This window comes from Tritonibacter litoralis, from assembly GCF_009496005.1.
GTDB lineage: Bacteria > Pseudomonadota > Alphaproteobacteria > Rhodobacterales > Rhodobacteraceae > Epibacterium > Epibacterium litoralis.
Genome location: NZ_WIBF01000002.1, coordinates 197,791 through 253,784, shown reverse-complemented (window position 1 = coordinate 253,784; position 55,994 = coordinate 197,791). Strand labels below are relative to the sequence as shown.

Annotated in this window: 55 protein-coding genes and 1 riboswitch (2 of these 56 only partly in view); of the genes, 31 read left to right on the top strand and 24 right to left on the bottom strand. The window is 57.8% G+C overall.

What is annotated here, in order from left to right; genetic code table 11:
- A protein-coding gene (gene pyrG, locus GFB49_RS05430) for a CTP synthase (RefSeq protein WP_153214801.1) crosses the window boundary here: on the bottom strand, positions 1-1,257 show its 5' portion. It extends 387 nt beyond the left edge of the window; 1,257 of the gene's 1,644 nt are visible here — the first part of the coding sequence; it begins with the start codon at positions 1,255-1,257; the stop codon falls past the left edge of the window.
- A gap of 161 nt (positions 1,258-1,418) precedes the next feature.
- The gene (gene secG, locus GFB49_RS05425; RefSeq protein WP_153214800.1) at positions 1,419-1,787 is read right to left on the bottom strand and encodes a preprotein translocase subunit SecG; all 369 of its coding nucleotides are present in this window, start codon (positions 1,785-1,787) and stop codon (positions 1,419-1,421) included.
- A gap of 172 nt (positions 1,788-1,959) precedes the next feature.
- Between secG and nthA the strand changes: the two genes are divergently transcribed.
- From nthA to GFB49_RS05400, 5 genes are all read left to right on the top strand, one after another.
- Entirely contained in the window at positions 1,960-2,598 is a 639-nt protein-coding gene (nthA, locus tag GFB49_RS05420) for a nitrile hydratase subunit alpha (RefSeq protein WP_153214799.1), read from the top strand.
- Entirely contained in the window at positions 2,595-3,278 is a 684-nt protein-coding gene (nthB, locus tag GFB49_RS05415; RefSeq protein ID WP_153214798.1) for a nitrile hydratase subunit beta, read from the top strand. Before nthA ends, nthB begins: the two co-directional genes overlap by 4 nt.
- Complete coding sequence (locus GFB49_RS05410; RefSeq protein WP_153214797.1) at positions 3,275-3,637, top strand: nitrile hydratase accessory protein; 363 nt, start codon at positions 3,275-3,277, stop codon at positions 3,635-3,637. The genes nthB and GFB49_RS05410 overlap by 4 nt, the downstream gene beginning before the upstream one ends.
- A gap of 86 nt (positions 3,638-3,723) precedes the next feature.
- A complete protein-coding gene (locus GFB49_RS05405; RefSeq protein ID WP_153214796.1) occupies positions 3,724-5,037 on the top strand; it encodes an adenylosuccinate synthase in 1,314 nt (437 codons plus the stop codon).
- The gene (locus GFB49_RS05400) at positions 5,037-5,258 is read left to right on the top strand and encodes a DUF2842 domain-containing protein (RefSeq protein ID WP_153214795.1); all 222 of its coding nucleotides are present in this window, start codon (positions 5,037-5,039) and stop codon (positions 5,256-5,258) included. Before GFB49_RS05405 ends, GFB49_RS05400 begins: the two co-directional genes overlap by 1 nt.
- Before the next feature lie 95 nt (positions 5,259-5,353).
- On the opposite strand, the gene GFB49_RS05395 is transcribed toward GFB49_RS05400, so the two are convergent.
- Positions 5,354-7,540 carry a chemotaxis protein CheA gene (locus tag GFB49_RS05395; protein WP_153214794.1) on the bottom strand — a complete coding sequence of 729 codons (2,187 nt, stop codon included), beginning with the start codon at positions 7,538-7,540 and terminating at the stop codon, positions 5,354-5,356.
- Between the two features lie 137 nt (positions 7,541-7,677).
- Here GFB49_RS05395 and GFB49_RS05390 point away from each other — a divergent pair, with 137 nt between their 5' ends.
- Complete coding sequence (locus GFB49_RS05390; protein ID WP_153214793.1) at positions 7,678-8,355, top strand: thiamine diphosphokinase; 678 nt, start codon at positions 7,678-7,680, stop codon at positions 8,353-8,355.
- Here the strand turns inward: GFB49_RS05390 and GFB49_RS05385 are convergent.
- The 3 genes from GFB49_RS05385 to GFB49_RS05375 all read right to left on the bottom strand — a co-directional run bounded on the left by GFB49_RS05385 (position 8,327) and on the right by GFB49_RS05375 (position 11,405).
- Positions 8,327-9,241 carry a DMT family transporter gene (locus GFB49_RS05385; RefSeq protein ID WP_153214792.1) on the bottom strand — a complete coding sequence of 305 codons (915 nt, stop codon included), beginning with the start codon at positions 9,239-9,241 and terminating at the stop codon, positions 8,327-8,329. The two genes, GFB49_RS05390 and GFB49_RS05385, sit on opposite strands and share 29 nt — an antisense overlap.
- A gap of 95 nt (positions 9,242-9,336) precedes the next feature.
- A complete protein-coding gene (locus GFB49_RS05380) occupies positions 9,337-10,710 on the bottom strand; it encodes an L-serine ammonia-lyase (protein ID WP_153214790.1) in 1,374 nt (457 codons plus the stop codon).
- On the bottom strand, positions 10,710-11,405 hold the full coding sequence (locus GFB49_RS05375) for a glutathione S-transferase family protein (protein WP_153214788.1): 696 nt from the start codon (positions 11,403-11,405) through the stop codon (positions 10,710-10,712). The genes GFB49_RS05380 and GFB49_RS05375 overlap by 1 nt, the downstream gene beginning before the upstream one ends.
- Before the next feature lie 389 nt (positions 11,406-11,794).
- On the opposite strand from GFB49_RS05375, the gene rpiA reads away from it, so the two are divergent.
- The 7 genes from rpiA to GFB49_RS05340 all read left to right on the top strand — a co-directional run bounded on the left by rpiA (position 11,795) and on the right by GFB49_RS05340 (position 19,366).
- Complete coding sequence (gene rpiA, locus GFB49_RS05370; RefSeq protein ID WP_153214786.1) at positions 11,795-12,583, top strand: ribose-5-phosphate isomerase RpiA; 789 nt, start codon at positions 11,795-11,797, stop codon at positions 12,581-12,583.
- A gap of 71 nt (positions 12,584-12,654) precedes the next feature.
- Complete coding sequence (locus tag GFB49_RS05365) at positions 12,655-13,263, top strand: hypothetical protein (protein ID WP_153214784.1); 609 nt, start codon at positions 12,655-12,657, stop codon at positions 13,261-13,263.
- A 182-nt stretch (positions 13,264-13,445) separates the two neighbouring features.
- On the top strand, positions 13,446-14,801 hold the full coding sequence (gene gor, locus GFB49_RS05360; RefSeq protein ID WP_153214782.1) for a glutathione-disulfide reductase: 1,356 nt from the start codon (positions 13,446-13,448) through the stop codon (positions 14,799-14,801).
- Between the two features lie 90 nt (positions 14,802-14,891).
- On the top strand, positions 14,892-16,037 hold the full coding sequence (gene hflK, locus GFB49_RS05355) for an FtsH protease activity modulator HflK (RefSeq protein ID WP_153214780.1): 1,146 nt from the start codon (positions 14,892-14,894) through the stop codon (positions 16,035-16,037).
- A complete protein-coding gene (gene hflC, locus GFB49_RS05350; RefSeq protein ID WP_153214778.1) occupies positions 16,037-16,912 on the top strand; it encodes a protease modulator HflC in 876 nt (291 codons plus the stop codon). Before hflK ends, hflC begins: the two co-directional genes overlap by 1 nt.
- Before the next feature lie 186 nt (positions 16,913-17,098).
- Positions 17,099-17,575 carry a DUF2867 domain-containing protein gene (locus tag GFB49_RS05345; protein ID WP_153214777.1) on the top strand — a complete coding sequence of 159 codons (477 nt, stop codon included), beginning with the start codon at positions 17,099-17,101 and terminating at the stop codon, positions 17,573-17,575.
- A 396-nt stretch (positions 17,576-17,971) separates the two neighbouring features.
- Entirely contained in the window at positions 17,972-19,366 is a 1,395-nt protein-coding gene (locus GFB49_RS05340; RefSeq protein WP_153214990.1) for a Do family serine endopeptidase, read from the top strand.
- 74 nt (positions 19,367-19,440) lie between these two features.
- Here the strand turns inward: GFB49_RS05340 and GFB49_RS05335 are convergent, their stop codons facing one another.
- From GFB49_RS05335 to GFB49_RS05325, 3 genes are all read right to left on the bottom strand, one after another.
- On the bottom strand, positions 19,441-20,103 hold the full coding sequence (locus GFB49_RS05335) for a Crp/Fnr family transcriptional regulator (protein ID WP_153214775.1): 663 nt from the start codon (positions 20,101-20,103) through the stop codon (positions 19,441-19,443).
- 80 nt (positions 20,104-20,183) lie between these two features.
- Positions 20,184-20,609, bottom strand: a complete 426-nt coding sequence (locus GFB49_RS05330) for a peptidoglycan-binding domain-containing protein (protein ID WP_343032479.1) — start codon at positions 20,607-20,609, stop codon at positions 20,184-20,186.
- A gap of 154 nt (positions 20,610-20,763) precedes the next feature.
- The gene (locus tag GFB49_RS05325) at positions 20,764-21,174 is read right to left on the bottom strand and encodes an OB-fold nucleic acid binding domain-containing protein (protein ID WP_153214772.1); all 411 of its coding nucleotides are present in this window, start codon (positions 21,172-21,174) and stop codon (positions 20,764-20,766) included.
- A gap of 193 nt (positions 21,175-21,367) precedes the next feature.
- On the opposite strand from GFB49_RS05325, the gene GFB49_RS05320 reads away from it, so the two are divergent.
- The gene (locus tag GFB49_RS05320) at positions 21,368-21,691 is read left to right on the top strand and encodes a 2Fe-2S iron-sulfur cluster-binding protein (protein ID WP_153214770.1); all 324 of its coding nucleotides are present in this window, start codon (positions 21,368-21,370) and stop codon (positions 21,689-21,691) included.
- Positions 21,692-21,696: 5 nt separating this feature from the next.
- Positions 21,697-22,482, top strand: coding sequence for an FG-GAP repeat domain-containing protein (locus tag GFB49_RS05315; protein WP_425505189.1), 786 nt, complete (start codon positions 21,697-21,699; stop codon positions 22,480-22,482).
- A gap of 249 nt (positions 22,483-22,731) precedes the next feature.
- Here the strand turns inward: GFB49_RS05315 and GFB49_RS05310 are convergent, their stop codons facing one another.
- The 3 genes from GFB49_RS05310 to purD all read right to left on the bottom strand — a co-directional run bounded on the left by GFB49_RS05310 (position 22,732) and on the right by purD (position 25,540).
- The gene (locus GFB49_RS05310) at positions 22,732-23,286 is read right to left on the bottom strand and encodes a LuxR family transcriptional regulator (RefSeq protein WP_214644945.1); all 555 of its coding nucleotides are present in this window, start codon (positions 23,284-23,286) and stop codon (positions 22,732-22,734) included.
- Positions 23,287-23,620: 334 nt separating this feature from the next.
- The gene (locus GFB49_RS05305; RefSeq protein WP_153214768.1) at positions 23,621-24,097 is read right to left on the bottom strand and encodes a GNAT family N-acetyltransferase; all 477 of its coding nucleotides are present in this window, start codon (positions 24,095-24,097) and stop codon (positions 23,621-23,623) included.
- 180 nt (positions 24,098-24,277) lie between these two features.
- Positions 24,278-25,540, bottom strand: a complete 1,263-nt coding sequence (gene purD, locus GFB49_RS05300) for a phosphoribosylamine--glycine ligase (RefSeq protein ID WP_153214767.1) — start codon at positions 25,538-25,540, stop codon at positions 24,278-24,280.
- 101 nt (positions 25,541-25,641) lie between these two features.
- Here purD and xseA point away from each other — a divergent pair, with 101 nt between their 5' ends.
- The gene (xseA, locus tag GFB49_RS05295; protein ID WP_153214766.1) at positions 25,642-27,132 is read left to right on the top strand and encodes an exodeoxyribonuclease VII large subunit; all 1,491 of its coding nucleotides are present in this window, start codon (positions 25,642-25,644) and stop codon (positions 27,130-27,132) included.
- Positions 27,133-27,141: 9 nt separating this feature from the next.
- Here xseA and GFB49_RS05290 read toward each other — a convergent pair whose 3' ends face one another.
- Positions 27,142-27,525, bottom strand: a complete 384-nt coding sequence (locus GFB49_RS05290; protein ID WP_246149622.1) for a hypothetical protein — start codon at positions 27,523-27,525, stop codon at positions 27,142-27,144.
- 49 nt (positions 27,526-27,574) lie between these two features.
- Positions 27,575-28,582, bottom strand: coding sequence for an alkane 1-monooxygenase (locus GFB49_RS05285; protein ID WP_343032478.1), 1,008 nt, complete (start codon positions 28,580-28,582; stop codon positions 27,575-27,577).
- A 172-nt stretch (positions 28,583-28,754) separates the two neighbouring features.
- Between GFB49_RS05285 and ftsY the strand changes: the two genes are divergently transcribed.
- From ftsY to GFB49_RS05270, 3 genes are read left to right on the top strand one after another with little or no spacing between them, the layout of a single operon-like run.
- On the top strand, positions 28,755-29,909 hold the full coding sequence (gene ftsY, locus GFB49_RS05280) for a signal recognition particle-docking protein FtsY (RefSeq protein WP_153214764.1): 1,155 nt from the start codon (positions 28,755-28,757) through the stop codon (positions 29,907-29,909).
- Positions 29,910-29,912: 3 nt separating this feature from the next.
- Positions 29,913-30,815 carry a DMT family transporter gene (locus GFB49_RS05275; RefSeq protein ID WP_153214763.1) on the top strand — a complete coding sequence of 301 codons (903 nt, stop codon included), beginning with the start codon at positions 29,913-29,915 and terminating at the stop codon, positions 30,813-30,815.
- Between the two features lie 33 nt (positions 30,816-30,848).
- Positions 30,849-31,466 carry an inner membrane-spanning protein YciB gene (locus tag GFB49_RS05270; protein ID WP_153214762.1) on the top strand — a complete coding sequence of 206 codons (618 nt, stop codon included), beginning with the start codon at positions 30,849-30,851 and terminating at the stop codon, positions 31,464-31,466.
- Positions 31,467-31,609: 143 nt separating this feature from the next.
- On the opposite strand, the gene GFB49_RS05265 is transcribed toward GFB49_RS05270, so the two are convergent.
- Entirely contained in the window at positions 31,610-32,311 is a 702-nt protein-coding gene (locus GFB49_RS05265) for a glutathione S-transferase N-terminal domain-containing protein (RefSeq protein WP_153214761.1), read from the bottom strand.
- Between the two features lie 36 nt (positions 32,312-32,347).
- Positions 32,348-33,280, bottom strand: coding sequence for an alpha/beta hydrolase (locus GFB49_RS05260; protein WP_153214760.1), 933 nt, complete (start codon positions 33,278-33,280; stop codon positions 32,348-32,350).
- Between the two features lie 141 nt (positions 33,281-33,421).
- Positions 33,422-33,499: riboswitch (SAM riboswitch) on the top strand.
- A gap of 62 nt (positions 33,500-33,561) precedes the next feature.
- On the opposite strand from GFB49_RS05260, the gene metZ reads away from it, so the two are divergent.
- From metZ to GFB49_RS05225, 7 genes are all read left to right on the top strand, one after another.
- Positions 33,562-34,749, top strand: coding sequence for an O-succinylhomoserine sulfhydrylase (gene metZ, locus GFB49_RS05255; RefSeq protein WP_153214759.1), 1,188 nt, complete (start codon positions 33,562-33,564; stop codon positions 34,747-34,749).
- Between the two features lie 211 nt (positions 34,750-34,960).
- Entirely contained in the window at positions 34,961-36,064 is a 1,104-nt protein-coding gene (gene folE2, locus GFB49_RS05250; RefSeq protein WP_153214758.1) for a GTP cyclohydrolase FolE2, read from the top strand.
- A 339-nt stretch (positions 36,065-36,403) separates the two neighbouring features.
- A complete protein-coding gene (locus GFB49_RS05245) occupies positions 36,404-37,168 on the top strand; it encodes a hypothetical protein (protein ID WP_153214757.1) in 765 nt (254 codons plus the stop codon).
- A gap of 83 nt (positions 37,169-37,251) precedes the next feature.
- A complete protein-coding gene (locus tag GFB49_RS05240) occupies positions 37,252-38,700 on the top strand; it encodes a TrkH family potassium uptake protein (RefSeq protein WP_153214756.1) in 1,449 nt (482 codons plus the stop codon).
- 146 nt (positions 38,701-38,846) lie between these two features.
- Positions 38,847-40,082: an aspartate kinase gene (locus GFB49_RS05235; RefSeq protein ID WP_153214755.1), complete on the top strand. Its 1,236-nt coding sequence runs from the start codon at positions 38,847-38,849 to the stop codon at positions 40,080-40,082.
- A 270-nt stretch (positions 40,083-40,352) separates the two neighbouring features.
- On the top strand, positions 40,353-42,593 hold the full coding sequence (ptsP, locus tag GFB49_RS05230) for a phosphoenolpyruvate--protein phosphotransferase (RefSeq protein WP_153214754.1): 2,241 nt from the start codon (positions 40,353-40,355) through the stop codon (positions 42,591-42,593).
- Positions 42,594-43,175: 582 nt separating this feature from the next.
- Positions 43,176-44,024, top strand: a complete 849-nt coding sequence (locus tag GFB49_RS05225) for a glycerophosphodiester phosphodiesterase family protein (protein ID WP_153214753.1) — start codon at positions 43,176-43,178, stop codon at positions 44,022-44,024.
- Between the two features lie 91 nt (positions 44,025-44,115).
- Here the strand turns inward: GFB49_RS05225 and GFB49_RS05220 are convergent, their stop codons facing one another.
- From GFB49_RS05220 to uraD, 5 genes are read right to left on the bottom strand one after another with little or no spacing between them, the layout of a single operon-like run.
- Positions 44,116-45,099: a Bug family tripartite tricarboxylate transporter substrate binding protein gene (locus GFB49_RS05220; protein WP_153214752.1), complete on the bottom strand. Its 984-nt coding sequence runs from the start codon at positions 45,097-45,099 to the stop codon at positions 44,116-44,118.
- Positions 45,096-46,649 carry a tripartite tricarboxylate transporter permease gene (locus GFB49_RS05215; protein WP_153214751.1) on the bottom strand — a complete coding sequence of 518 codons (1,554 nt, stop codon included), beginning with the start codon at positions 46,647-46,649 and terminating at the stop codon, positions 45,096-45,098. Before GFB49_RS05215 ends, GFB49_RS05220 begins: the two co-directional genes overlap by 4 nt.
- Before the next feature lie 4 nt (positions 46,650-46,653).
- A complete protein-coding gene (locus tag GFB49_RS05210) occupies positions 46,654-47,145 on the bottom strand; it encodes a tripartite tricarboxylate transporter TctB family protein (RefSeq protein WP_194269269.1) in 492 nt (163 codons plus the stop codon).
- Complete coding sequence (locus GFB49_RS05205) at positions 47,145-47,507, bottom strand: hydroxyisourate hydrolase (protein ID WP_153214749.1); 363 nt, start codon at positions 47,505-47,507, stop codon at positions 47,145-47,147. The genes GFB49_RS05210 and GFB49_RS05205 overlap by 1 nt, the downstream gene beginning before the upstream one ends.
- Positions 47,504-48,031 carry a 2-oxo-4-hydroxy-4-carboxy-5-ureidoimidazoline decarboxylase gene (gene uraD / locus GFB49_RS05200; RefSeq protein WP_153214748.1) on the bottom strand — a complete coding sequence of 176 codons (528 nt, stop codon included), beginning with the start codon at positions 48,029-48,031 and terminating at the stop codon, positions 47,504-47,506. Before uraD ends, GFB49_RS05205 begins: the two co-directional genes overlap by 4 nt.
- A 109-nt stretch (positions 48,032-48,140) precedes the next feature.
- Here uraD and GFB49_RS05195 point away from each other — a divergent pair, with 109 nt between their 5' ends.
- The 5 genes from GFB49_RS05195 (at position 48,141) to GFB49_RS05175 (ending at position 53,079) form a co-directional block, all read left to right on the top strand.
- Positions 48,141-49,064 carry a LysR family transcriptional regulator gene (locus GFB49_RS05195; protein WP_153214747.1) on the top strand — a complete coding sequence of 308 codons (924 nt, stop codon included), beginning with the start codon at positions 48,141-48,143 and terminating at the stop codon, positions 49,062-49,064.
- Between the two features lie 128 nt (positions 49,065-49,192).
- Entirely contained in the window at positions 49,193-49,546 is a 354-nt protein-coding gene (locus GFB49_RS05190) for a response regulator transcription factor (protein ID WP_153214746.1), read from the top strand.
- A 163-nt stretch (positions 49,547-49,709) separates the two neighbouring features.
- Positions 49,710-50,243 (top strand): response regulator, encoded by a 534-nt coding sequence (locus GFB49_RS05185; RefSeq protein ID WP_194269268.1) that lies wholly within the window; start codon positions 49,710-49,712, stop codon positions 50,241-50,243.
- Positions 50,240-51,118, top strand: a complete 879-nt coding sequence (locus GFB49_RS05180; RefSeq protein ID WP_214644940.1) for a phosphate/phosphite/phosphonate ABC transporter substrate-binding protein — start codon at positions 50,240-50,242, stop codon at positions 51,116-51,118. The genes GFB49_RS05185 and GFB49_RS05180 overlap by 4 nt, the downstream gene beginning before the upstream one ends.
- Positions 51,103-53,079, top strand: coding sequence for an ATP-binding protein (locus GFB49_RS05175; protein ID WP_153214744.1), 1,977 nt, complete (start codon positions 51,103-51,105; stop codon positions 53,077-53,079). The genes GFB49_RS05180 and GFB49_RS05175 overlap by 16 nt, the downstream gene beginning before the upstream one ends.
- A 33-nt stretch (positions 53,080-53,112) precedes the next feature.
- Here GFB49_RS05175 and GFB49_RS05170 read toward each other — a convergent pair whose 3' ends face one another.
- From GFB49_RS05170 to GFB49_RS05160, 3 genes are all read right to left on the bottom strand, one after another.
- Positions 53,113-54,420, bottom strand: a complete 1,308-nt coding sequence (locus GFB49_RS05170) for a TRAP transporter large permease (RefSeq protein ID WP_153214743.1) — start codon at positions 54,418-54,420, stop codon at positions 53,113-53,115.
- Entirely contained in the window at positions 54,417-55,130 is a 714-nt protein-coding gene (locus tag GFB49_RS05165) for a TRAP transporter small permease (protein ID WP_153214742.1), read from the bottom strand. Before GFB49_RS05165 ends, GFB49_RS05170 begins: the two co-directional genes overlap by 4 nt.
- A 69-nt stretch (positions 55,131-55,199) precedes the next feature.
- Positions 55,200-55,994, bottom strand: partial view of a TRAP transporter substrate-binding protein gene (locus tag GFB49_RS05160; RefSeq protein ID WP_153214741.1) — the 3' portion only. Its footprint extends 171 nt past the window's final position; 795 of the gene's 966 nt are visible here — the last part of the coding sequence; its start codon lies off the right edge, out of view — the gene reads right to left on this strand; its stop codon occupies positions 55,200-55,202.

Sequence of the window (55,994 nt, the reverse complement as noted above, 5' to 3'; positions counted from 1 at the left end):
GTAGACAACCGGTTCAAAGCGTTTCTTGCCTGCTTCGTGGTCGAATTCCTCGGAGCCTGCTTCGGCGATGCCTGCGACGTTGCGGGCGGCCTCGATGACGGCCATTTGCATGCCCAGGCAGATGCCCAGATAGGGAACATTGTTTTCGCGGGCGTATTGGGCGGCCTTGATCTTGCCCTCGGTGCCGCGTTCGCCAAAGCCGCCGGGGACGAGGATGGCGTGAAAGCCCTGCAAATGCGGGGTGGGGTCTTCGCGATCAAAGAGCTCAGCGTCGACCCATTCGATGCGCACCTTGACGCGGTTGGCCATGCCGCCGTGAGTCAGCGCCTCGGCGATGGATTTATAGGCGTCTTCGAGCTGGGTGTATTTGCCAACGATGGCCACGCGCACTTCGCCCTCGGGGTTATAGATGCGGTCGGCCACATCTTCCCAGCGGGTGAGGTTGGGTTTGGGGGCCGGAGCAATGCCAAAGGCGTCCAGCACGGCCTGATCCAGACCTTCGCGGTGATAGGCCAGCGGCGCCTCATAGATGGATTTCAGGTCCTGGGCGGCGATCACACTGTCAGGGCGCACGTTACAGAAGAGGGCGAGTTTCTCACGCTCCTTCTTGGGGATCGGGCCTTCGGAGCGGCAGACGAGGATATCGGGGGCCAGACCAATGGAGCGCAGTTCCTTGACCGAGTGCTGGGTCGGTTTGGTCTTCAGCTCGCCGGAGGCTTTAATATAGGGCAGGAGGGTGAGGTGCATAAAAATACACTCCCCGCGCGGCTTGTCCTGGGCGAATTGGCGGATTGCTTCAAAGAAGGGCAGGCCTTCGATGTCGCCGACGGTGCCGCCAATTTCGCAGAGCATAAAGTCAACTTCGTCTTCGCCGATGGAGATGAAGTCTTTGATTTCATTGGTGACATGCGGGATCACCTGAATGGTTTTGCCCAGATAGTCGCCGCGGCGCTCTTTTTCCAGCACATTGGTGTAGATCCGGCCGGATGAGATCGAGTCAGTCTTGCGTGCGGGCACGCCGGTGAAACGTTCATAGTGGCCCAGATCCAGATCGGTTTCTGCGCCGTCATCGGTCACAAAGACCTCGCCGTGTTCAAAGGGCGACATGGTGCCCGGGTCGACGTTCAGGTAGGGGTCCAGCTTGCGTAGGCGGACCGAATAGCCACGGGCCTGCAGCAAAGCGCCCAATGCGGCGGATGCCAGGCCCTTGCCCAGCGAAGAAACAACACCACCAGTGATGAAGATGAAACGCGCCATGAGTGTCGGCAGCCCCCGTGAGAGTTCAAAAAATAGGAAGACCCAGTGGTTAAAAAACCACGGCATCACGGGACTTCAGTATATATGAGATTCGCGCAAGAAACGCAAGGGAACCGCAAGATGCTGTTACGGTTCCTGAGATTTATTCTAAGTCTTGTGGATCAGTCGGCGCTGGGAACCAGCGGCGCGGTGTCGCCTGCAGCGGGCGGCAACAGATCAGTACCCAAAGGTACAGCGGGTGCATCCGCCGGGGTGTCATTGACAGGCGGCAGGAGGCCTCCGTCAAAGATCGATGAATTGCCAGCCTTTTGTGCCGAAATCACGGTCAGGGTGATTGAGGTACAGATAAACGCAGCGGCCAGGATCCAGGTGATTTTGCTCATCGCTGTGGCTGCGGCGCGGCCGGATACGGCCCCATTGCCACCACCGCCACCCATGCCAAGGCCGCCACCTTCGGACCGCTGAAGCAGAACGACGGCAATCAGGCCCAGAGCCAGAAGAAGGTGGATGATGAGAACAACGTTTTCCATGTGATCCTGCGGCGGTTGGCTGACTATCGGGCGGTAAATAGGCGCAAACGCAGGCAGGGGCAAGGGCGGAGTTTCAATTGCTGCGCGTGGCCTGTGCGGAAAACCCAAATGGCGTGATGGAACACCCAAATTTTACTGGAAATCCGGCGGCATGACGCGCAGGGTTTGTGTTATGGCACATGACGACGCACATCCCGACGACCCGCATCACGCCCATTCGCACCTGCCGCCGGACCCGGCGTTGCGTGTGAAGGCTTTGGAGACGATTCTGACCCGGCGGGGGCTGGTGGATCCGGCGGCGCTGGATGAGATCATCGATATTTACCAGAACAAGATCGGCCCTCAGAACGGCGCTCGAGTAGTTGCTAAAGCCTGGAGCGATCCGGCGTTTAAGGCGGCACTGCTTGAGGATGCGGACACTGTCCTGCGTGAGATGGATATATATGGTCGTCAAGGCGAACATATGGTTGTCGTCGAGAACACGCCCGAGACCCATAATATGGTCGTCTGCACCCTGTGCTCGTGCTACCCGTGGCCGGTGCTGGGCATTCCGCCCGCGTGGTACAAATCAGATGCCTACAGGGCGCGTGCAGTGCGTGAGCCGCGCAAAGTGCTGGCCGACTTTGGTGTAACCTTGGTTGAGGGGACCAAGGTGCGGGTTTGGGATTCCACGGCCGAGGTGCGCTATCTCGTTCTGCCGATGCGGCCCGCGGGCACCGAAGATCTGGATGAGGACGCGCTGGCCGCCTTGGTCAGTCGCGATTCCATGGTAGGGACGGCGTTGGTCGCTGCTCCGGAGGCTGCGACATGAGCCGGGTGCATGATATGGGCGGGCGATTTGGCGATGGCCCGGTTGAGGTTGATGCAGCCGATGCGCCGGTTTTCAAAGAAGACTGGCATGGGCGCGCCTTGGCGTTGACACTGGCGTCGGCGGCTTTGGGCAAATGGAACATCGACACCTCGCGCCATGCGCGGGAACGTCTGGCCCCGCAGGATTACAGCCGCTTTTCCTACTACGAAAAATGGATTGCCGGGGCGACGGACCTGTTGGTGGAAACCGGTGTTCTGACCCCAGAAGATCTGGATACCCCCGAGGCCGAGGCACCGCGTCATGAATTGGCCGATCGCGCACTCACGCCTGAGCGGGTGGCACGGGTTTTGTCCGCAGGTGGCCCGGCGGATCGGACCTGTGATGTGGTGAAGATGTTCAAGCCGGGTGACAAAGTGCGCACGCTGGCAAAGGCGGGCAATCGATTTGTCGATGGCGGACACACGCGTCTGCCGTCTTATGCAGCAGGCGCGGTGGGCGAAGTGGTGCGGTTTCACGGCACCCATGTTTTCCCGGACCGAAGCGCCCATGGGTTGGGGGAGGCGCCAGAGCCGCTTTATGCGGTGGCCTTTGCAGCCAGTGACCTTTGGGTGGTTGCCGAAGACGACGGGGATGAGGTGATCCTAGATCTGTGGCAAAGCTATCTGGAGCCTGCGCCATGAGCGCCGCATCATCCCTGTGTTTGCCCCACGGCGGCGAAGAGCCTGTCTTTGTCGAACCCTGGCACGCTCAGGTCTTTGCCTTGACGGTACATTTGAATGAAAGCGGTCGGTTCACCTGGGCGGATTGGGTCGCCCGGTTTTCCGCAACATTGAAACGGCATGGGTTGGCCCGCGAGTTGGATGGTGGGGCGGATTACTTTGACGCCTGGCTGGAAACACTGGAAACCCTGCTGACGGAAACCACAGATTTGGCGCCCAAGGATGTGAACATGATGCGGGATGCCTGGGAGGCGGCCTATCTTGCCACTCCACATGGGGCGCCCGTGCATCTGGAGGCTGGCCTTACAAAAAAACTGTAATCCCGCTGTTACACTTTTCGGTTCCCCTTGGCTGCCGCGCTCGCTATACGGGGCGTCGGTTTTAACCTGCATGCAAAGGACCTGAGATGGCCAATGTCGTGGTAGTGGGCGCCCAGTGGGGCGATGAGGGAAAAGGCAAGATCGTTGACTGGCTCAGCGAACGCGCCGATGTAATTGCGCGCTTCCAGGGCGGCCATAATGCGGGCCATACGCTTGTCATTGATGGTAAGGTCTACAAGCTGCACGCGTTGCCGTCGGGCGTTGTGCGCGGTGGCAAGCTGTCGGTGATTGGTAATGGCGTGGTGCTGGACCCTTGGCACCTGATGAAAGAGATCGAGACCGTGCGCGCGCAAGGTGTTGAGATCACGCCGGAAACCCTGATGATTGCGGAAAACACCCCGCTGATCTTGCCGCTCCATGGGGAGCTGGACCGCGCCCGCGAGGAGGCGGCGTCCAAGGGGACCAAGATTGGCACCACAGGTCGGGGCATTGGCCCGGCCTATGAGGATAAAGTGGGCCGTCGTGCCGTGCGGGTGGCGGATCTGGCGGATGAGGCGACGCTGATCGCACGTGTGGACCGCGCTTTGCAGCACCATGATCCGCTGCGCAAAGGTCTGGGTGTGGAACCCATCGACCGCGATGCGTTGATTGCGCAGTTGAAAGACATCGCTGGCCAGATTCTGCCCTATGCAGCGCCGGTGTGGAAAGTTCTGAACGAAAAGCGCAAAGCGGGTAAGCGGATCCTGTTTGAAGGTGCACAAGGCGCGCTTTTGGACATTGATTTCGGGACATACCCCTTTGTGACCTCCTCCAATGTAATTGCAGGCCAGGCGGCAACCGGTGTTGGTATTGGTCCGGGCTCGATTGATTATGTGCTGGGCATTGTCAAAGCCTATACCACCCGTGTGGGTGAGGGACCGTTCCCGACCGAGCTTCTGGACGCGGAAGGCACACCGGATGCGGATGGTGAGCGTCTGGGTACACGCGGCCATGAGTTTGGCACCACCACCGGCCGTCAGCGCCGCTGTGGCTGGTTCGATGCGGCTCTGGTGCGTCAGACCTGTGCGACCTCAGGTATCAAAGGCATCTGCCTGACCAAGCTGGACGTACTGGACGGGTTTGAAACCCTGAAGATCTGCACCGGTTACGATCTGGATGGGGAACGTCTGGATTACCTGCCGACCGCAGCTGACCAACAGGCGCGCTGCACCCCGATCTATGAGGAAATGCCGGGCTGGAGTGAAAGCACCGAAGGCGCGCGCAGCTGGAATGATCTGCCTGCGAATGCGATCAAATACGTCAAACGCGTGGAAGAGCTGATCGACTGCCCGGTGGCGCTGTTGTCCACAAGCCCGGAGCGGGATGACACCATTTTGGTCACTGATCCGTTTGCCGACTGATGGCCAAGGGGCTGAGCTATAAGGCGCGGCGGCGCTGGTCGCTGGTGATCCTATTGGTGGGGTTGCCGCTTTATATTGTGGTGGCGGTCAACGTGGTGGCGCTGTTTGAGCGGCCCTCGATCCTGTTGGAACTGGCGATTTACATCGGGCTGGGGATCCTTTGGATTCTGCCGTTTAAATTTGTGTTTCGCGGCGTTGGCAAGGAAGATCCCGACGCGTGAAAAGCGGCCATTCTATTTGGCTGTTTGGCTGGACTTAAATCGAAAAAGCCGCGCAATGCGCGGCTTTTGCAGTTTTAGCAGGTCCTTTTCGCGGGTTACCCCGCTGCACGGCCCTGCGGCTGGAACCCGATCTGATCGGATGCGGAAAAGCGACCGTTGCGGCGGCGGGCGATCTTGCCTTCGCGCAGCAATTGGCCAAAGGAACGCATGCTGTCTTCGCGATTGAATTCGGTGCCGGTTGCCCGCACCTTGTTGATCAGCTCCGGGCGTGAGAACACGTCCTGGCCTTTGACAAAGCTCAAGTAGGACGCCGCAGCTTCCAGCAGTTCTGGCAGTTCAACGGCACCGGTTTCCTGCACAAATTTTGCAAATCCCGTATCCGCATTAAAGGCCTCGGCCGAAGAGGGTTTGGATTCGGTTTTGACACGGCGCGGTCGCACTGGCGCGGCCGGAGCAGATGGGGCGGCTTCGGGTTCCGAAACACGTTGTTCAGCTACAAGTTTCAACGGGGCCGTGACCGGCGCTGGACGGCTGTCGTTGCTGGTGGGACGGGGCGCTTTGCGGCGCACCACAGGGCGGCGCGGCTGAACTACGGTGGCCAGATCCTGACGGTAGTCTTTTTCCGCTTCATCAGAGGAAGAGACCGGGTCGTTCTGCGCGGCCGCAACCGCTGCCCGCATATGCCCGTAGGTTTCCCGCGAAGAGGCTGTGTCCGGATCATCCAGCTTTTCGTCCGCCGCGGCCATCAGACGCGAGACATCGCTGTCGGATGTATCTTGCGCCATAGGTGGCTGTTCAGATGTATCTGCCGCGACTGTATCGTTGCTTTGAGGGGGGGCAGCCTGGGTGTCGGCCTGGGTTGCGGCGCGAAGCTCCGCCTCAACCGCAGCCAGCTCGCGGCGCAGATCATCTTCGTCCGCGTCGCTGAGTGTCGAGGGCGGGCCCGCGGGTTCTGCAATTGTTTCGGTTGGCTTGGTGACGCCGCGGCGCACGCGGATCACACGGGCCCGGCGCGGTTTGGCTGCTTCTTCGACTTCCGCTTCTGGTTCAACCTTTGTGGTGGCTGCGGGCTCGGCTGCAACAGTTTCATCCTGTTCTGATGATCTGTCGCGCTGCAGCTCTTCGAGCGCGCGGGAGATCAGCGTATCGTTGTCGTCTTCCTCGCCCTCGTGCTCAGCGATGTCCGCAAAGTCATCGGCCTGTGTCTCGGCGTTGAGCGTCTGATTGATGTCCTCGGCGGCCTCTTTGGCTTTGTCTGAGACGGCGTCGGCGTGCTGATCTTCGGAGAATTCATCGACCGGGGTGCGGGAAACAACCGCGCGAATGCGCTGCAATTTCGCAGCGATGCTGTTGGCTGCGGGCTTTGCCGGGGCAGGTTCTGCAACCGGTTCCGCTACGATTTCTTCGATCTCTTCTGGCGCCGGTTCAACGGTTTCATCTGCAGCAACCACTGCCGCGATCTGCTCAAGGTCAACCAGTGGCTCTTCTGTGGTTTCTTCGGCGTCTTCTTCGACTTCGAATTCTGCAGTTTCTTCGACAATCGGCGCTTCGGCTGCGATGTCCTCGGCAAATGGTTCTTCTACGCTGTCATCCAGGCTGAATGGCTCTTCTGCAACTGGAGCCTCTTCAACGGCTTCTTCAGCTTGTTGTTTGGCAACTTCAGGCGCTACGAAGAAATCCACCTCGCCCGGCGGGGTTTCTTTGAGGTCGTCAGAGACCGGGGCGGCAATTGCGACGTCTTCTTCGTCCTCGTCAATGAAGTCATCCGCAAAGGGCTCTTCGGTACTGCCGTCGATGCTGAAGGCTTCCTCTGCCGCAGCTTCGGTTGGGGCCACGGTGGTGTCAGACTGCGCTACGGCGTCTGCTGGGTCGCCAAAAAAGTCCACAACGCCCGGTTCCATTTCGCTGGGCGTCTGGTCTGCGGGTGTGACAACGGTGTTGGCTTCGGCTGCTGAAGGCTGCGGCGCAGGTTCTGCTGGGGCAGGGGCGGCAGCTGGCTGCGGCGCCACGGGGCCGGTTTCTGCAGGCAGGGCTGCGCGCAGGTGGATGCCGTCGTTTGACGTGCGCGCTTCCACTTGGCGTGCGATCTCACGTTGGGCGATACGCGCCAGCATATCGGCATCCGGTTGCGGCGGCTCTGCGCCAAAATATCGGTCATCTGCGGCCAGATCGCGAAAATACTCGGCGATCGCCTTCATCGTGCCAAAGGAATCTTCAAATCCCTCAAGCGTACAGGAGAAAGTCCCGTAGGATACTGTTAGTACCTTATTGTTCTGTACCATCTCTCAGCTCGTCCTCGCCAAAGTCATGTTGTTCACCATATTGGTCAGAACGACAAATTCAGCCCGAATCCGTGCAATTGATCGTATCATTTTGTGTTCAGATTGTGGCCTGTTTCTAAATCTGGCAGAAATGAAGTATGAATAAGCTTATTGTTGAACAGGATTTCCCGGTCACTTTGGTGGGGGGCGGTGCGCTGGATCCCGATGACTTGGCGGTCGCACGCTCAGTTGCGCCCGTGGTGGTGGCTGCGGATGGTGGCGCAAATACCGCGCTGAAACATGGGGTTACGCCTGATTTTGTGATCGGAGATTTAGATTCGATCTCGGCCGGAACACAGGCGGAATTGGGCGCGGCGCGCCTGTTGCATGTTCCGGAGCAAGACACCACCGATTTTGACAAGGCTTTGCGGGCCGTTTCTGTCCCACTGGTTTTGGCCGTGGGGTTTCTGGGCGCGCGGATTGATCACCAGCTGGCGGCGCTGAATGTCTTAATGCAACCCCATCCGAGCCCCTGTATCCTGGTTGGTGAACATGAAATCCTTTTTCACCTGCGCCATCCTGTGTCGGTGCCAACGGATGAGGGCGATGTCGTCTCTCTGTTTCCGATGCGCACCGTGACAGGAGTATCTGATGGTTTGCAATGGCCGATCCAGGGGTTGACCTTGGACCCGATGCATCAGATCGGCACCTCCAACCGGGCCGTGGGGCCGTGTTCGTTGCGCAGCGATGGTCCGGGTCTCATTGTGATCCTGCCAAAGAAACATCTGCTTGCGGTGGTGGATACTTTTATTCGGCGGCCTGAGCCTGAGGCGTGAGTTGCGCGTCGCGCTGTTCGCGCCAGACCGCATAAAGGCCCGCCGCCATAGTAATGGCGATACCGGCGCCCGCCAGCGCGTTGGGAAACTGGTTGAAGACCAGCCAACCGATCAATGTGGCCACTGGAATTTCGATATATTGCATCGGTGCCAGCGCCGTCGACGAGGCATAGCGCAGGCTCCAGGTCATTAACAGATGCGCAAGCGTCCCAAGGACGCCAATTGCCAGCAACAGCAGGGATTGGGACAGATCCGGCCAGATCAGATGCAAGGCTGCATCGCTACTCCACTGGCCAAAGAAGATCACCGGCAGCATCAAGATCGTGGCAAAGACACCAGACACCGCCTGTAACCCCAGCGGATCGGTTGCTTTGGCGACTTGGCGCGTAGTGATAATAAAGAGGGCAAAGATCACGGCTGTTGCCAGCGGCAGCAGCGCAGGCCAGCCGACGGTAGCAAAACTGGGCTGGATAACCATTAAGGTGCCTGCAAAGCCGACGACACAGGCCCAAAGCCGGTGCCAGCCGATATCCTCATCCATAAAGAGGCGACCAAGCACCAACAGAATAAACGGGCAGACAAAGGCGATGGCCACAGCATCCGCAAGGGGCAAATATTTGAGCGCCGTGAACATGGCCGCGATGCCAACCATATGCAGCACTGTGCGCAGTGCCACGAGACCCCAAAGCGCGCGTGGGATGCGCCAATTGCGCTGCCCGATTTTGATCAATGGAAACAACAACAAGGCCTGCAAGGCAAAGCGCACAAGAATGACCAGCACCAACGGTGTGTGCCCCAACAGCTTGGCCACCGCATCGCCCATAGGGGCAATGACGCAGAAGCCGAGCATTAAAGTGATACCTAAAATAGGGCGGTCTTGGGTCATTCGTCGACGTTAACGCCGCAAAAATCTTTAAACAAGCAAAAGTTGAGTGATTGAAATATTGAGCCGTTTAAGGCGATGAATGAGCAGTCGCATTGTTAACAATTTGGTACATTGACTGCCAAACCGCCCAGCGAGGTTTCCTTGTACTTCTCATGCATATCAGCACCGGTTTGGCGCATGGTTTCAATCACCGCGTCCAGCGGCACAAAATGCTCCCCGTCTCCGCGGAGGGCCAAGGACGCAGCCGAAACCGCTTTGATCGCGCCCAGACCGTTGCGCTCGATGCAAGGAACCTGAACAAGCCCTTTGACCGGATCACAGGTCATACCCAGATGGTGTTCCAGCGCAATCTCTGCTGCGTTTTCAACTTGTTCCGGTGTGCCGCCCATAACCGCACAAAGCCCCGCCGCCGCCATGGCGGAGGCAGATCCCACCTCTGCTTGGCACCCGGCTTCGGCACCTGAGATAGAGGCGTTGAACTTGACCAGCCCCCCGATGGCGGCGGCGGTCAGCAGGAAATCCTCGATGTGTTTTTCAGATGCACCCGGAACATGATCCAGATAGTAGCGCAGCACGGCAGGCAGTACGCCTGCAGCGCCATTGGTCGGTGCCGTCACAACCTGACCACCTGCGGCATTTTCCTCATTCACCGCCATGGCATAAACACTCATCCAGTCATTGATGGTATGCGGCGCAGTCAGGTTCATGCCGCGTTCCGCCATCAGCGCGTCATAGATCCCCTTGGCCCGACGACGCACATTCAAACCACCGGGCAGTATCCCGTCGCGTTCCAGACCCCGGTTGATGCAATCATTCATAACCTGCCACAGACGTGCGGTGCCTTTTGTCAGGTTTTCAGAGCCGCCGCGTTTGATCTCGTTGGACCGCTTCATGTCCGCAATGGTTTTGCCGCTGGATTTGGACATCTCCAGCATCTCCACAGCGCTTTTGAACGGATAAGGGATCGGCGCGCCCTCGTCGGTTGCCTTACCTGCGGCAAGCTCCTCTTCGGTCAGGACAAACCCCCCACCGATGGAATAGAACACTTGCTGCAGGATCACGTCGCCCTGGGAGTCTGTGGCCATCAGGATCATCCCGTTGGCATGACCTGGCAGCGTATGATCATAGTCAAACAGCAGATCCTTTTGCGGATCAAAGGCAAGGTCTGGCAGGCCCGGCGGCTGCAGGCGACCGGTGTGTGACAACTCTTCCAGAAAAGCCTCCGCTTTGGCGTCGTCATAGGTATCCGGCTCAAACCCACCCAGGCCCAGGATTGTGGCGCGATCTGTTGCATGGCCAACACCGGTAAACGCAAGCGATCCATGTAACGATGCCCGCAAACCCGCGCATTCAAACGGGGCGGCGCGCATCATGTCCAGGAACCGCGCGGCTGCCACCATTGGACCCATCGTGTGAGAGGATGAGGGGCCGATGCCCACTTTGAACATGTCAAAAACGGAAAGGAACATCAGAGGGCTACTCCTTCGGGAGGATTGGCATAGTGAGGTGCGGAGAACGGCGTTTGGCCAAGGCCCTCCGCTTTGATGGCAGCCTGCGCTGCAGGGCGCGTTTCCAACTGCTGGCAAAGGGCGAACAGATGTGGATAATCCGCGATTTTGAACCAGCCTGTTTCCCCAACCGGATAGAGCGTCGCCCAGCGGAGGCATGCGACGACGTAATAGTCCAAAACGGACGGGGTTTCGCCGCTGCTCCAGGGAGCGTGTCGCAGCGCCTGGTCCAGCAGTGCCAAATGGTCCCGCAAACGCTGTGCAGTCAGTGCTCGGATATGGTCCATGGCCTCCTGGGGGCCATAACGATGCGCATAGAACTGCATGATCAGATCAGGGTGGAGTGTGTTTGCGGTGAAGAAAAGCCATTTCAGAAACTCCGGCCGGCCCGCGTGGCCCGCTTGCGGTGCCATCTGACCATGGGTTTCGCTGAGGTATGAGAGGATCGCCCCCACTTCGGAGATTACGCCATCAGGTGTCTCCAGAGTTGGGATTTTCCCGGCCGGATTCAAAGCCAGATAGTCGGGTCTGCGCTGCGCCGATACGCTGCGGTCCACCAGCAGCGTTTCATAGGGGAGGTTCATTTCCTCAAGTGCCAGGCGAATGATCAACGAGGCATTGTCGGGCGCGTAGTGGAGGCGGTAGTTTTGGGTCATGGCCAAATCCTATGGCGTCTTTGAGAAGGCAAGACGTCTGTTTGCGACGTTTCCTATCGGAAACACGTAGCGGTTTTTCGCAAGGGCGCAAGAGGGATTTCGCTTTGGGCTTTGCCCAAAGCGACGGGCGCCGCGCAGCCCTTGGCTGCGCGGCGCTTGGCCCAACCGCCCGGTGTTGGCCTTTGTCAAAAGGCCACAGCAGGTGGGCGGGAGCCCTTTGTGGTTGTCTAAAGTAAGCAATGAGCTTTTGCCCAATTCAGCCTACGACGACGGAGCTTGTTCTGGTTGATTTCACTATAACTTGCATGACTTGCGCAGAAGAGTTCTCGCCCAATGCGTGCACAGCGCCTATAGTCACGCAATGAGCACAAAGTAACGGAGCACGCCCCATGAGCGGAGAGCTGTCCCCCATAGACAAAGCAAAATTTGTAGCGGCCAAACGGGCGGCTGAGATGGTCGAAGATGGCATGCGTGTTGGGCTGGGAACCGGCTCAACCGCGGCGTGGTTGGTGCGCTGTCTGGGGCAGATGGTGGCCGAGGATGGTCTGAACATCACCGCGGTTCCTACTTCGGCCCGCACCGCAGGTCTGGCGCGGGAGCTGGGCCTCAAAGTTGTCTCACTGGAAGAAGCCAAATGGCTGGATATGACCATCGATGGGGCGGATGAATTTGATCACGATCTGAACCTCATCAAAGGTGGCGGCGGGGCGCATCTGCAAGAGAAGATCGTCGCCACCGCGTCAGATCAGATGGTGGTGATTGCCGATGCAGGCAAACGGGTGGACACGCTGGGCGCGTTCCCATTGCCCGTCGAAGTCCTGGCCTTTGGCTGGCAGGCCAGCCAGGCGCTCTTGGAGGAAACTCTGGTGTCCATGGACGTTCTGGGACGCACCACGACGCTGCGCATGAACGGTGCGCAGCCCTATGTGACGGATGAAGGGAACTATATCCTTGATCTCCACCTGAAACGCATCGGCAACGCGCGCCAGCTGGCCTTGGTCTTGAACCAGATTCCCGGCGTTATTGAAAACGGGCTTTTTATCGACATCTGCGACCGCGTTGTGATCGGCCATGGCGATGGCACCGTGATCGTCCGCGACATCAATGAAGGCACCGAAGAGCGGGACCGTCTGGATTTTATGGAAGAAGACAACTTGTTTGGAGATTTGAGCGATTAGGATCTGACAAGCGGCCTGCCATTTGTATTTCAGATGGGCCGCAGTCACATTTGATAGTAGGTAATTATAAGATGGTCTTTAGCAACTCGCGTGGTTCGGCCGAGCTTTTTGCGCCCCTTCGAGGTAAGAGGCTTTTTCATTGGTTATTGGTTGTCTTGTTCATCCTGTTTTGGGTGCTTGGATACTTATGGGCCGAATTTGTAGCGGTTTGGGCTGGCATACCTATTGAATTTGTAAAAGGTCTTTGCGCCGTTCCCGCTCTTATTCTCATCACTCGTGGAGGCGCGCAAACTGGTGGAATTCGGCTGCGCAGGGGGCCTCCGCAGGGACAGCTGCTGTCCGACTACTTGCAAGAAACCACTGACGCAGCGATGGGGGCCAAAGCCCACACGGTTGTCACTGATGCAGGTCTGTCCACCGAGCGGCCTCATAGTCAATTTTTGCATTGGGAGGATGTGCAGTGGTTCGTGCCATATTCGACGTGGCGCGGTATGTTTGGGGCAAGGGTAAAGGTCCGATATGCACGACCAAATGGCAGCTGCGGCGTTATGAAATTTCCTGTGGAAACACGGGATCGGGAAGAAACTGCGCGTTTCCAGACGGTGCTGTCGCAGTATTGGCCCGGATGGGATCGCCCGCGGTCAGAACAACTCAAGGCGCAGCGCCATTTTGTGTCCTAACTAACGCCTGATTTTTTTACATCCCCTTCACATCTTTGCGACTATGAGACCAAAAGCCAGCGTGAAAACCAAAGGTCTTGCAGCAGGCGGTTGAAACTTGGGCAAAAACGACCAACTGGGCGTATGGCAATTGGTGTCTCGTTGTGGGATACCTCGACAAGACTTCTGAAGGGGCGACAGTCATGAGCTTTGACTACGATCTGTTTGTTATCGGTGGCGGATCCGGCGGCGTGCGGGCAGCACGTGTGGCCGCAAGCGGTGGGGCCAGCGTTGGCCTGGCCGAAGAGAGCCGGTATGGCGGCACCTGTGTGATCCGGGGCTGTGTGCCCAAGAAACTGATGGTTTACGCATCCGAATATCCAAGCATGGTCGAAGATGGCCGTGCCTATGGCTGGGACATTTCGGAAAACGGCTTTGACTGGGATGTCTTCAGCGGCAAGCTGAACGCAGAGCTGGACCGTCTGGAAGGGATCTATCGCAAGCTTCTGGCCAACTCAGGCGTCGAGAGCTTTGACCAGCGCGCAACCGTGGCGGATGCGCATACAGTGCTGCTGGCGGATGGCACAAAAAAGACTGCAAAACATATTCTGGTGGCCACTGGCGGCTGGCCAACCGTTCCGGAATTCCCGGGAAGCGATCTGGCGATCACCTCGAATGAGATTTTCCACCTGGAAAAACTGCCCGAAAGCATTCTGATTGTTGGCGGCGGCTATATCGCATCCGAGTTTGCGGGCATTATGAACGGGCTGGGCGTCAAAACCACCCAGTTCTATCGCGGGGCGCAGATCCTGCGCGGCTTTGACGAAGAGGCGCGTAATACAGTTGCGGATGGCATGGTTGAGGCTGGCATCGATCTGCAGGTTGAGACCAATGTGACCGCGATGGTAAAAGACGGTGACAAAATCCGCGTTACCGACACCAAGGGCAACGAGACCCTGTTTGACGTAGTGATGTATGCCACCGGCCGTGCACCGAATTCAAAAGGCCTGGGCCTTGAGGAGCTGGGTGTGGAACTGGGCGCCAAAGGTGAGGTGAAGGTGGATGCCTACAGCCAGACCAAAGTGCCCTCGATCTATGCGATTGGCGATGTGACCGACCGGGTCAATCTGACGCCCGTTGCGATCCGCGAAGGCATGGCCTTTGTGGAAACCGTGTTTAACGGCAACCCCACCAGCCCGGATCATGATCTGATCCCCACGGCGATCTTTACCCAGCCGGAAATGGGCACCGTGGGCCTGTCCGAAGAGGACGCGGCCAAACAGGAGCCGATCGAGGTTTACGCAACTTCGTTCAAACCGATGCAGCAGTCTTTTGCTGGTCGTGCGGCCAAGGTGATGATGAAGCTTGTGGTCTCCAAAGCAACGCGTAAGGTTCTGGGATGTCACATCGTCGCACCGGGTGCGGGCGAAATGATCCAGCTGGCGGGGATTGCCGTAAAGATGGGTGCAACAAAGGAAGACTTTGATCGTACCGTAGCGGTGCACCCAACCATGACTGAAGAGCTGGTGACCATGAAAACACCGGTGCGGACAACTTGAAAATTCGAAAAAAACGTTCAGGTTACAAGGAGGCCGTCACATGGGCGGCTTACCACCTGAACGGTGGAACTCTTAAGGGATAGGAGACATATGGCGGGCAATAATGGTGGCCCTTGGGGGGGCGGAGGCTCTTCTGGGGGAGGTAACCGGGGCAACAACAACGGCGGAGGTGACGGTGGTCGCCGCCCTGAGGACCCCCAGATTCCCGAAATCGACGAGCTGGTCAAAAAAGGCCAGGAGCAGCTGCGTGTCCTGATGGGCGGTCGCGGCGGCAATGGCGGTGGCGGCCAACGTGGCGGTGGCTCGGGCGGCGGTGCACCGCTGTTCACCAAAGGGTCATTGCTGTTGGCCGGTGTCGCAGCCGTTGGTCTGTGGATCTTTGGCAGCGTTTACACGGTGAAGCCCGAAGAACAATCGGTTGAACTGTTTCTGGGTAAATACTCCCAGACCGGCCAGCCGGGACTGAACTTTGCGCCATGGCCGCTGGTCACCCGCGAAGTGTTGCAGGTGCGGGTGGAGCAGACCGAAAACATCGGTGCAGGTTCACGTGGTTCTGACGCTGGTCTGATGCTGACCGGGGATGAAAACATCATTGATGTGGATTTCCAGGTGGTCTGGAACATCTCAGACCCGGCCAAGTTCCTGTTCAACCTGCGTGATCCGCAGACAACGATTAACGCGGTGTCTGAATCTGCCATGCGTGAGATCATCGCACAGTCCGAACTGGCGCCAATCCTGAACCGCGACCGTGGTGTGATCCGCGACCGGCTGGAAGAGCTGATCCAGTCGACGCTGGACAGCTATGATTCCGGCGTCAACGTGGTTCGTGTGAACTTTGACGGTGCCGATCCGCCAGAACCGGTAAAAGACGCCTTCCGCGAGGTTCAATCTGCGGGTCAGGAACGGGATCGGTTGGAAAAACAAGCTGACGCTTATGCAAACCGAAAATTGGCGGGGGCCCGTGGTCAGGCTGCGCAAATCCTGGAAGAAGCCGAAGGATATCGCGCACGTGTTGTGAACGAAGCCTCGGGTGAAGCCAGCCGTTTCTCGGCCGTTCTGGAAGAGTACCAAAAAGCGCCAGACGTCACGCGCAAACGTCTGTACTTGGAAACCATGGAAGACGTGTTGAGCCGGGTGGACAAGATCATCCTGGACGACACCGCAGGGCAAGGATCTGGCATCGTGCCCTATCTGCCACTGAATGAACTGCGCCGTTCTGGTTCGGAGGGCAACTGATGAAAAAATCAAATCTGCTGATCCCAATTCTGGCGGGTCTGGTCTTTGTTGCGCTGTCTTCGATCTTTATCGTGGATGAGCGTCAAAAAGCTCTGGTTCTGCGCTTTGGCCGTGTGGTTCAGATCCAAGAAGATCCAGGTCTGGCGTTCAAAGCGCCGTTCATCGATGAGGTGGTACGCTATGACGACCGGATCCTTAGCCTTGAGGTTGGGCCACTGGAAGTCACCCCGTTGGATGACCGCCGTCTGGTTGTAGATGCCTTTTCGCGGTATCGGATTGCCGATGTGAATTCTTTCCGTGAGGCGGTTGCGGGCGAAGGTATCGCCGGTGCGCAGCGTCGGCTGGACAAGATCATGCGCGACCAAACGCGTGAGGTTCTGGGTTCTGTAAGCTCAAACGACATCCTGTCATCTGACCGGGCCGCGTTGATGCTGCGGATCCGCAACGGTGCAATCACACAGGCGCGGTCTCTGGGCCTTGAGGTGATCGACGTGCGTCTGAAACGCACCGACCTGCCACAAGCCAACCTGGAAGCAACTTTTTCACGGATGCGTGCAGAGCGTGAACGGGAAGCCGCTGACGAGATCGCGCGCGGTGAAGAAGCCGCCCAGCGTGTGCGTGCGCAAGCTGACCGGACCGAGGTTGAGCTGGTCTCAGAAGCAGAACGCGAAGCCGAGGTGATCCGCGGTGAAGCGGATGCAGAGCGCAACGCGATCTTTGCAGACGCCTATGGTGCGGATGCGGAATTCTTTGAATTCTATCGCTCGCTCAATGCCTATTCGGCAGCGCTGCAGGCTGGCAATTCCTCGATGGTCCTGTCGCCTGACAGTGAGTTCTTCAACTACTTGAAGTCGGCAACTGGCGCAGGGCGGTAGGCCAAGCCCAGGTGGAAACATTTATCCGGCCTTGCGCATGCAGGGCCGGTTTTTTTGTGTGCTGGCCACACCTTCCAGCTTCGGGCGCGTCAGAACACCACATTTCAACCACCTCGCGAGCGGTGAAAAACGGTTTGAAAACATATGTCTGCCTGTTTGCAGTTGTTGGTGAAGAGGACCCACTAGATGCGCCGATCCGTTATTCGGGAAATTCCGTTTTCGCTGCCAAGCCCGTTTCTTGAAAAAGCCAATTGGGTGGATTCCTTTCAGAAGGCTACAAGCTTGGACCTCAATTCGGCGCAGGATGCTGTTGATGTGATGTTTGCTGGCGAACCACCTTTTTGGGTGCGTGCTTTGAACACCGCGCGCAATCTGATTGTAGCTCCAATTGGGTTGCGAACCGGAGTGATCTCGGTCGACAGTGAAAAGGTCGGTGCTTTTCCAATCACTCATCAATCTGATCAGTCAGTGGTGTTTGGATTTGATGACTGGCATCTGAACTTTCGCGTGTTGGTAGAGGTGGCCTCTCATGAGCGCGGTAGTGTAGTGAGGCTTTCAACGTTGGTGGCGCGAAGGCATTGGTTTGGTTATGCCTACCTGTTCACAATCACACCGTTTCATAAGCTGATTGTACGCTCGCTACTGTCTAAGTTGCCTGGGTGATGTTTTTCTTCTGCTCCAAGGAAGACGAGCGTGTGGGAGCCTGGTTTTAAACGGTTCGGAGAACATTCGTTTGCTATGAGGGCAAGTTCAGGGCGTCGGAGCGACAGGTTCGCGCAAGGAAATGTCGCAAACTGTTTCAAGCTCTTTCACTTCGTTTTGAAACTGTGCAACATTCATTGTAGCCCGAAGTGGAGACACTACATTGCTTTTGCGTGTCCGAGGTCGGCAGTTTGCCTGGATCAAAGGTCCAGCGGATGTCACCACATTGGACCAAGGACGAATTCGGCTAGGACAAGGAGTAGTTCCGTGCAGCCACAAGTATCAATTTTAACTCGTCAGACGCGGCAGAATGCGCCCTGGCGTCTGTATGCTCTGGCGGTTTTGACCACTGCGTTGATGTTGGCGCAGGTGGTTGTCGCCCAGGCCCGTCCTGAAAGCCTGGCGCCATTGGCAGAGCAGGTGAGCCCGGCGGTGGTGAATATCACGACATCAACTGTTGTCGAAGGCCGCACCGGCCCGCAGGGTATCGTGCCCGAAGGCTCCCCGCTGGAAGATTTGTTTCGCGATTTCCAGAACCGTGGCGACGAAGGCCGCCGTCCGCGTCGCTCATCAGCGCTGGGTTCGGGTTTTGTGATCTCAGAAGATGGTTTTATCGTCACCAACAACCACGTCATTGAGGGCGCGGATGAGATCGAGATTGAGTTTTTCCCTGGCGACGGTCAGCCCTCTGAGATGCTGCCAGCCAAAGTGATCGGTACCGACCGCAACACCGATCTGGCTTTGCTCAAGGTTGAGGCTCCGATGCCGCTGACCTATGTGCAGTTTGGCGACAGTGACGCGGCCAAAGTTGGCGATTGGGTTGTGGCCATGGGCAACCCGCTGGGGCAGGGCTTCTCTGTTTCGGCTGGGATCGTCTCGGCCCGCAATCGCGCATTGTCTGGATCCTATGATGACTTTATTCAGACCGATGCTGCGATCAACCGCGGGAACTCGGGCGGACCACTGTTCAATATGGACGGTGAAGTGATTGGTGTGAACACCGCGATCCTGTCGCCCAACGGTGGTTCGATCGGGATCGGCTTTTCGATGGCCTCTAACGTGGTCAGCAAAGTGGTCGCGCAGCTTAAAGAGTTTGGCGAAACCCGCCGCGGCTGGCTGGGTGTTCGGATCCAAGATGTTGACCAGGATGTGGCCGAGGCCATGGGGCTGGACGATGCCGAAGGGGCATTGGTCACCGATGTGCCGGAAGGCCCAGCCAAAGAAGCAGGCCTTTTGGCGGGCGACGTGATCCTGACCTTTGATGGGGTTGAGGTCAAAGACACCCGTGGTCTGGTGCGCCAGGTTGGCAACTCTGAGGTCGGTAAAACCGTGCGTGTTGTGGTCTTCCGCGAAGGCAAGACCGAAACCATCCGTGTAACCTTGGGTCGCCGGGAAGATGCCGAGCGTGAGGCCGATGCTGACGGTGAAACAGCGCCTGCGCCGGAAGAAAGCGAAAAGCAACTGCTGGGTCTGACCGTTGGTCCGTTGACCGATGATCAGCGCGAGACGCTGAACGTGCCCGAAGGCACCGATGGTCTGGTGATCCTGTCGGTGGATGAAGCGTCTGAAGCCTGGGAAAAAGGTCTGCGGGCAGGGGATGTGATCACCGAAGCAGGTCAGCAGAAAGTCACTGATGTGGCTGCGCTGGAAACCCGCATCGAAGAGGTCAAAGAGGCGGGCCGCAAGTCGCTCTTGCTCTTGGTGCGCCGCAATGGCGAGCCACGGTTTGTGGCGCTGAACCTCAGCGAATGATAACTTTTCAGGCGATCTGAACTGAGAAAGGCCGGGCTTTGTCCCGGCCTTTCTTATGTGCGCCCTGCTGCTGGTCAGATCATGTCAGGCTCGGCCAGGCTTTCAAGTTCCGCACGGTCCAGAATTTCCACTTTGCCACGGCTGATTTCCAGGATCTCGCTGCGTTTCCAGCCCGACAGGGTTTTGGACACCGCCTCGCGGGTGGCGCCGACATATTCTGCAAGTTCGGCCTGAGACAGAGACAACCGCCCATCCTCGCTTTCGGGGGACAGATGCAGCAGTTTGCGGGCCAGTCGGACGGGAAGCGGCAGGAACACCTGTTCATTCAGCTGCGTGCTCATCCAGCGCATACGTTGGCCCGCCAGACGCAGTAGGTCACTGGCCAATTCCGGGTGCTGCTGGATCTGTGCCACCACATGTTTGCGACGGATCCGGCGCAGGGTGCATTCGCCAACCGCATGGGCAGAGGCGGTACGCACCCCTGGGTCAAACAGGGCAATCTCACCAAACACAGCGCCAGCGCGTAGCCGGTCCAAAATGTGCTTGCGCCCGTTGGAGGACAGGACCGATAGCTCCAACTCTCCATCGATCACGGCAAACAGGGTCTCACCAACTGCCCCTTGTTCAAACAGGGTCTCGCCACTTTTGAGGACGATCTCAGTGGCCTGGCTGTCCAGCATATCGCGCAGCCTGTCGGAAGCACCGGACAAGAACCCGGTGGTAGGAAGTGAGGCCATTGTATGGGCTCCTTTGGGGGCGGTCCGGGGGCAGAGGCCCCGGCGGCTGTGCCGAAAGACCAAGACCGGATGGGTACGGGTTAACGTTTTACGGATATCAATCCAAGTTTGCGTGCATTTTCTAGTGACAGGGCCGAGCTGTCTAGGCCCTGTGCGCGTTGATAGGCCAATATTGCCTGTTTGGTGGACGTGTCCAATCGGCCGGTGACGGAACTGCGGTGATGTCCACGCACTTGAAGCGCGCGTTGCAGCGTGGCGACCAGATCCGGTGACAGCTGGGCTGGGCAGAGGGTTTCAAACCAGCGTTCACTGCGCGGGCGCACCACTTCTTGGCGGGTGATGGTTCGGAACCGGGCCGGGCGGATGATCTGGCCTGCGCTGTTGGTTTCGGGGGGAGTGACCTGTTCTTGGCGGGTGACGGTCTCGATCACGGCGGGGGTGATTTCGGTTTCCCAGCAGCTGCCCTTGGGGGCGCCGGGCGGTGCTTTTTGGGCAGCGCTGCGCACCGATTGTCCAAGCCCCTGCGGCACTTGTTCTACGGGCGCGACCGTGCATGCCCCCAGCCCAAGCAGGAGCAGTGCAAGGTGCAACGGGATTAGCAGCGGAGCAGGGGGCAATTGCATGGGGTGTAGTTGAGTTTCAGCCTGTATTTGGCGCAGGTTAGCCCAAGTCTTCTGTGGGCGCAAAGGCCGGATCGTCGCGACGCCCCTGAGGGGCCAGAAGCAGGTCCAGCATGGGTGAGATATCCTCGATCTGGTTGGCAATCACATGGGTGACCCCATGGGCGCGTTGTAATTGCCCGGTGACCCGTAACAGACGGCCCGCGATCACTGCGCGGCGAAAGGTTTCATAGAATTTGCGCCAGACGATGATGTTCACCACGCCGGTCTCATCCTCCAGCGTGAGGAAGATCACCCCTTTGGCTGTGCCGGGGCGCTGACGCAGAATCACCAAGCCCGCCACCGTGACCGTGCTGTTGTTTGCACGGCTCCGCAGGGCCGTGGCCGGCAGGCTGGCCAGCCCGATCAAGGGGACGTGCTGTGATGGCAGAAGCGGCGCGGGCTGCATCATAGGAGGTACCGTAACCTTGCTGTGAATTTAAGTGTATTTCCCGAAGATTGGATGAGAACAAATGTAGAACAAAGTGACTGGCGCGCCAAGCCCTTTGAGACATCAGGCGGCTGGGTTGAAATGGGACTGGTTTGATCAGCCGGGCTTGGCTAAACACGAAGGCAAGTACCGAAAAAGGGAAGGCACGGCACTGATGGCAAAAATTACCTATGTTGAGCACAATGGCACCGAGCATGTTGTAGAGGTGGCCAGCGGGCTGACCGTGATGGAAGGCGCGCGCGACAACAATATTCCGGGCATCGAAGCAGATTGTGGCGGTGCCTGCGCCTGCTCGACATGTCACGTCTATGTGGCGCAGGACTGGGTCGAGAAGATCCCTGCAAAAGATGACATGGAAGAGGATATGCTGGATTTTGCCTTCCAGCCGGATCCGGCCCGGTCGCGTCTGACCTGCCAGATCAAGGTCACGGACGACATGGACGGGCTGGTCGTCCATATGCCTGAAAAGCAGATCTGATGCCGATGAGGGTCGGGGACAAAGCAATGGATGCGCGGCGTCCTCGGACCCGCAGGTGGCCCGGTTCCGTGCGCCGCGCGCGCAAGCACCTGTGCCTGTGGCTGGCGGCCTTGGTGGCTGTGGCTCCGGTTCCAAGCCATGCCCAAGGTGTGAGTTCCGCGCAGTTCGGCGACCCTACCGGGCGTTACGGGCATGGCGTTTTGGGCGATGCCATCGAATACGGCAGCCTCACGCTGGTGAGCCCGGCACACCCGCAGGGGGTAACGGTGATCTTGCCGCAGGATCACGTGTTCGAAGACCTTGCCCCCCGGCTTGTGGACATTGATCAAGACGGTCACCATGAGGTGATGGTGATTGAAACGGATGTCACCCAAGGGGCACAGCTGGCGATCTATGACTTTCGCGGCCACAAGGTAGCGCAGACGCCGCATATCGGGCGTACACATCGGTGGCTTGCGCCCATTGGTGCGGCCGATCTGGATGGCGACGGATTTGTTGAACTGGCCTATATTGACCGGCCCCATTTGGCCAAGACCCTGCGGATCTGGCGTTACCGTGACGGTCAGCTGCAGGACGTCATCAGCCACGCCGGGCTCACCAACCATCAGATCGGGCAGGATTTCATAACTTCGGGGCTGCGCGACTGCGGTCAAGGGCCTGAGATCGTCACAGTTGATGCAGGCTGGCGGCGCATTATCGCTGTGCGGCTCAGCCAGGGGCGCGTGTCCACACAGGACTTGGGACGGTTGTCACAAGACCCAACCTTGGCAGACACCCTCGCCTGTGAGTGAGCGATTTAGAAATCGCGTCACAGTCGTGGATCGTCTTTAGTACAGCACGTCCTCTCTCACACACCAAACGCTCCAAGGGAGCCCTGTGGCGATATTCAATATAGACTGAGATTCGAACCAGCATATGATTTGCCACACCCGCGCCGCGCTTCTGCGCGGCGCTCTGCCCAACGGGGAAGGCCGCTTTTCAAAGCGGTTGTCCCGGGCGGGAGAGCTTGGTCAACCCTGCCTGGACGCAAACCGACGCTGTCATTCATCCACAACGTGATCGCCCGTGATATCGCCCAGCGAGGAGAACAGAGCGGCAGTATTATTGACGCCGACCTTGCGCAGCAGTCGGGCGCGGTGCACTTCGACGGTACGATGACTCAACTCCAAGCGGCGCGCGATTTCTTTGCTGGTCAACCCTTCTGCCAAAAGCGAATAGACTTCACGCTCACGCCGGGTCAGTTGCTGATAGGGACGATTGGCAGACAGATCCGCAAAGCTCCAGACCGCCTGTGACAAAGGATCATCCGGGGTAAAACTGTGGCCGCGAACCCGCACCCAAAACAGATCCCCGCCCTTGCGGCGCATGACGCGTTCATCCCAATAAAGCGCACCGGCCCGCAGTCGGGCGTCTCCGCGGTGGGTGATGTTCAAAAACTCTTCTTCCGACGGATAAAGAAACGCAAAAAGCTGCCCCAACATCTCAGAACGTTCGTAGCCAAAAATTTGGCAGAACCTGAGATTACATTCCATGATCACCCGGTTTTCCGTAACCACCAATCCGATGGGCGCAAAGTCAAAGGCTTCTTCCATCATGTATCGTTGGGACAGTTTCAAAGGGGCGGACAGGTGCTGTTGTGTATCGCTCATGCGGTCTCCCAAAACAGGAAAATACTGGTACTCTTATGCAAACGGCGGATAGGGGCCTTTGGCAAGTATAAGTCAGCTTCTCTGTGAACAAAGTTCAATAAGCGTCGTCGCTGCATGAAACTATCAGAAATAATGCCTTGAATTGCTCGGCTGCATCACCGTGTTGGTCAGCAGATTTAAGAGGAGGCGTGGCCGTTAAGTGTCAAATTTTACACGAAATTCAGTCAAAACAAAACCACCAGAAAATGTCACCCGGTAGGGTGCTCTCAAATCCATCACTCTACGGCGACCTGCTTTCCACAGGGCGTCTGAATGTCAACGATGTCACCCGGTCAAAGCCAGGATGGGCTGTCTGCGCCCACTCCGTAAAGCCCAGTTTCTGAAAGGCTCTCTGGTTTTCAACCAGTTCCACCCGCACCTGCAGCTCCATCCAAAGGCATCGGTGAAAGTGCGCACGTCGTTCGGCGTGATCGACCAATGCACGGGCCAGACCGCGCCCGCGGTGATCACCATGGACGGCCAGTTTTCCAATGTACAACACATCTCCACGCAGGCTCAGGACGACAGCAGCTGCAACCGGCGCACCCAGACACCAGACTTCCTGATTGTCGGCCAAGTCCGCCAACCGGTCCTGGGTCAGCTCCTTTATCGACGAGGGGGGCTGCACCCGCCCCTCCATAAAGGCAAAGCTCTCCTGCATAAGCGCATGCGTTTCCGGCAGCTGCGATGATGTGGCTGATAAGCGAAATGGGGTCATACCCGCACTAAAGCGGCAGATGATTTGCAAAACAAGAGGTGGCTTTGGCCACGCCCTGTGCGCCAGGCACCGCTGCGGGCGGTCAGGCCCGCAGCTCGGCCCAACAAAAACGGGGGCATTTTAATGCCCCCGGAATTTGGCGGGAGGTGCCCGCCGGTTTTGGTGTCCAAACAGCTCGGATTAAAGCGCGCGCCAGCCGATGTCGCGGCGACAGAACCCCTGTGGCCAGGTGATCTGATCCACCATGTCATAGGCGCGATCACGGGCCTCTTGCAGGTCAGAGCCGCGTGCGGTGACGTTCAAAACACGTCCGCCGGTGGCCAGAACCTTGCCATCTTCCGCCTTGGTGCCAGCGTGAAAAACCATGTTCTTGCTGTCTTCCGGCAAAGCATCCAGCCCCTCGATCTCGGTGCCTTTTTCATACGCGCCAGGGTAGCCATCGGCCGCCATCACAACGGTGATCGCGTGATCATCACTCCAGTTGACCTGCGCCTCGGCCAGACGACCTTCGGCTGCGGCCTGCAACAGATCCAGCACTTGGCCGCCCAGACGCATCATCAGCACCTGGCACTCTGGATCGCCAAAGCGGACGTTGTATTCCACCAGACGGGGTTGGCCGTCCTTGATCATCAGGCCGGCATAAAGCACACCTTGGTAAGGCATGCCACGCTCTGCCATGGCCTTCATCGTGGGTTTCACGATCTCTTGCATGGCTTTGGCTTCGATCTCAGCCGATAGGACGGGGGCTGGAGAATAAGCACCCATTCCACCCGTGTTGGGGCCAGTGTCGCCTTCGCCGACGCGTTTGTGATCCTGCGCGGTGCCAATCGACAGGACCTCTTCCCCATCGACCAGAACAAACAGCGATGCCTCTTCGCCTTCCATAAACTCTTCGATCACCACTTCGGCGCCGGCACCGCCAAAGGCGCCTCCAAACATGTCGTCAATCGCATCCAGTGCGGTTTGTTCGTCCATCGCAACGATCACGCCTTTGCCCGCAGCCAGCCCATCCGCCTTGACAACGATCGGCGAGCCGTTTGTGCGGACGTGGGCTTTGGCGGCTTCGGCATCGGTGAAATGGCCGTACCCTGCGGTGGGCGCATTGGCGGCATCGCAGATTTCCTTGGTAAAGCTTTTGGAGGCTTCCAGTCGCGCCGCATCCTTGGACGGGCCAAAGACCAGAATACCCGCTTCGCGCAGACGGTCGGCGACCCCTTCGGCCAGCGGCGCTTCCGGGCCGATGATCACAAAATCAATTGCTTCCTCTTCGGCAAACCGGGCCACTGCGCCACCGTCCAAAACATCCAGATCGGCACATTCCGCAAGCAGAGCGATGCCCGCATTGCCCGGTGCCACAATCAGCTTGTCGCATTTGGGGTTCTGCTTCACCGCCCAGGCCAGCGCATGTTCGCGCCCGCCGCTGCCGAGGATAAGGATGTTCATTGCGCTGTCTCCGATCTGCTTGGCCTTGCTTGCGGCGTGTCATATGCTGGGTGCGAGCCTAAAACAAGAACCCATAGAAAACCGCCGAGCTTTGATCCCCGATGTCTGACCTGTTTGATGATCCCCAGCCGGGGCAAAACGCGCCTGAATTCTCTGTCTCTGAAATCTCGGGTGAGGTGAAGCGTACGCTGGAAGGCACTTTTGGCCGCATCCGTGTGCGCGGCGAAGTTGGACGTGTGTTCAAGGCGCGGTCGGGCCATCTGTACTATGACATCAAGGATGATAAATCCGTTCTCGCCTGCACCACGTGGAAGGGTCAAATTTCAGGCCTTTCTGTGGTGCCCGAAGAAGGGTTGGAGGTTGTGGTCACCGGGCGTCTGACCGCCTTTGGGGCGCAGTCCAAATATAATATGAACGTGGACGAGGTCGCAGTTGCGGGTCAGGGCGCGTTGATGGCTCTGCTTGAAAAGCGCAAAAAACAGCTGGAGGCCGAAGGGTTGTTTTCAGACGCGCGCAAACAGGCGCTGCCGTTTCTGCCGCGTTTTATTGGTGTTGTGACCTCCCCCTCGGGCGCGGTCATTCGCGATATTTTGCACCGGTTGCGCGACCGTTTCCCGCGCAAAGTGCTGGTCTGGCCCGTGGCGGTCCAAGGGCAAAACTGTGCGTCCGAAGTGGCCCGCGCCATCGAAGGGTTCAACCAGTTGACGCCCGGCGGTGCTTTACCGCGACCTGATCTGATTATTGTGGCGCGCGGTGGCGGCTCGATCGAAGATCTTTGGGGGTTTAATGAGGAAATCGTCGCCCGTGCGGCGGCGGCCAGTCAGATCCCGCTGATCTCAGCCGTGGGACATGAAACAGATACAACGCTGATCGATTATGTCTCAGACCGGCGTGCGCCAACCCCGACTGCGGCGGCCGAGCTTGCGGTGCCTGTGCGTCTGGACCTTTTGGGATGGACGTCAGAACAGGGCGCGCGTCTGTCGCGGGCTGCCGGTCAGGCGGTGCAGCTACGCCGACAACGGCTCAACGATCTGTCGCGGGCCTTGCCCCGCCCTGACCGGTTGCTGGAAGATCCGCGCCAACGTCTGGACCGGGTGGCCGATCGTTTGCCCACCGCGCTGATCTCCGGTGTGCAACAGCGCCGCGTGATGCTGAGCGAACGTGGGGCATCTTTGCGCCCGGCAACTTTGCGTGGATTGGTGGCGGCCCGCAGTGACAAACTGCGCAATCTGTCGTCGCGCCTGACGGTGCGCCCGATTGCGCGTGATCTGACCCAGAAGAAAGACGCCCTTGCCCGTCTGGGGCAGCGCATGCAGACAGCGCAACAAGCGCGGGTCGATCGAGCAGTCCAAACGCTTGGTGCAAACGCACGCCAGCTTGAGATTCTGAGCTACAAGGCCACGCTGTCGCGGGGCTATGCTGTGGTGCGCTCGGATCAGGGGCTGATCACCAACACGGCGGCAGCGGCAGAGGCGGAACATCTGAGCATCGAGTTTGCCGATGGTGTGTTTCAGGTTTCGGGCGATGGCGCGCCAGCGTCGAAACCTGCAGAGCCAACCACGGACGAACCGGGGCAGGGCAGCCTGTTCTGATCGGTCTATTCAGACGCCCACATCCGGCCCTGGACAGATCAGATCGCGTCCCTCTGGGGGCACTTCATTCAGCTCAGTGCGGCCAAACCCATCGTCCAGCACCGCGTTGAGGCCGCGTTCGCTTAGATCAAAGCGCCAGCATTGCGGCCTGTCACTGCCATCATAGAGGAAACAGATCTCGTCCCCTTGGGGATACCAATGCCCTTCCTGACAGGTGCCGTCCAAAAAGGACCAGCGCACTCGCCGGTTGCGCAGATAGGCTTCAGCCCCATATGTGCGCCCCTCAGAGTCATAAAACAACGTCTTGCCTTGGGTATAGCTGTCAAAGGCGTCACCCGTCAGCGGATCAGCCACCGCGGGGAAAGCGCAAAGCAGAAATGGAATCAGAGACATCAAACGCATGTGGATACTGTGCCAGAGAATGTGCAGGTCGTGCGGAAAATCATTGTGAACGGGGCCGACCCAGCTGATTGATCTGGCGGGCCATAAGTCTGCGCCAGACGGGCGGCACCAACGCAATGACGGCCATGACGGGCAGCGAATAAGGCAAGGTCGGCATCTGCGGGGTGAGTTCCAATGCCGGAAAGGGCGTGCGCGGCGCCATGTGGTGATGCGAATGGCGCGGTGCGTTCAACATCATTGCTGCGGAATACCAATGCGGCGCGTTCCAGGAATGCTGCGGTCCCACCGGTTCGGGTTTACCTACGGACCGGATGGCCCGTCTGAGCCCATAGTGCTGGACGTAATCCGCCAAAAACACCTGTGCCTGAGCATAAAGGCAGATGCCAAGGCAGGCGATTAATCCAAAGGGGCCGGAAAAACCTGCGACGCTCAGCGTCAGTGCGGCCCAGAGGAAATGGCCCACATAAGGATGCGTGAGCCAATGCGGCGAAGGTGATTGTCTGCGACGCGCTGTGGTCTCGGCCTGTGCCCCAGCGAGAAATGACCCAATCCAGGCGCGCAGGAAAAACCGGTAAAACCCCATGCCGCGTGGCGCAGAGTTCGGGTCCTGATCGGTGCCCACATGCACATGGTGCACCCGCATGTGGGCGCTGGCGTGATGCCCCAGCAAAAGCGAGCCATAGACCGCCCGCCCAAGATGCCGCAACGGGCGCGCACTGTTGTGGATCATCTCATGCGCTGCGGGGTGGGAGATTTGGCCAAAGGCCAGCGCGGCGGCGAGTGCGAGCGGCAGGGCCTCGGCCAGCGGGACATCGGGGATACGCGCCAGAACCAACAGAAGTGTGCTGAAATGGCTTGCACCAACCAGCGCCAAGAGCAGGCTGCCGGATGTCTTGTGCGGAGCATTTGGGCGATATCGCATCACATCCAGAACCGCAGCACCCAGCGTGATCGTGATCAATGCGGCCCAGCTCCACGCTCCGCCAAATAGGACTCCGCCCATGATCAGGACAAATGGCAGGAGGCTTGCGCAGTAAAACCAGATCACGAGCCAAAGGTCTCCGTTATAGGATGGCTGGGGCAAATTGCGTCTAAGCTTTGTAAAGAACAAGTAAAAGCCATCTGTGGCCACAGTTTTTTAGCATTTTGCCCGTGGCTTGGCTTTGCAAGTTTCCCCAATCCGCATTAGGTGGGATGCAAACCAAGGTCTGGAGTGCTCAATGGCGTTTTTCTCAAAGCTCAAGGAACGGCTGTTTAAATCTTCTTCCAAGCTGGAAGAAGGGCTTGATGCGATTGTGGAAGAGGGGAGCGACGCCCCGGCAGAGACGCCAAAGATCGAAGCGCCCGATGTCCCGATGGTCGAGACCGCCGAGGACGCGCCTGAAGTCACGCCAGCTGAACCGGTGACGTCCACACCGGAACCCGCGCCACAGCCCGCATTGCCCGAGACACCCGCGGCACCAGAGCCTGCTGATAAATCTGCCAAAACGCCGGGTTTGCTAGGGCGACTGATCGGGCGCAGCGGACGGGATGAACCGCGCCGGGTTCTGGATGACGACATGCTCGAACAGCTCGAAGAGCTGCTGATCGCCTCCGACATGGGAGTCGATACGGCCCTGCGCGTGACATCCAATATGGCTGAGGGGCGGTTGGGCAAACGTCTGTCCTCGCGTGAGATCAAAGAACTGTTGGCACAGGAAGTGGCTCGCGTGATGGACCATGTGGCAAAGCCCATGCCCATTTATGAAAAACGTCCGCAGGTCGTGTTGGTGGTCGGGGTCAATGGCTCGGGTAAAACCACCACAATCGGGAAACTGGCAAGCCAATTCAAAGCAGCCGGAAAATCTGTGGTGATTGCAGCTGGCGACACATTTCGTGCCGCCGCTGTGGAGCAGCTGCAGGTCTGGGGCACCCGTGCCGGGGTTCCGGTTCTCACCGCGCCCGAAGGGTCCGACCCGGCAAGCCTTGCCTTTGATGCGATGACCAAAGCCGAAGAAGATGGTGCGGATCTTTTGATGATTGACACCGCAGGACGTTTGCAAAACCGCGCCGATCTGATGGAAGAACTGGCCAAGATCGTGCGCGTGATCCGCAAGAAAGACCCAAGCGCGCCGCACAATACCCTATTGGTGCTGGATGCGACGACTGGTCAGAATGCGCTGAGCCAAGTCGACACGTTCCAGAAACTGGCCGATGTTTCGGGCCTTGTCATGACCAAACTGGATGGCACCGCCAAGGGTGGTGTTCTGGTGGCCTTGGCCGATAAGTTCGGACTGCCGATCCACGCCATTGGGGTGGGAGAGCAGATTGATGATCTGGCCCCCTTTGACCCCGAAGAGTTCGCGGCGGCTTTGACCGGGCTCGACAAAGGCTAAGGGATGAGCGATTGGCTGATTTCCCTTGAGGGGACCGAGGCAGGTCACCAATTGGCGCTTGTGCTGGCGCTGGCGGCGGCGTTTCTGCATGCAGTTTTTGGAGCTCTTCAAAAAGGACGTCATGATCCCTGGCTATCCCGTGGGGCGATCGATTTTTCCTATGGGATGATGGCGGCCCCTTTTGCCCTGTTTGTGGTGCCCTGGCCGGAACCCCATATGTGGGTCATTTTCCTTGGCGCGTTTGTAATTCATGTGGCCTATAAGCTGTTGCAGGCCTTTGCCTATACCAAGGGCAGCTACACGGTTGTCTACCCGGTGGTGCGTGGCACTGGACCGTTGTTTGCCGTTATCGGCGCTTATCTGATCTTTGGCGAAACGTTCAACCTGATCCAATGGATGGGGGTTGGCGTTCTCTTGTCCGGGATCTTTGGGCTTGCAGTTTACAACCACCTGTTTCTTGAAACCAATCGCGACACGCTGGGAATTGCCTTGGCACTCGCTGGGCTGACCGGGCTCTTTGTAGCGCTTTACACCACCTATGACGCCTTTGGAATTCGGGCGACGGCCGATCCCTTTACCTTTCTCGCATGGTTTTTCATGATCGACGGGTTGGTGTTTCCGGTGATCGCGGTGATACGCTGGCGTGGCATGGCTGAGCGCCCAACCTTGCCGCCGCTGATGTTACGCGGAGTAGTTGGGGGCTTGGTGGCCTTTGCCTCTTTTGGCTCAGTTATGATGGCCACGCGTCTGGACAAAGTGGGTGAGGCGGCCGTGCTGCGCGAGACTTCAACCGTTTTTGCCGCCCTTATTGGGTGGGTCATCCTGAAGGAAAAAGTGGGGCCACGCCGGTTGGTGTTGATGGCCCTGATCGCGCTGGGCGCGGTGATTGTGGAAATGGGCGGTTAAACCAACCACCCTGCAGGAATTGGAAAAGGTCAGATGCGCGAAAAGAAACCAGCCGCTTGGGTCAAATCGGCTTTGGAATTTGGTCCGGTTTTATTGTTCTTTGTTGGCTACCTGAAGCTAAAGGATGAAGTGTTTACGATCGGCGGTACCGAATATGGCGGGTTTGTTGTTGTTACAGCCTGCTTTGTGCCGCTGATGGTTTTGTGTTCAGGCCTTTTGTGGAAGCTGACCGGGCATCTGTCAAAAATGCAGATTGCCACAATGGTTTTGGTTGTTGTGTTTGGTGGCTTGTCAGTTTGGTTCAATGACGAGCGGTTTTTCAAGATGAAGCCCACGATGATTTATTTGTTGTTTGGCGGCATCCTTGGGGTCGGACTGCTGCGTGGCACAAGCTATTTGAAGGTGGTGATGGAAGAGGCGTTGCCAATGCAATATGCCGGTTGGATGATCCTCACACGCCGCCTGTGCGGCTTCTTTCTGGCGCTGGCTGTGCTGAACGAATTGATCTGGCGCACCCAAAGCGAAGCGACTTGGGTTTACTTCAAGACCTTTGGCCTGTCGGCTGCAATGTTTGTGTTTTTTATAGCGCAGACAAAAGTGTTTCAGACCTATGGCATCGAAGAAGACGACAGCGAGCCCAAACAGGGGTGAGCTCCCGCCTGCGCCGTGATCAATCTGCAGATTGATCTGGCGCAGTTGGGCCTAGCCGCGCCTTTGGCGCGGCTAAAACGGACGCGCCAAAGGCGCGACATTTTAAGTGATCAGGCGCGTTTGTGACGCGCCTGCAACTGAGCTCAAGTAGCCGGTGTCTCGCCATCTCTAAATAGATCATCAGTGACCCATGTGTCGGTTCGGTCCTGGCGCAGGTCTGCATGCAACGCGCGGCCACGGCGCAGGGCTGGGCGGGCCCAGAGTGCTTTGAGCCATCGTGCGAGATGGGGTTTGTCGTCCAAGTTTTGCTCTTGGCCTTGCCACAGAGAGGCCCAGGGCCAGATTGCCATATCGGCAATTGTATAGTCTGACCCCGCCACAAATTCATTCTGGGCCAGTTGACCATTCAATACACGGTAAAGACGACCAACCTCGTCCCGGTAACGGTCCTTGGCATAAGGGAGATCTTCTGGCGCGTATTTCAGAAAATGATGCGCCTGACCCGCCATTGGCCCGACCCCGCCCATTTGCCACATAAGCCATTGTTCAACGGTGGCCTGTTCGCGCGCAGTCTGCCCCCCAAACTGACCTGTTTTACGAGATAGATATTGCAGGATTGCACCGCTTTCAAAAAGGGTCATCGGTGCGCCATCTGGTCCTTTGGGATCCACAATAGCAGGCATTCTGTTGTTTGGGGAAATCTCCAAAAAACTTGGAGCGAAATGGTCGCCTTGGCTGATGTTGATCAAATGGGTGTGATAAGGAAGAGCAAATTCTTCCAGTGCTATGGACGTCTTCCAGCCGTTTGGTGTCGGCCAATAATAAAGGTCAATCACGTCGGGCATGGGGGTCCTCTCTGACTGCTGCCAAAGAGGAGAGGATCACAATTGTTGCCAGACAGGCAAGGGGGCCGGACGAGGTCGTGGCGCAAATATGCGTGACCATCGGCTGTCGTTTTGTGCAGGCAGATCATTGCGCAGACAAACCAAGGGGAAGGTCTCAGGCTTGCGCATCAAACGCTTATAAAATCGCAAAGTGCCAGAACGTGTATAGGAAGACCAATGACAGACCCTGCGCTGCGGCCGCGCAATCACGCTGCCGCGTGTGGCCAGGTGGCCCAGGGTTTTAAGGCAGTCGATTTGCATCGTAACAGCATTGCGGGCCATCAGACCCTGGCCAATCGCGCGGTCTCCGCGAACCGGTGCTGTGGTCAGCAATTCAAACAGGTAATCATAAGGGTCATTTTCCCGGCTGGTCACATTGAACAGCTCCACCGTGCGCCCGGCCGCTGTATCCAGTGCCGCCAAAGCCCGGCTTTGATAGGTGGCCCCGGTCAGCGACACAATGCGGCTAACAGCGTTTGCAGGCAGGTGGTGCAATGCTTCAAAGGCGATGTCAGCGCCCAGGGAGTGACCGATGATATGAATTGGCCGGGCCGGGTTTGCCTGGTGAAGATGGCCGATGACCTTGGCCATAGCCCGGCCTGCGGCAACAGCGCTGTTCTGCGCCTGAACCAGGCTGCCGCGCGCGTCCCAGCCAAAGGCAATGGCCAGACCTTCGTCGTCATGTCCTAGGCCAAAACCAAGCTGGCGCGGCCAAGAGGGTGCTTTCCACGGCATGTGATCCGGATCCAGCGAGAACAGATGACGGTGTGGGCAATGTTTGGAATGATAGGGCTGGTATTTATAGCCATGCACCATCAGGATCACCGGACCGCTGTCCTGCGCGACCTGTTCCAGTACCGTTTCCGTCTTGGCCGGAGACCCATGCAATCGTGGGTCCGCGCCAACTGCGTTTATCCGAAGCACTGCCATCTTATACCCCAGTTATAAGATTATTGCGCATCGCCTTATCTTTGGTGGGTGACGGGTTGATGACGCATGCGTAACATCTTGGTAACGATCAACGGGCTTGACGCGGAACTTGCGGCGGCGTAGCAAAAGAATGTCGGCCGCAGGGTCGACCGTGGTGATTTGTAACCGGATTGCGGGCCACGTTAATCTTGCCGCTAAAGAGGTCAGGACGAGAAGGACTCCCTTTCGCTTGGCCGAACGGGAGTTTTTTTATGCGCCGCAGTTGCGCAGGAGAGCATGAGATGAGCGAGAACTGGAAAAGCCGCACCAAGCTGGTTCATGGTGGCACGCGCCGCAGCCAATATAATGAAGTGAGCGAGGCGATCTTCCTCACGCAGGGTTTTGTCTATGAAACGGCGGAACAGGCCGAGGCACGCTTTGTCGAAATTGGCGAAGATGAATTTATCTATGCCCGTTATGGCAACCCAACCGTTGCAATGTTTGAAAACCGCATCGCGATGCTGGAAGGGGCTGAGGACGCCTTTGCCACCGCATCCGGGATGGCGGCTGTCAGCGGCGCGCTAACGTCTTTGCTGAAGGCGGGCGATCATGTTGTGTCGGCCAAGGCGTTGTTCGGCTCTTGTCTGTTTATCCTAGAAAGCATTCTTGCGCGCTATGGCGTCGAGGTGACCTTTGTCGACGGCACCAATCTTGATGAATGGCGCGCGGCTGTGCGTCCCGACACCAAAGCAGTGTTTTTTGAAAGCATGTCCAACCCAACGCTTGAAGTTATCGACGTGGCCGCCGTGTCCGAGATCGCACATGCCGTAGGGGCGACCGTGGTGGTTGACAATGTGTTCTCGACCCCAGTGTTCTCCAATGCCATCGCGCAGGGTGCGGATCTGGTGATTTATTCCGCCACCAAACATATTGACGGTCAGGGGCGTGCACTTGGTGGTGTTATCATTGGTTCAAAAGAGCTGATCCGCGGCACCGTTGAACCCTATATGAAGCACACCGGCGGCTCCATGAGCCCGTTTAATGCTTGGGTCATGCTCAAAGGTCTGGAAACCATCGATCTGCGGGTCCGGGCCCAGGCCGACAGCGCTTTGAAAATCGCCAAAGCGTTTGAAGGCCACGCAGGGTTGGAGCGCACCATCTATCCGGGTCTGGAAGCGCATGCGCAAAACCCATTGGTTCAGACACAGCTGGATGGGTATGGCGGAACCGTTTTGTCGCTGGATCTGAAAGGCGGCAAAGAGGCCGCGTTCAATTTTCTGAACGCGCTTACCATTCCGGTGATCTCCAATAACCTGGGCGATGCGAAATCCATCGCAACCCACCCGGCAACGACAACACACCAGCGCCTGAGCGACGCGCAGAAAGATGAGCTGGGTATTACGCCAGGTCTGGTACGGTTCTCGGTCGGGCTTGAGGATGTGGATGATCTGATCGCCGATCTGAAGCAGGCGTTGACAGCCGCCGCCTAATCTGGCTGCCCGCATAGGGCGTAACTTGCGAAAACCATTGGACTTGGGGGCGTATCGCCCCCATTTTTCATATGTCACCCATGTGCCGAAAGCGGATGTCCGGAAGCGCGGCGCAAATGCCGCATTCTTTGCATCTCTTTTGTCTTTTCCGGCGTAACACGCTACAGACCTGTACCACCGTAACCCCTGCTGTCATGAGAGGGCTCGTCCAATGAACATTCACCCCAACGCGCTGGCTGAGACCCCGGATCGCGACGCGGCCAAAGCGGCCCTTGAGGTGTTGCGCACATGGGCGGCGCAGGCGGACGCGGTTGAGATTGCGCAATTGGACCCGGCTGTCGCGCGCTTGCTGCCGAATCGGGCTGTGTCCAATTATCCAGATCTATCGCGCGACTACCCCGAGGATTTTGTCGCCGATGAAGCCTATCGCGCCACATTGCCCGACCTGCAGAACGGCCCCGCCAGTCTGATCCGGGGGGCCAAGGAGCAGATTCAGCATGTTGGCATCTCCAACTTCCGGCTGCCGATCCGATTTCACACCCGGGATGGCGGCGACCTGACGCTTGAGACTTCGGTGACCGGTACTGTTTCGCTGGAGGCCGAAAAGAAGGGCATTAACATGTCCCGGATTATGCGGTCCTTTTACAAACATGCGGAAAAGACTTTTTCCTTTCAGGTTCTTGCCCACGCTTTGGATGATTACTTGACGGATTTGCAAAGTCTGGATGCACGGTTGCAGATGCGATTTTCCTTCCCAGCCAAGATCGATAGCCTGCGTTCCGGTCTCAGCGGGTATCAGTACTATGACATTGCACTGGAGTTGGTTGAGATCGGCGGTACTCGCCAGATGATCACCCATCTGGACTATGTCTATTCTTCGACTTGCCCCTGTTCGCTGGAGCTGTCGGAACACGCCCGCCAAGCGCGGGGACAGCTGGCGACGCCGCATTCGCAACGGTCCGTCGCGCGGATTTCCGTACTGGCCGATCCAAATGCGGGGATCCTGTGGTTTGAGGATCTGATCGACCATTGTCGTCAGGCGGTCCCCACCGAAACCCAGGTTATGGTCAAACGGGAGGACGAGCAGGCCTTTGCCGAGCTGAACGCAGCCAATCCAATCTTTGTCGAAGATGCAGCACGTCTGTTCTGTGAGGCGCTCAAGAGCGATTCGCGGATTGCTGATTTCCGGATCGTGGCCAGCCATCAGGAAAGCCTGCACAGCCATGATGCGATCAGCGTCCTGACCCAAGGGCCGACGTTTTCAACCCGGAGTTTGGATCCGCATCACTTTGCCAGCCTGATTCACCGTGGCTGAGGCACGTCATTGATGAATTGCAGTCTGCTTTTCAGCCTTACTTTGTAGGGCTGTCCGTTCTGCATGTCCTTTGATCCGTTTTTCGGGTTTTTCGCCGCAGTGCGGCATTTTTTATGCTGCGTTATGTCGGAATGCTGTTAGCCTGATACAGACGCCGGGCGCACGCCAAGTGCCGCCGCGGCCGCTGGAGGGTGTGTATGGATCAAACAGCTCTATCCAAGCTGCGACAATCCGGGTGCGGTTGCCGCGCCTGCTCTCATCTTTGTTTTACCATGACTGGAAGGTCCCAACGCAAAGCTGCTGGCAACTGCGGACCGAAAAAGACGTAAGGAGAAGGCAATGATCCGTTTTCAAATGTTCCCCGGGGATGCAAAGACACCCCACGAATGGGCGGGGTATATGGCGGGCACCCAAATGAAGTTTTGGCGTGGTTTTGCAGGTGCTGCGATTCAGGTGCCTGTGGAACAGGTGAAATACGTCCAGTCCGTAGCGCGGATGTATCAGGCGATGTTTGACACTGGTCCAACCTTGTTGACCGGCCCATCTTCCACGGCGCCCAAGGCCCTGATGGCGCCGACTGCGCCGACCACAGCCAAAGCGCCAGCAAAACCTGCGCGTAAAGCGCCTGCCAAAAAGGCAACCACCAGTCGTAAGACAGCCCCAAAAGCTGAGCCAAAGGCAGAAGCTGCAAAACCCGCGCCCAAAACCACGGCCAAGGTCCCAGCGGCCGAACCAGCGGCTGAAAAGACGGCAGCTCCAAAGGCCGAGGCCAAAGCCCCAGCGCCCAAACCGGCAGCGCCCAAAGCGCCGACTGCCAAAGCTGCGACGACCAAAACAGCGGCTGCAAAGACAACAACGGCCAAAGCTCCGGCGGCGAAACCAGCACCCAAGGCAACCGCAGCCAAAGCTGCGCCAAAACCCGCTGCAAAACCAGCCGCGGACACGGCCAGCTCGGCTGAGGCCTTTATCAGCACCCGTCGCCAGGCCGCCAAGGACAGCCCAGCGGCCGACGAGAGCAAAACTGCGCCGACCCGCCGCACATCGCGCGCACCGTCCAAGCCGCCTGCAATGCCCGCAAGCAAGCCCGAGACAGGATCTGAGTAAGACACACGGCAGGCAGTGACTTCCTTGTTTCTGTGTCATCAACGGGTTGACAGAAAGAGCGCGCAGCGCCAACGCTGCGCCTCATGTTAGATCTACGTCCAATTGGATATGTCATCGGCCTTCTGGTGGTCATTCTGGGGTGCACAATGGTGTTTCCCCTGCTGCTGGATATCTATGACGGCCAAGGTCATTGGCCGGTGTTCCTGGAAAGCGCTATCATCACCATTCTGGCGGGTGGGCTTTTGGCTTTGTCCTGTGCCAACGGTGTGGGACAGGGCTTGGACATTCGCCAGACCTTCCTTTTGACCACAAGCGTCTGGGCCGCCTTGCCGATCTTTGGTGCCATACCACTGATGCTGGGCGAAACGGACCTGCGCTTTGTCGATGGTTTCTTTGAGGCGATGTCGGGGCTGACAACCACAGGCTCCACAATTTTGTCCGGCCTGGATGATCTGCCACGCGGGTTGTTGTTGTGGCGTGCTATTTTGCAATGGCTTGGGGGCATCGGGATTATTGTGGTTGCGATGGTGTTCCTGCCAGAGCTGCGGGTCGGGGGCATGCAGATCTTTCGGTCCGAAGCCTTTGACACAATGGGGAAAATCCTGCCACGTGCACAGGCGATCGCCCGCCAGATTTCGATGATCTATGTGGGGCTGACCGTGGCCTGCGCCATGGTCTATGGCGCATTGGGTATGAAGCCCTTTGATGCGATCTGCCATGCGATGACAACAGCATCCACTGGCGGTTTTGCCAATTACGACGCCTCCTTTGGCACGTTTTCCGGCCCTGCTGAATATGCCGCCTCTGTCTTTATGATTTTAGCGGCGCTGCCGTTTGTGCGGTATGTGCAGATGGTCAATGGTCAGACGACTCCGCTGTTGCATGATGCTCAGGTTCGGGGGTTCTTGCTGACCATCGGTGTTCTGGTGGTGGTCACGGCGTCTGTGCTGGTTACAGTCTTTCCGCATCACCCAGAACAGGCGGTGCGCGAGGCTTTGTTCAATATTACCTCGATCATCTCGGGCACGGGATATGCCAGCGTTGACTACATGGGCTGGGGCAATTTCCTGATCATGATGTTCTTCTTTATCGGTCTGATTGGCGGCTGTGCGGGATCTACGGCCTGTTCGGTGAAGATCTTCCGTTACCAGCTGTTGATTGCCTCCATCCGGGTTCAGATCCAAAAGATCCGCTCTCCCCACGGTGTGTTCTTTCCGCGCTATGACGGTCGCCCCGTAGGTCAGGATGTTCTGAGCTCGGTGATCTCCTTCTTTATGTTCTTTGTCCTGACACTTGGGATTGTGGCCTGGCTTTTGGCGCTGACGGGGCTGGATTTTGTGACCGCGGTTTCAGGCGCTGCCACCGCAGTGGCCAATATCGGTCCGGGGCTTGGAGATATCATTGGTCCGGCCGGAAACTTTGCGCCGTTGAACGATACAGCCAAATGGATATTGATCATCGCGATGTTGATCGGCCGGCTTGAGCTGTTGGCGGTCTATGCTATTTTGACGGTGCGGTTCTGGCGGTCGTGACCAAAGGGGGAGCGCCATGCAGCGCCCTTGAAAATAAGGTTCTTTTTGCAATTGTATTGCTACAATTTGCTTTTCTTGCGCTTGCATTGTACCGGGTTTAAAGACGCCCGATACTTTTAACCGAGAGCGCACGGGAGGTTTATCCAATGCCCGTTCTAGTGATGAAATTCGGCGGAACGTCCGTCGCCAATCTGGATCGCATCCGCCGCGCCGCCAAACGCGTGGGCGTTGAGGTGGCCAAGGGCTATGACGTTATTGTCATCGTCTCGGCCATGTCCGGCAAGACGAACGAGCTGGTTGGCTGGGTTGGGGAAACCTCGCCACTGTATGATGCGCGTGAATATGATGCGGTTGTCTCCTCTGGGGAAAATGTTACCGCGGGTTTGATGGCGCTGACCCTGCAGGAAATGGGAGTACCTGCGCGCAGCTGGCAGGGCTGGCAAGTCCCGCTCAAGACCAATGACGCGCACAGCCAGGCCCGGATCGAAGAGATCCCGACCGACAATATCAACGCCAAGTTTGGCGAAGGTATGAAGGTCGCTGTCGTCGCAGGCTTCCAGGGCATCAGCCCCGAAGGTCGTATTACAACGCTGGGGCGCGGTGGGTCTGATACCACGGCTGTGGCGTTTGCGGCGGCATTTGAGGCTGAGCGCTGTGACATCTATACCGATGTGGATGGGGTCTACACCACCGATCCCCGCATCTGTGCCAAGGCCCGTAAACTGGACAAAATCGCCTTTGAAGAGATGCTGGAATTGGCATCCCTGGGGGCAAAGGTCCTGCAAACACGCTCGGTCGAGCTGGCGATGCGGTTTAAAGTCAAGCTGCGTGTGCTTTCAAGTTTTGAAGAACAATCCGACGAGGCCGGCACCCTGGTCTGCGACGAGGAGGAAATCATGGAATCCAATGTTGTAAACGGCGTCGCCTATTCCCGTGACGAAGCAAAAATGACCCTGATCTCGGTTGCGGACCGACCCGGTATCGCGGCCACCATCTTTGGCTCTTTGTCGGATGCGGGCGTCAATGTGGATATGATCATTCAGAACATCTCTGAGGATGGTCGCACCGATATGACCTTCTCCTGCCCGACCGATCAGGTGGCCCGTGCCGAGCAGGCGCTGGTCGCGATCAAGGAGCAGGGTGAGCTGAACTATTCCGAGCTGGTTGCAGACACCGAAGTGGCCAAAGTTTCGGTTGTCGGCATCGGCATGCGGTCGCAGTCCGGCGTGGCGGCAAAAATGTTCAAGATCCTGTCGAACGAGGGCATCAACATCCAGGTCATCACAACGTCCGAGATCAAGATCTCGGTCTTGATTGATCGGAAGTATATGGAATTGGCAGTTCAAGCGTTGCACGACGCCTTTGAGCTCGACAAAGCCTGATCCTAAAATTCATGCGATCCAAAACCCCCGCTGACTGCAGCGGGGTTTTTTGTGATATGCGACGGCGGGTGTCTTCTGGTTGCTGCGTCGCGGCAAGGAAACTGCTTGCATCCCGAGGCGGGCGCTCGCACATTGGGCAAGGCTTTGCTCAATGCGGTGGCATCGGCAAAGCGTGGAGGAAAAACGACGGCGTTTTCATTTGCGTATCTGCCATCTGCCATTTTATGGCTAATGGGCTGTAAATGAATATGAATCCTGGAAGGGATGTGGATGTCCGAGGCAACTGAATCCGAAAGCCGCAGGCTGCTTGGCCGTCTGCGAGAGGCTCTGGCGGGCGATGATGCAGGTCAGGCGCGTTTGGATAATATCACCCATTTGATTGGGGACAGCATGGGCACCGAGGTGTGCTCGATCTATTTGTTTCGCGACGCGGAAACCCTTGAGCTTTGCGCGACCCAGGGTTTGAACCCGGAATCCGTGCATGAAATCCGCCTGCGTATTGGCGAAGGTTTGGTTGGGCGCGTCGCAAAAACCGGCAAGGTTGTGAACACGCCGGATGCCCCCAATGCCAAAGGCTTCCGCTATATGCCGGAAACCGGGGAAGAGCGGTTTTCCTCATTCTTGGGGGTCCCGGTTCAGCGTCTGGGGGAAATGCTGGGCGTTCTGGTGGTCCAGTCCAAGGATGCGCGTGAGTTCTCAGCCGACGCGGTTTACGCGCTTGAGGTCGTGGCCATGGTCTTGGCCGAAATGACTGAGCTTGGCGCATTTGTCGGGGATGGCGCGGCGCTGTCGCCGCTGCATCAAAAACCGGTGTTGGTCAAAGGTGTCGTTGCCCAGGAAGGCGTAGCCGAAGGGCATGTCTGGCTGCATGAGCCACGGGTGGTCGTGACAAACCCGATTGCCGATGATCCCCATCGCGAGATGGAGCGTCTGAATGATGCGGTGGATGCCTTGCGTGTCAGCGTCGACGAGATGCTTGAAATGTCCAAAAACGGTGACAAGGAGCAGCTGCAGGTTCTTGAAGCCTATCGGATGTTTGCCAATTCCAAAGGCTGGATGCGGCGGATGGAAGAAGACATCGCGCGTGGTCTCAGCGCCGAAGCGGCCGTTGAAAAAGAGCAGTCCCTGGCGCGGGGCCGTATGGCGCAGGTGCAGGATGCCTATCTGCGCGAACGTCTCAGCGATCTGGATGATTTGTCTAATCGCCTGCTGCGGATCCTGACCGGGCAGGGGAGCGAGACAGGCGCTGAGATGCCCGCCGATCCGATCCTTGTGGCGCGCAATATTGGTCCTGGCGATCTATTGGAATATGGCCGTTCCCTGAAAGGGATCGTGCTGGAAGAAGGCGCCGTGGGCTCGCATGCGGCCATTGTCGCACGCGCTCTGGCGATCCCTTTGTTGGTTCAGGCCAAACGGATGACGACCGAAGCACTGAACGGTGATCATCTGATGGTCGATGGCGAACAGGGCCAGATCCATTTGCGACCAGACGACAGTGTTCTGGGCGCGCTACGGGACAAGATGGCGATGCGCGCCAAAGCGCAGGAACGTTATGCCTCGATCCGGACGACCCCGGCCACGACGAAAGACGGCCATCGGATCAAACTGATGATGAACGCGGGCCTGTTGGCGGATCTTCCGTCGTTAGAGGGCTCGGGTGCCGAAGGTGTTGGGCTGTTCCGGACCGAGCTGCAGTTCCTGGCCCGCAGTCAGATGCCGCGACGTGGGGATCTGGTGGCGCAATATCAACGGGTTCTGGATGCATCACATGGCAAGCAGGTGGTTTTCCGCACCTTGGACATCGGGTCCGACAAGGTGCTGCCCTATATGAAGCCAACGGATGAGCCGAACCCGGCCATGGGGTGGCGCGCTATTCGGGTTGGGCTGGAGAAGCCGGGGATGATGCGTATGCAGCTTCAGGCGATGCTGCGGGCTGCCAATGGGCGGCCATTGACCATCATGTTCCCCTTTGTTGCCCAAGCCGATGAGTTTCGCGATGCCCGCGCCGAAGTGGATAAAACGGTAGAGCGCGAGCGTCGTCTGGGACATGTATTACCGGAGCGGATCGAGGTGGGGGCCATGCTGGAAACCCCGTCGCTGGCTTTTGCGCCGCAGAAGTTTTTTGATGAAGTCGACTTCCTGTCAATCGGTGGCAATGACCTGAAGCAGTTCTTCTTTGCGGCGGATCGCGAAAATGAGCGGGTGCGCAACCGGTACGACACGCTGAACGTCAGCTTTCTCAGCTTTATTGAACGCATTGTGGAACGCTGCCAAATCTCCAGCACGCCGCTCAGCTTTTGTGGCGAGGACGCTGGTCGCCCGATTGAGGCGGTGTGCTTTGCCGCCATGGGCCTGCGGACATTGTCGATGCGACCCGCCTCAATCGGCCCAGTGAAATCCTTGTTGATGAAGGTCGATTTGGATGAGCTGCGGGCCATCATCTCCGGCGCGCGCCATCGTGGCGTGCAAACCGTTCGCCCGGTTGTGATGGACTATCTGCGATCCATCTAAGATCGACTTGGTGCGTTGATACGGTGATTGCAGAAGATTTGAGCTAAAATCGTGAAAGCCGTCCATTTATGGGCGGCTTTTTCATTGTCTTCACTCAATAATTCTGGATTGCTATCTGTGAGTTTGTGCAGATTTATTGACAATTTTCAACAAAATCATCCGCGGGAAGTTCTATCCCCACGGTTATCCACAGCGCTTTCTGCTGATCCACTGCGGGATCTGCACTTATCTGCCAGTTCCAGGACCACTCGAAAGGTCTCTGTGCGTGTCTATCACCAAAGACCACCTGAAAGCTTCTGCCTCTATCCACATTAACATGCTTGTGTATATTACCGGATTATTGTTGTTTTTTGCGGTTTTCCACAGGCGAATCTAGTGAACTGTTGATTGTTTTGGACGCTTTATTGTGGCGTCACGGCCAGCGCTTAATAAACTTTAATGCGAAATTGATTAACAAGGTGCTAACAGGCGTGCGCACATTCCGCGCCCACCGTGGAAACCTCCGTAAATTAGGAGCTTGTCTCAGAAACGTCATCTGCTGCGCGTACAGGCAGGTGGTGTTTCGACAGAGGAGTGCCGCATATGGGTTTGCCGACGTTACATGAATTCCTTGCGGACACGTCCTGGCATGGGGCAGTGGTCGCACATCGGGGGGCTTGGCATCAAACGGCCGAGAACTCGCTCAAATCCGTGGATGACGCGGTCCAGCTTGGATGCCGCTTTGTGGAAATCGACGTCCAAGAGACCATCGATGGCGTGCCCTTTTGCCTGCATGATATTTCGCTGATGCGCACGACCGGCAAGGCGTTGCAAGCGGCGGCAAACCCTTGGGCCCAGATCGCGGACCTCCCCTTGTTGATGGCGGACGGGGGTATTGGCGCGGCAGTCAGCGATCAGCGCTTGCCAAGCCTTGCGGCGATGCTGGACCATACCAAGGACCGGATTTATGTGGATCTGGATGTCAAACGCCCGCATCAGTTGCCTGCAATTGCTGATGCCGTGCGACGCACTGATGCGGCGGCCCATGTGAACCTGAAAATGTGGGTGCATGGCCGGGCGGATTTGGCGTTTGCACAACAAATCAAAGAAGAGCTTGGGATTATCCTAAAGCCAATCCTTTTGGTCGAACGCAGCAATCTGGATCACATGCTGGAGGTGGTCCGCTCCCTGGATGCGCCGATGATTGAGGCCAATTTTGACCGTTGGGAAACGGTTCTGCACTTCACAGATGCGGCTTGGTCCGAGCGGCGGGATGTATTTGTAAACACGCTGGATGAGGCTGCATCCACCTTTGTGGTCGACAGCGGTGCATTGCAGGATCCCAAAGGCACCTGGGGCGCTTTGTTGGATGCAGGCGTGCGTTTGTTGCAGACAGATGAGCCTGAGGCGCTGAGCGCCTACCTCCAGCGTCACAGGCGCGCCAAAGGGTAAAAGCGAAACGGGGCAATGCCTTGCCCCGTCTCTCCCGTTTTCCCAAGGTCTGCCCCCAGATACCCATGTTCCGGGGACCAATGGGGCAGTCTTATTTGCCTTTGACACCAGCGGCTGTGATCAGGGGTTTCCAGACATCGATCTGAGTGCCGACAAATTCTGTGAACTCTGGCGTCGAAAGAGGTTGGTGGGTGATCCCCAGCTCGTTCAAGGTGGTGGCCACTTCGGGCAACGCGAGAACAGCCAGCGTCGTCTCATGGATCTTGGCCGCAGTTTCGGCAGGGATACCGGCGGGTCCTGTGAGGCCGACCCAGTTTTCGATCACAATATCATAGCCTTGCTCTTTGAACGTCGGCACGTCTGGCACGCCCGGGAACCGGGCCGAGGCGGCGATGGCAATCGCAACCGCTTCGCCGTCTTCGATCATTTCAGAGTTCTGGGCGACCATATCGTAAAACGTGTCCAAAACACCTGCGCGGAAATCCTGGATCGCGGGCGCGCTGCCTTGGTACGGGATGTGCAGCGTGTCGACCTCCAATTTGGCGTCTACCGCCTCGCCCAGAATGTGGCTGATCGAACCAACGCCAGAGGAGCCATATGAGATCGAGCCCGCTTTGGCGGCGTCTACAAATTCCGCCACGGTGCTGATGCCACTGTCAGGCTTCACAAACAGACCCGGTGCAGAGGCCCCGATATAGGCCAGATGTGAGAAGTCGGTCATCGGCGCATAGGGCAGCTCGGCAAACTGGGTGGGCGCGATCGTAAAGGGCGCGTTGTTTGCGATCATCAATGTGGTGCCATCTGCGTCCTGATCGGCGACAAAATCTGCGGCCACGGTGCCCGCCGCGCCGGGGCGATTGTCGACCACAGCTTTTTGGCCAAATGCCTCATCCAGGTGTTTGGCCAGCAGCCGCGCTACCAGATCGGACGTGCCACCGGGCGGAAAGGTGACGACAATGCGCACCGGTTCATCAGACCAGGCTCCGGGTTCAGCCAGCGCATGGCCTGCGGGCAAGGTGAGGACGGCAGCCGAGGTCAGCGCCAAAAGCGCGCGGCGGGTCAGGTCAAAAGTCATGAGGAGGCTCCTGTGTTGGATGAGGGTTTATTGTTTTGAATTATGGAGGTGTCGTCGGTTGTGATGTTGCGGCGTGGGCGTAGGGTGACCCACAGCCCATAAATCAGGATCAGGGCCGAGATCGCTAGAAGACCGCCGCTGATGGGGCGTTCGAGGAACACCATCGGATCTCCGCGCGATAGCAGCAGGGCGCGTCGCAGCTGTTCTTCCATCATCGGGCCCAGGACAAAGCCAATCAGCAGCGGTGCGGGCTCAAACCGATAGAGCCGCATCAGGTAGCCAGCAACGCCAAACAGCAGTGTCATCCAGATGTCGAAGACATTGTTATTGAGCGAATAGACCCCGATGCAGATCAGGACGATGATCGCCGGATACATCAGCCGATACGGGATCTGCAGCAGCCGCACCCATAGGCCGATCAGCGGGATGTTCAGGATCAGCAGTAGAACATTGCCCACCAGAAAGCTGGCCACCAGGCCCCAGAACAGCTCGGTATGTTCGGTCAGAATACGGGGGCCGGGGGTGATCCCGTGGATCATCAGCGCGCCAATGACCATGGCCATGCTGGCACTGCCCGGCACGCCCAGGGTCAGGGTCGGGATAAAGGCAGTCTGGGTGGCGGAGTTGTTGGCAGATTCAGGCACCGCCACGCCTTCCACGGCACCTTTGCCAAACTGGTCCTTGTTTTTGGAGACCTTTTTTTCCACCGCATAGCCAACAGCCGAGGCGACGGTTTGTCCGGTGCCGGGCAACGCGCCAAAGAACGAGCCGATCAATCCGCCGCGCCAGATTGGTCCCCAGGACGCACGCCATTCCCGCGCCGAGGGGTAGAATTTTGCGTAATCGATCTCTTGCCGACCGCGCCCTTCGCGATTGGCTCGGATCGAGGTGATCAGCTCACCCACACCAAACAGTCCCATGGCCACAATCACCAGATGCACGCCGTCTCGCAGCTCTGGCACGCCCAATGTGAACCGCAGGTCGCCTGTGGTCAGATCAATGCCAACGGTCGACAGCATGAGGCCCGCGACCACCATTGCAATCCCCCTGAGCGCGCCGCCATTGCTGACCGCAGAGGCCGCTATTAACCCTAAGAAAATGACCGCGAAATACTCCGCTGGACCAAATTGCAAGGCCAGCCGGGCCAAGCTTGGGGAGAGCACAGCCATGACAATCATGCCGATCATGCCGCCGCCAAAGGAGGCAATCGAGGTCACAAACAGGGCCACGCCCGCCCGCCCTTGCCGCGCCATGGGATAGCCGTCGATACAGGTAATCGAAGAAGAAGGCGTGCCGGGGATGTTCATCAGGATCGATGCAATCGACCCACCGTACTCCGCGCCGTAGTAAACGCCCGCAATCATCACAATGGCTACGGTCGGCTCGAGGTAGAAAGACAGCGGCAGGATCATTGCGATCGCCGCCATGGATCCCACGCCCGGCAGTACACCGATGAACGTGCCCAGAAACACGCCGATGAAACAATACATCAAGGTTTCAGGTTGCAGCACCGTGGCCAGCCCAGCTGAGAAATTGGCAAGCACGTCCATTGTGTCAGATCCCCCGTATGGCTTTGAACGGGAGGCCCAGAGCCTCGATAAACAGAACGTAGCTAAGCCCGGCCATAAAAAGACCCAGCGCAGCTTTGCCCCACCAGGGCAGGCTGCGGTCCGGAGCAGAGGCGGTGAGGACCGTCAGGAACACGGCAGGTAACAGGCCGAAACGTTCGGTCACCAGCGCAAATACGGATAAAGCTGCGCCAATGGCTAGGAATGAGATCCAATCCGGCCGATCCGCCAGACCGTCTTGTTGCAGATCCTGCCACAGGATCCCCAGGGCCAGCCCCATCAGTAGCAAGGCGGAGAAGAAGGGAAAGGCACCTGTGCCGGGGCGAAACGGGCTGCCCAAACCAAGGTTGAGCCCCCCGATCATAAAGTAAAGCCCAAGTGCGAGCAGCAGGCCCGCGCCGCTCAACCGTATCAGAATGTCTTTGACACCCGCGCGATGTCCGGTGTCCTGCATGATTTTGTTTGATGAGATCCCCATCATAAGCCCCCGCGAAACAAGGAATATCCCCACGCCGTGAATTTAAACGGCAGGTGATAGTGTTGCTGGGCATCGCCAATCCCGAAATGGTAACGGACAATATCCAGGAACGGCGCGCTGTCTTGTGATGAGGGCGTGCCAGAATAATAGGCGTTGACCGCAAATTCGGCGACATATTGGCCGGGCGTGATGCCGGTGCCTTGGACTGTCGGGTGATCAAACAGGCCGGTCTCACTGCAAGTGCCTGCAGCCAATTCGACCTCTCCACCGTTTTCAATCCGCAGCAATCGCACAAACAACCCGGCAGCGGGACGTCCGGTTGAGACATCAACAGCGTGAATGGAAACCCCTCCTGCGGTCATGCGGGATCTCCTGTTCCAAAGGCTTTGGCAATGCGCGCCGCACTGACCGAGGCGATCTCGGCACAGGCCTGCGCGATCTCTGCCTCGGGCGGTTGTTTGAGGCGGGCTTCAAAGGTGGTCAGCACCTCTTGGACGTCGGGCATCCGGTGCAAAGCAAGGATAAATGGAAACCCAAATCGCGCCTGATACGTCGTGTTTAAGTCATAAAACCGCTGGCGTAATGCTGCGTCGGGTTCAACCAACCCCAAACGGCCTTGCTCCACTTGTGAGGCTTCGGTCATCTCCAATGGCGCGGACGGGGCAAGCTCGGGGTGGGCACGAAACAGATCCAGCTTGGCCTCGGTCGTCAATGCATAGATCTGGTCTTGAACCGCCTGCGCCAGCATGTGTGCGCTGGCAAACGGGCGCAGCGCCGCCACCCGTTTTGCGACCAGTGGCGCGCGTTCGATCATTGGCAACAGGATCTGCGCTGCTTCTGCTGCATCAGCCTTATTCAATTTTTCAAGCGCTGAAACTGTGGTCACGGTAGGGGTCCCATATGGTGGCGTTAAGGAACCGTAACCAGCTGCGTCATTGCCATCTATGGCAAAATAAGCAATCCTGCGTTCGCAAAAATAGAACGGAGTGATCCCGTTGTCCTTACATCTTGTTCCCAGGCAATTGCGTTACGTGCTGGCGGTGGCGGAGCATGGTTCCATACAGGCGGCCTCACGCGCGCTGGGCATCGCAGCCTCGGCCATCGACCGCCAGATCAAGGCAATGGAAGAGGCAAGCCAATCGCCGTTGTTTGATCGTCTGCCGCGTGGGATGAAACCCACCGCCGCCGGAGAAGCCGTGATTGTGATGGCGCGCCGCTGGCTGGCAGATGCAGAGCGTCTGGAAGGCGGTTTGAAAGAAATGCGCGGCCAGGAACATGGAACGGTGCGTCTGGCGGCGATGGACAGCTTGGCCAACGGTCTGTTGCCCGAGCTTGTGGCCTGGGTCATGCGCGATCACCCCCGGATCCATCTGGACATCGACATTATGACTCCCTCCCAGGCGGCGCAGGCCTTGGACGAAGGGACCGTGGACCTGGCCTTTGCCTTCAACTTACCCAAAGGGCGCTACCAGCACCGGATCTGGGAGGAAGAGCTGCCCTTTGGCTGTGTTGTCAGCCACGCGCACCCGCTGGCGCGACAGGATCGCGTCACATTGACGATGTTGTCAGAAGTGCCAACAGCTTCCCAAAGCGCGCTGTTGCCCATTCGCCGCTATCTCGACAGTCGCCACGGCTGGCTTTTTGCGGAAAACGCGCCCGTTCTGGTAACCAATTCGCTGCAGCTGCTGAAACAATCTGTGTTGGACGGAGATCTTGCCATTTTGACCTCTGAACTGGATGTGCTGCCAGAGGTCGAGGCCGGGCGCCTGCGGTTCCTGCCGTTGGATGAGGCGGGGCTGCGGCCACAGAACATCGTGTTGGCCGTGGACACCCGTCGGCCTTTGATCCGCGCGACACGGGTGATTGCGGATCGATTGCATAGTGTTGTGCCGCAACGATTGGCTGATTTGCGCAGATAGGGCCGTTTTCCTCCTCCTTTTTTGCGGACACCTCACGAATTCGTCCGGTTTTCACTCAGGATAACCTGCTGCCTTAGGCAGACAGTAGGGGCAGGCTGTTATGATGTCGGCATGAGCGAGGAGGAAACATGGCCCATATCCTGATTGTTGATGATGAACCTTTGCTGCGGGATGAGCTGCAAGAATCCCTGGAGTTGGAAGATTTCGAGGTTTCGACCGCGGAAGCGGGTTTGGAAGCTTTGGAGAAATGCCGACACACCGCCTTTGATGTTGTCGTTACGGATCTAAAGATGCCAAAAATGGGTGGATTGGAGCTGATCCGGAAACTAAACGAACAAGGCTTTGATGGGCAGGTAATCGTCGTCAGCGGCCATGGCGCAGAAAGCAATCGAACAGAGGCGATGGAAAACGGTGCAGTTGCCTGTTTCGCAAAACCTCTTGATATTGAAGAATTAATTGAAAAGTTGAATGAAGTTTTATGACGGGAAACCTCCGTCATTTACCCGGTTTCCAAAGGCTTATGTGGTTGTATCCTTTTGAGTAGGGGCTGAAATCTCTTCCGAATAGGGCGATTTGTTTGGAATTGTTTCAACCCTGCGATGCCCGGCATGATTTCCTCAGATGATTTCAGACGAGGAGATAAAAATGACGGACAAAGCTGATCCCACAGGCAACGTCGGATTGACGGTTCTCTTGGTGGATGACGACAAGGAAGCGTTGGAAGAGCTTCAGGATATTGTCGAACTGGAAGGGTGGAACGCCATTATTGCAGGCAGTGTCGATATGGCGCTGGAGGTTTTGGAATGGTACCCTTACGTCGGTTTGGTTGTCTCTGACGTGCACTTTGTGGACCCATCCGGCGACACGTCAAGCGGCTTTCAACTGGTGTCCCGTGCCCAGGCGCGTTTCCCGGACCGGGACCTGTCTTACATCATGACAAGCGGTGACCCCTGGGCCTTTGACGGATCTGCCCAGGCAGGCGCGGTGGACTTCCTCAGCAAACCTTTGGTGCCTGATGATCTGATCCAATCGATCAAGGCCTTTGCAGGCAAAGGTGCGGCGCAGACAGACAATCCCGACCGCGACGAAAACCTGCTGAAGAAGGTCCAAGACACCACCCAAGCGATGCATGACGAAACGCCGCCGACCCCGGCCACAGGAACAGGAGCGGTCGTATGAAACACCTTGGATTGGTAAGCCTTGGGATGAGCCTGGCGCTTGCGGCAACTTCCCAAGCGGCAGAGACACCGGCACCGGCCGTGGCAGACAGCCCGCAAACTCTGACCTTTGGGATCGTGCCCCAGCAATCGGCCAGCCGTTTGGCCGCAATGTGGGGGCCGCTGATGGCAGAGCTCAGCCAGCGCAGCGGGGTGACCTTTCGGTTCCAAACGACCAAGGACATCCCCACGTTTGAGGCCTGCCTGGCCGCCGGCGCTTATGACGTCGCCTATATGAACCCGATGCATTATACGATTTTTGCCACCGAAAGCGCCTATCGTGCCATTGCGCGTCAATCCAACAAACAGCTCAAAGGGGTGATCGTCGCACGTAAGGACAGCGGTATTTCAGATATCTCGGTTCTCGAAGGATCCACAATCGCCTTCCCCTCGCCGGGGGCATTTGGAGCGAGCATCCTAACCCGATCGACACTCAGCAGCCGCGAGATCGCCTTTGAGCCCAGATATGTGAAGTCCCACGACAGCGTGTATCGCGCGGTTGCCGCAGGCCTTATGCCCGCAGGCGGTGGGGTGACCCGGACCTTGAACGCGGTTGACCCTGATATTCGGGCCGAGCTTGAAGTTGTCTATGAAACCGCCGGGTTCACACCGCATGCCATTGCCGTGCACCAGAGTGTTTCGGGATCCTTTGCCGACAGCCTTCAGGCGACACTTCTTGAGATTGCGGCTGAAACCCCAGAGCTTGTCAAAGCCGTTGGCATGGGTGGGTTTGAAATGGCGGCAGATGCCGACTGGGACGACGTGCGTGCGTTGGGCATGGCGCGTGAGGACACAGGAATTTCGCAAGCGGGGGATGCAGTATGTCCTTCCGATTGAAAACCATTTTGGGCATCGCGCTGATTGAGCTGACGGTTATGGCATTGCTCATTGGCATCAACCAGTTCGCGCTAGGCGGGTCCGCCACGGCGCAGCTGTATCAACGGGCCGAAGCCACGGCCCGGGTGTTTTCCAACGCGGTTTCTGATGCTGTGATTGCGACGGATCTGGCCACTTTGGATGCAACAATCGCAACGGCTGTTGGCAGCGAAGAGCTGACTTATCTACGTGTGCTCAGCCCTGACGGTCTGTTGCTGTCTCAAGGCGGCGCAGCGGACGCTCTGGCGGTGCCGTTTCAACGCGATGACTCCTTTGAGGCGGCTTTGTCGGACCATGTGATCGACATCGATCTTCCGATTGTCGTCGAAGGCATCACATTTGGCTATATTGAGCTGGGCCTTTCGACCCTTGCGGTGGAAGAGGAAATTGCCTCCGCCCTGCGGTGGAACGTGATTGTTGCGGTCATCGGCATGTCTTTGGTTGCGATCTTCGGCTATGGGCTGGGGTCGATGTTGACGCATCAGCTGCGATGGTTGCGCGAAGGTGCGCGCGATATCGAAGCGGGCCATTGGGATCGGCAAATTCAGGTGCGCGGCCGGGATGAGCTGGCGGACACGGCGCATTGTTTTAACTCGATGGCGCGCACATTGGCGCGCGACCGGGCGATTTTACAATCTCAGCGCAATACGCTTTTGGCCAAGAAAACCCGCGTAGAGGTGATCGTTGATCGCATGACGCAGATTTCCAACAAAAAAGCGCATGTTGATATTCCTGATACTGAGCGCAGTGATGAAATTGGCGATATGGCCCGCGCAACCGTGGTGTTCCAAAACGCGATGCAAGCGGTCGAACGCGCACGTGTCGAACAGCAGCGGCTGATCTCAGCCTTTGATCAGCTGGATGAACAGGTGGCAATTTTTGGCACCGATGGTGTGGTGCTGTTTATGAACAAGGCCTTTCGAACCTTTAACAAAGGCGTGCTTGGGGTGTTGAGCTCTGATTTCACCTTTGAGCGTTTCCTGCAGGAAGGATGTGCGATGGGCGCGTTCCCCGAAGCGGAAGACGATCCAGCGGCGTGGGTCCAGACGCAGATCGCGCGGGAAAACGGCACCCCGCGTGAGATTAAGCGCGCGCCGGATCGGATCCTTGTGACAGTACAAAGCCAGGTTGATGGGATCGGTCTTGTTTGGAGCGCACAAGATGTCACCGAGATGCGCCATAACGAGCATCAGCTGGTCCAAGCGTCCAAAATGGCCACTTTGGGTGAAATGGCAACCGGTGTGGCGCATGAACTGAACCAACCCCTTGGGGTGATCCGCATGGCTGCGACCAATTGCGTGAAGCGTATTGAGCGGGACAAGTTTGATGCAGAATACTTCAAGGCCAAGCTGATCCGCATGAGCGAACAAACAGAACGCGCGTCGCAGATTATCAACCATATGCGCATCTTTGGCCGGGAGGCGGAAGGCAAGGTCGCTCCTTTTGATCTGCGTAACTCTCTGACGGAGATGGTGGCTTTGGCGCGCACGCAGCTTCACACACTGGATATCGCGCTCAAACTGTCGCTGCCAGAGGTTGGAGAAGGCACCGTGTTGGGGGAGAAGGTCATTTTTGAGCAGGTGCTGCTCAACTTGTTCAGCAATGCGCGGGATGCGATTGACAGCCAGCCGGGGCAGGGCGGTGAGATCCGGGTCGAAGCCGAATTTGACACCGGCGCCGGACATGTGCTGCGGATCTATGACAGCGGCGGCGGCATTCCCAAAAAGGCGCTGGAGAAATTATTTGAACCTTTCTTCACCACCAAAGAGCCTGGCAAAGGCACCGGTCTAGGCCTGTCGATCAGCTTTGGGACGATCCAGGAGATGGGCGGCACAATTGTGGCTGAGAACGTGGGAGAGGGGGCGTGTTTCACCATTACCCTTCCCGTTGCCCCAGCGGCGGACTTAGAGACTGCGGCCTGAAGTCGGGGGCCATTTGGCCCCCGTTTCATATCTTTAGCCCTGTTGGCGAATGTTGTCGGGCAGCCAGGTGGCAAGCTCCGGCCAGACAACCAAGATCACCACCATCAACAGCATTAGCGCCACCATCGGGATCGCCGTTTTTGCAATGTATGAGATCTCGTGCCGGGTCATGCCCTGAAGGACAAAGAGGTTGAAGCCGATCGGCGGTGTCACCTGTGCGGTCTCAATCACCACCACCAGAAAGATCCCGAACCAGATCACGTCAATCCCTGCGGCACGGATCATCGGTTCCACAATCGCCATGGTCAAAACGACCGACGACAGCCCATCCATGAACATGCCCAGCACCAGATAAAACACCGTCAGAACCGCAATCAGCGCCACGGGTGAGAGGTTGTAGCTCTCGATCAGGGCTGCCATCGCGCGTGGCAGTCCGGTGAAGCCCATCGACAGTGACAGGAATTCCGCGCCCATCAGGATCAATGCGATCATCGCCGAGGTCTTGGTTGCGCCCATCAAGCTGACCGAAAAGGACTTCCAATTCAGCGACCCTTGCAGGAACGACAGCCCCAACGCGCCCAGAACACCCACGGCGGCGGCCTCAGTTGCGGTGGCAAAGCCCATATACATGGAGCCGATAACCACTGCGACCAGACCCAAGACGGGCACCAGAAACCGGCTTTCGGAGATCATGGTGCCAAAGGACATGCGCGGCTCGGGCTCGGGGCGGGGCCCTTTGCCAAAGTAGTGCCAGCCAATGATATAGGTGGCAAAAAGCCCAGCCAGAACCAGTCCGGGCAGCACGCCTGCCATAAACAGCTTGGTGATGCTTTCGTTGACCGTCACGCCGTAAACGATCAGCGTGAGCGACGGTGGGATCATCAGACCAAGCGTTGCGGCACCAGCCAAAGTGCCAATGATCATATACTCAGGATAGCCGCGCTCCCGCAGCGCCGGGATCGACATTTTCCCGACCATATTCAGTGTCGCTGCCGAAGAGCCCGAGACTGCGGCGAATATGGTGCAGCCCGCGATATTGGTGTGCAAAAGCCCGCCGGGCAGGAACCGCATCCACGGGGCAAGGCCGCGGAACATATCCTCGGACAAGCGGGTGCGATATAGGATCTCTCCCATCCAGATAAACAGGGGCAGGGCCGTCAGCGTCCAAGAGGAGGCGCCGGACCAGATTGTGGTCACCATCGCATCACCTGCGGGGCGTGAGGTGAACAATTCCATCCCAACCCAGGCCACGCCCATCAGCGCCATGCCGATCCACACCGATCCGCCCAACAGCGCAAAGAGGGTAAAGACAAAGATCGCCGTTGCATAAAGCTCGGTCATTCGACGCCCTCCTGCTGGATGTGGACGCTGCCGGTTGCCAGAAGGCGGGTCAGATGGTCCCAGACGGCAATGGCCAGAAGAACGGTGCCGATGGACATCGGCAGCTGTGGCAGCCAGATCGGGGTATAGACCCAGTCAGACCCGCTGTTTGCCCAAAGCGTGCCCCAGTTCCAGGGCCAGGTGCCAAACATGGAAACAACTGTAAGCAGCCATTCCGGCACAAAATCCTGACCCTGGGTCCGGTCGTTGATCATCTCGGACAAGAAGTTTGACTTGATCGCGTAACGGGCGAAATAGGTGGCAACACAGGCTGAAATCAGCATCGCCACTGCATCAAGCCAGAAGCGATGGCCGTTTCCACCGGTCAAAAAGATCGACACCCGGATATGCGCGCCCTGTGTCAGCGCGTAAGCCAGTGCAAAAAACGATGTCGCGGCCATAGCATAGCCGGAATATTCGGTTGACCCCGGAAAGGTCAGCGCAGACCAGCGGGCGACCATCTGTCCCACAATCAACAACAGGATCGTGACCATAAAGCAGGAGGCAACCACGCCGGCCGCCAGGTAAATCCGATCCATAACGCGCCAAAGGGGCGTCAAAACGCGTGCCATTCGTGGCCCTTGAAGCAGGCAGGCTGCGGCCAGTAGGGTTGGAAAAACGAAAAGCCAGACCCACAGCGGCAGGCCCAGCACTAATTGCCAGTCTCGCATGAAATTCTCCGCGACATTGCATGCTGCGCACCGGCGTGAAGACCGAGGCGCAGCGCTGTCTTTGATTGTTTACTTGGCCTGATACGCGTCCAGGATTGCCTGACCGTCGGCCCCCACGGTTTCGATCCAGTCCGCTGTCATCTTGGCGCCAATGGTTTCCAGCTCTTCCTTAAAGGCACCTTTGGCGTCTTCGACGCTCATGCCATTGGCTTCGAGCTGTTCAAAATACCAGTTCGCCAGCTCTTCGGATTTTGCAAGGCAAGCCGCACCGGTTTCATCTGCAGCTTTTTGCAGACCTGCCTTTGCGTCATCGCTAAGCCCATCCCAGACACCTTTGTTAACCATCACATAGTTGCGCGGCAGCCAGGCATTGACTTTGTAGTAATGAGTCAAATGCTCCCAGACCTTGCGGTCATATCCCGTGGAGCCTGAAGAGATGAAGGATTCCGCGACACCGGTGGCCAGCGCTTGGCTCAGCTCGGCCGCTTCGATCTGGACGGGGATCATACCCAGCTCTTCGGCAAAGGTTGCAGTTGCTGTGTTGTAAGAGCGGAACTTGATCCCTTGGGTGTCCTCGGACGAGCCAACTTCTTTCTTGAAGTAGAACCCCTGGCCCGGCCAGGGGCAGGAATACAGCGTGACAAGATTTTGTTCTGCCAGCGCGTCGTTTACGGTTGGCTTGGCCGCCTGCCAAAGGGCTTCGTTGGCCTCATAAGTGGTTGCGACAAAAGGCAGGTTGTCCCAGCCCAGAACCGGCGCTTCGTTGGCGTGGGCGGACATGAAACGTTCCCCGATCGGAACCTGACCGGTCTGGATCGCGCGCTTGATCTCGGCCCCGCCATAAAGCGAGCCGCCCGGATGCAC

Excerpts from the sequence above, each read along its gene's own strand:
- nthB (WP_153214798.1), top strand. The coding sequence starts at position 2,595 with ATGAGCCGGGTGCATGATATGGGCGGGCGATTTGGCGATGGCCCGGTT.
- GFB49_RS05190 (WP_153214746.1), top strand. The coding sequence starts at position 49,193 with ATGGCCCATATCCTGATTGTTGATGATGAACCTTTGCTGCGGGATGAG.
- ptsP (WP_153214754.1), top strand. The coding sequence starts at position 40,353 with ATGTCCGAGGCAACTGAATCCGAAAGCCGCAGGCTGCTTGGCCGTCTG.
- nthA (WP_153214799.1), top strand. The coding sequence starts at position 1,960 with ATGGCACATGACGACGCACATCCCGACGACCCGCATCACGCCCATTCG.
- GFB49_RS05205 (WP_153214749.1), bottom strand. The coding sequence starts at position 47,507 with ATGACCGCAGGAGGGGTTTCCATTCACGCTGTTGATGTCTCAACCGGA.
- GFB49_RS05395 (WP_153214794.1), bottom strand. The coding sequence starts at position 7,540 with ATGGTACAGAACAATAAGGTACTAACAGTATCCTACGGGACTTTCTCC.
- GFB49_RS05325 (WP_153214772.1), bottom strand. The coding sequence starts at position 21,174 with ATGATGCAGCCCGCGCCGCTTCTGCCATCACAGCACGTCCCCTTGATC.
- GFB49_RS05270 (WP_153214762.1), top strand. The coding sequence starts at position 30,849 with ATGCGCGAAAAGAAACCAGCCGCTTGGGTCAAATCGGCTTTGGAATTT.
- GFB49_RS05225 (WP_153214753.1), top strand. The coding sequence starts at position 43,176 with ATGGGTTTGCCGACGTTACATGAATTCCTTGCGGACACGTCCTGGCAT.
- GFB49_RS05170 (WP_153214743.1), bottom strand. The coding sequence starts at position 54,420 with ATGACCGAGCTTTATGCAACGGCGATCTTTGTCTTTACCCTCTTTGCG.
- hflC (WP_153214778.1), top strand. The coding sequence starts at position 16,037 with ATGAAAAAATCAAATCTGCTGATCCCAATTCTGGCGGGTCTGGTCTTT.
- GFB49_RS05335 (WP_153214775.1), bottom strand. The coding sequence starts at position 20,103 with ATGGCCTCACTTCCTACCACCGGGTTCTTGTCCGGTGCTTCCGACAGG.
- purD (WP_153214767.1), bottom strand. The coding sequence starts at position 25,540 with ATGAACATCCTTATCCTCGGCAGCGGCGGGCGCGAACATGCGCTGGCC.
- GFB49_RS05340 (WP_153214990.1), top strand. The coding sequence starts at position 17,972 with ATGTTGGCGCAGGTGGTTGTCGCCCAGGCCCGTCCTGAAAGCCTGGCG.
- GFB49_RS05180 (WP_214644940.1), top strand. The coding sequence starts at position 50,240 with ATGAAACACCTTGGATTGGTAAGCCTTGGGATGAGCCTGGCGCTTGCG.
- folE2 (WP_153214758.1), top strand. The coding sequence starts at position 34,961 with ATGAACATTCACCCCAACGCGCTGGCTGAGACCCCGGATCGCGACGCG.
- GFB49_RS05385 (WP_153214792.1), bottom strand. The coding sequence starts at position 9,241 with ATGACCCAAGACCGCCCTATTTTAGGTATCACTTTAATGCTCGGCTTC.
- GFB49_RS05185 (WP_194269268.1), top strand. The coding sequence starts at position 49,710 with ATGACGGACAAAGCTGATCCCACAGGCAACGTCGGATTGACGGTTCTC.
- GFB49_RS05240 (WP_153214756.1), top strand. The coding sequence starts at position 37,252 with ATGTTAGATCTACGTCCAATTGGATATGTCATCGGCCTTCTGGTGGTC.
- ftsY (WP_153214764.1), top strand. The coding sequence starts at position 28,755 with ATGGCGTTTTTCTCAAAGCTCAAGGAACGGCTGTTTAAATCTTCTTCC.
- GFB49_RS05380 (WP_153214790.1), bottom strand. The coding sequence starts at position 10,710 with ATGTTCCTTTCCGTTTTTGACATGTTCAAAGTGGGCATCGGCCCCTCA.
- GFB49_RS05275 (WP_153214763.1), top strand. The coding sequence starts at position 29,913 with ATGAGCGATTGGCTGATTTCCCTTGAGGGGACCGAGGCAGGTCACCAA.
- GFB49_RS05410 (WP_153214797.1), top strand. The coding sequence starts at position 3,275 with ATGAGCGCCGCATCATCCCTGTGTTTGCCCCACGGCGGCGAAGAGCCT.
- GFB49_RS05260 (WP_153214760.1), bottom strand. The coding sequence starts at position 33,280 with ATGGCAGTGCTTCGGATAAACGCAGTTGGCGCGGACCCACGATTGCAT.
- secG (WP_153214800.1), bottom strand. The coding sequence starts at position 1,787 with ATGGAAAACGTTGTTCTCATCATCCACCTTCTTCTGGCTCTGGGCCTG.
- GFB49_RS05315 (WP_425505189.1), top strand. The coding sequence starts at position 21,697 with ATGAGGGTCGGGGACAAAGCAATGGATGCGCGGCGTCCTCGGACCCGC.
- GFB49_RS05375 (WP_153214788.1), bottom strand. The coding sequence starts at position 11,405 with ATGACCCAAAACTACCGCCTCCACTACGCGCCCGACAATGCCTCGTTG.
- GFB49_RS05290 (WP_246149622.1), bottom strand. The coding sequence starts at position 27,525 with ATGTCTCTGATTCCATTTCTGCTTTGCGCTTTCCCCGCGGTGGCTGAT.
- GFB49_RS05305 (WP_153214768.1), bottom strand. The coding sequence starts at position 24,097 with ATGACCCCATTTCGCTTATCAGCCACATCATCGCAGCTGCCGGAAACG.
- GFB49_RS05210 (WP_194269269.1), bottom strand. The coding sequence starts at position 47,145 with ATGGGGATCTCATCAAACAAAATCATGCAGGACACCGGACATCGCGCG.
- GFB49_RS05235 (WP_153214755.1), top strand. The coding sequence starts at position 38,847 with ATGCCCGTTCTAGTGATGAAATTCGGCGGAACGTCCGTCGCCAATCTG.
- xseA (WP_153214766.1), top strand. The coding sequence starts at position 25,642 with ATGTCTGACCTGTTTGATGATCCCCAGCCGGGGCAAAACGCGCCTGAA.
- GFB49_RS05365 (WP_153214784.1), top strand. The coding sequence starts at position 12,655 with ATGGTCTTTAGCAACTCGCGTGGTTCGGCCGAGCTTTTTGCGCCCCTT.
- GFB49_RS05245 (WP_153214757.1), top strand. The coding sequence starts at position 36,404 with ATGATCCGTTTTCAAATGTTCCCCGGGGATGCAAAGACACCCCACGAA.
- GFB49_RS05390 (WP_153214793.1), top strand. The coding sequence starts at position 7,678 with ATGAATAAGCTTATTGTTGAACAGGATTTCCCGGTCACTTTGGTGGGG.
- GFB49_RS05310 (WP_214644945.1), bottom strand. The coding sequence starts at position 23,286 with ATGATGGAAGAAGCCTTTGACTTTGCGCCCATCGGATTGGTGGTTACG.
- GFB49_RS05265 (WP_153214761.1), bottom strand. The coding sequence starts at position 32,311 with ATGCCCGACGTGATTGACCTTTATTATTGGCCGACACCAAACGGCTGG.
- GFB49_RS05215 (WP_153214751.1), bottom strand. The coding sequence starts at position 46,649 with ATGGACGTGCTTGCCAATTTCTCAGCTGGGCTGGCCACGGTGCTGCAA.
- GFB49_RS05165 (WP_153214742.1), bottom strand. The coding sequence starts at position 55,130 with ATGCGAGACTGGCAATTAGTGCTGGGCCTGCCGCTGTGGGTCTGGCTT.
- GFB49_RS05405 (WP_153214796.1), top strand. The coding sequence starts at position 3,724 with ATGGCCAATGTCGTGGTAGTGGGCGCCCAGTGGGGCGATGAGGGAAAA.
- GFB49_RS05220 (WP_153214752.1), bottom strand. The coding sequence starts at position 45,099 with ATGACTTTTGACCTGACCCGCCGCGCGCTTTTGGCGCTGACCTCGGCT.
- rpiA (WP_153214786.1), top strand. The coding sequence starts at position 11,795 with ATGAGCGGAGAGCTGTCCCCCATAGACAAAGCAAAATTTGTAGCGGCC.
- gor (WP_153214782.1), top strand. The coding sequence starts at position 13,446 with ATGAGCTTTGACTACGATCTGTTTGTTATCGGTGGCGGATCCGGCGGC.
- GFB49_RS05400 (WP_153214795.1), top strand. The coding sequence starts at position 5,037 with ATGGCCAAGGGGCTGAGCTATAAGGCGCGGCGGCGCTGGTCGCTGGTG.
- GFB49_RS05345 (WP_153214777.1), top strand. The coding sequence starts at position 17,099 with ATGCGCCGATCCGTTATTCGGGAAATTCCGTTTTCGCTGCCAAGCCCG.
- metZ (WP_153214759.1), top strand. The coding sequence starts at position 33,562 with ATGAGCGAGAACTGGAAAAGCCGCACCAAGCTGGTTCATGGTGGCACG.
- GFB49_RS05320 (WP_153214770.1), top strand. The coding sequence starts at position 21,368 with ATGGCAAAAATTACCTATGTTGAGCACAATGGCACCGAGCATGTTGTA.
- GFB49_RS05175 (WP_153214744.1), top strand. The coding sequence starts at position 51,103 with ATGTCCTTCCGATTGAAAACCATTTTGGGCATCGCGCTGATTGAGCTG.
- hflK (WP_153214780.1), top strand. The coding sequence starts at position 14,892 with ATGGCGGGCAATAATGGTGGCCCTTGGGGGGGCGGAGGCTCTTCTGGG.